We start from the raw sequence: 57671 nt of genomic DNA, 5'->3' as shown, positions 1-57671 counted from the left end.
TCCTTTAGGCTCCATAATCATTAAATCTCCTTTGCGTAAAGAAACTAAGTTTACAGCTTTAGAAGCAACATCTTCTGGTACATCGATAGACAATGTTTCCATTGGCTCATGTTTCTTACCATCAATCATTTTAATAATTACTTGTGGTCTTCCCACTTGTAATTCATATCCTTCACGACGCATTGTTTCTATCAATACAGATAAGTGTAATACACCACGACCAAATACGTTAAACTTGTCTTCAGAATCTGTAGTTTCAACTTTTAAAGCTAAATTCTTTTCTAATTCTTTAAACAGACGATCACGAATGTGACGAGATGTTACAAATTTACCTTCTTTACCAAAGAAAGGAGAATTGTTAATAGTAAACAACATACTCATTGTAGGTTGGTCAATTTCTGTTCTTGGTAATGCTTCTGGGTTTTCTAAATCAGCAATCGTATCACCAATTTCAAATCCGTCAATACCTGTAATAGCACAAATATCTCCACAAGGAACTTTATCTACTTGAACTTTCCCCATTCCTTCGAATACGTGTAGTTCTTTAATTCTTACTTTTTTAGTTGTACCGTCAGCTTTACATAACATGTAATCTTTACCAGCTTCTAAATCTCCTCTAAAAACACGTCCAATAGCAATTCTTCCAGTAAAAGAAGAAAAATCTAAAGAAGTAATTTGCATTTGTGGAGTTCCTTCGTTGTATTTAGTTTCTGGAATAGATTCTAATACAGCATCTAGTAAAGGTACGATATTATCAGTTTCGTTTTTCCAGTCAGTACTCATCCAGTTATTCTTTGCAGAACCGTAGATGGTAGTAAAATCTAACTGCTCTTCAGTAGCTTCTAAAGCAAACATTAAGTCAAAAACTTTTTCGTGAACGATATCAGGAGTACAGTTTTCTTTATCTACTTTGTTAACAACTACGATAGGTGTTAATCCTAATTCTAAAGCTTTACCTAATACAAAACGAGTTTGTGGCATTGGCCCTTCAAATGCATCAACTAATAATAAAACACCATCAGCCATTTTTAATACACGTTCTACTTCACCTCCGAAATCGGCGTGACCTGGTGTATCAATTACATTGATTTTTGTGTTTTTATAGTTTACTGATACGTTTTTAGAAAGAATTGTAATTCCTCTTTCACGCTCTAAATCGTTATTATCTAACAATAAATCAGTACGTTCTTTACGATCGTCTAAAACTTTTGCTTGATCTATAATCTTATCTACCAAGGTAGTCTTACCGTGATCAACGTGTGCTATAATAGCGATATTTCTAATTGGTTGCATTCTTGCTCGTTTTTTAAAGCTGCAAAAGTAGTGTATTAAAAATGAATACTATATAAATGTTGTAGAATTATTTTTTTTCGATTATATCTTCACCATCTACTCTAAAAGCACTTGGTAAAATATCCGGAATTAATTTTATTAATAAAGGCAACAGTAATGCGCCTCCAGGAAGCATAAACACAGTAAAAGCAGGTATTGCTTTACAAATATCTATTGTTTGCTCTTTTACCTTTGCTTTTTCTTCGTCTGTTAAGTTTGTGGTAATCGATTTTTTAATCAAAAAAACCAATTCTTTGCTTTCTTGAAGCTCTTGTGCTAATCGCTTTTTATTTATTTGAATAGCTTCCTTTATTTCGTCTACAGTATTCATTATAACTTACGACGTTTTCTTTCTGTTTTTAACAAGTTAAGTTCTCTTGATGTTTGTCCTGCTACCGATGTATTTTCTTCTGCTCTACGAATTAAGTAAGGCATAACATCTCTTACAGGCCCAAAAGGAACATATTTAGCTACATTGTATCCTTCTGCTGCTAAATTAAAGCTAATATGATCGCTCATACCGTATAATTGACCAAACCACATACGATTATCGTTTACAGCGATGTTGTATTCTTTAGATAAATCCATCAATAAACAAGAGCTTTCTTCATTATGAGTTCCTGCAAAAATAGCCATATTTTTATGCGCCATCATAAAGCGAACTGCCTCGTTATAATTAATATCTGTGGCTTGTTTATCGGCACATATCGGTGAATCGTACCCCTTCTCTTCTGCCCTAACTCTTTCTTTTTCCATGTAGGCACCACGAACTACTTTCATACCAATGTGGTACCCTTTTTGATGCGCTTTTTGATACAGAATACGTAAATAATCCATACGATCATGACGGTACATTTGTAATGTATTAAAAACAATTGCCTTGTCTTTATTATACGTTTCCATTAATTCCTCAATTAAATCGTCTGCAGCATCTTGCATCCAACTTTCTTCGGCATCTATTAATAACGGAACATCTTTTTCTACGGCTAATTTACAAACAGTATGAAAACGTTCTAAAACTCTAATCCATTCAGATTTCTCATCTACGGTTAATACTTTTTTTTCTGATAACTTTTGATATAAAGCAAAGCGCCCAAAACCAGTTGGCTTAAAAACAGCATAAGGTATTGATTTTTTTTCTTCAGAAAACTGTATAATCTTTACAATTTTATTAAGTGCATCATCAAAACTTTCTTCTTCTTCTTTTCCTTCAACAGAATAATCTAATACACTATGAACATTGCCTTTTTCAAACATTTTATCAATTACCGGTAAACAATCATCTTCTGTTACACCTCCACAAAAATGATCGAAAACAGTAGAGCGAATTAACCCCTCAACAGGCAAATGCGCTTTTAACGCAAAATTAGTTACTGCTGTACCAATGCGAACCATTGGTTGATTTTGTATCATTTTAAATAAAAAATAGGCTCTTTCTAACTCTGAGTCAGATTTTAATTTAAAAGCAGTTTCTGTATTATTAAAAAGTTTCATTACTGAAGTCTTAAAGTATTTTATTTGTAAAGACAAATATAAATTACCTGTATGATATATTTTAAATTTTTCTATTTATTTTCGCTGTAAATTAAAGATTAAAATGACTTCTATTAAAGCAGCAACATACCCTATTCATTTTAATGAAAAAGCGTATACTGAATTGGCGAATTTAATTCGCATTAATAATTACTCTTCTATTTTTATATTAGTTGATGATAACACGCTTACTCATTGCTATCCTCGCTTTATGCCTTTACTAGAAACCGATAAAACTATTGAAGTAATTCAAATTGATGCTGGCGAAGTTCATAAAAATATTGAAACCTGTGTTGGTGCTTGGAATGTGATGACCGAACTTGGTGCAGACCGAAAAAGCTTACTAATTACTTTGGGTGGTGGCGTTATTACCGATTTAGGTGGTTTTGTTGCTTCTACTTTTAAAAGAGGAATTGATTTCATTAACATTCCAACCACATTATTAAGTATGGTTGATGCTTCTGTTGGTGGTAAAACTGGAGTTGATTTAGGGGTGTTAAAAAACCAAATTGGCTTATTTGCAAATCCTAAAATGGTTTTATTAGATCCTGAATATTTACATACACTTTCTGCTCGTGAAATTAGATCGGGAACTGCCGAAATTATTAAATATGGAATGACACACGATATTCGTTTGTTTAATGAAATTAAAGATAATACCGAATTAAACATTGTAGATTTAATACACCGTTCTATTGAAATTAAAAACGAAGTTGTTTTAGAAGACCCAACAGAGCAAAACATACGTAAGGTTTTAAATTGGGGACACACCATTGGCCACGGAATAGAATCTTACTTTTTAGACACTCCTAATAAAGAAAATTTAACGCATGGTGAAGCCATAGCTATTGGTATGGTTTGTGAAACATATATTTCTTCTAAAATATTAAATTTCCCTTCGGATAAACTTAAAGAGGTTAAAAAAGCAATTCATGCTATTTATGGTAAAATTGAAATTAAAGAAGAAGACTTCTCTTCTATTACAGGATTAATGAAACATGACAAGAAAAATGTTGGAGGAGAAATTAACTTTGTGCTCTTAAAAAACTATGGTGACTTTCAAATAAACTGTAAAGTTCCCAATAAATTAATAATTGAAAGTTTAGAATACTATAACTCATAATAAAACAAAAAAGCGCAACTTAAGTTGCGCTTTTTTGTTTTATTTAGTTACTGTTATTGGTATACTGTCTTGAGACCCATATAATTTAATTTCTGTAATATCTGCTGGCATATTTAAGCCATTTTTAGTAATTACTCTTTTAACATTTTTAATTACATCACTTTTAACCTCTAATGCTGCTCGTTTATACTCTTTGGTTTTTGTCCAAAAAATAACTTTTAAATTAACAGTACTCACCCCTAAACTATCTAATGTAACAAAACACTGGTGTTCATCTGTGTTAATTACACCTTCAGTATTCACAACCGAATATATAATTACTTTTTTTGCTAAATCAACATCATCTTCATAATCAATACCTACGGTAAAATCTAATCGATAATAACCATCTTCTGTATAATTATAAACTGCTTTTTTAATAATATCACTATTCGGAATGTAAACATCTCTACCATCAAAAGTTTTAAGTTTTGTAAACCTAAATTCCATCATTTTTACTTTTCCGAATATATCACCAATCATTACCGTATCATTTACATCAAACGGTCGGTTAAAAGATAAAATTACTCCCGATATAAAATTTTCACCAATATCTTTAAAGGCGAATCCAATTATTACAGCACCTGCACCTGCTGCTGTTAATAAACCAGTTGCTATACCTCCTAAACCTGCTGCTCTAAGAGCTAACATTATCGTTAAAATAACCAACCCTGCTTTAACTGTTTTTGTTAAAAAATTAGTCATTAAAGGATCTTTAGTCCTTACAGAAATTGTTTTTCTGAAAACCTTAGCTATGGCGTTTGCAATTAAAAAACCTATTGTAATTATAAGTATTCCTATAAAAATATTGGGAACTTGTTGTATAAATTCATTCCAATATACTTGAATAGCGTTTTTTAATTTTATCATAATTTACTTTAATTATTAGTTTTGTTTTTTTGATTTATATTGTTGTTGATAAACAGTAGTTACGACAATACAATATCTTCTTTTAACTGCTCTACAGTGCTCTTAGTCCATGCGTTTAACATCCAACTAGTTTTTTCTAAAGAAGCAATATAACCTCCCATTAAATCAATCGTACCTTCATCTTCTGCCTCTTCTGCCCTTTTTATAATTAGAGACATTTGCTCTAATAAAACCTTATGATCGTCTAATAAGATATAAACCATATCTGTATCGGTTTGAAACGGACTTTCTTCTGAGATTGCTGCAATTTTTAAATACCTACTATATCTACTAATAGGATGGTATTGTAATGTTAAGATGCGTTCGGCAATTTCATCTATCTTAATTCTAGCATCGCCATACATTTCTTCAAATTTATTATGAAGTTCAAAGAAATTTTTCCCCACTATATTCCAATGAAAGTTTCTTAATTTTTGATAGTAAATATGATAATCTGCTAATAATTGATTTAATTCTTTTGCTACTGGTAAAACATTTTCATTCTGCATATTTAAATAACTCATATTGTTTTATTTTTAGATTAATATTTTTTTCTCCTACAAAAGTAAGTAGTTAAGCTACCGCCTGTTTGCTCATTTAATATCGATGCTTGCTCATATCATTTTCTCAAATTTTTAAGCATAAAAAAAGGATGAGTAAAACTCATCCTTTTCGAGATTTTCGTATTGAAATACAATACGAGGAGACCTCATTATTTTAATAAAATTAACTTTTAAATAAAAAAAGAGGTTCTATTTCTTATATTACATTTTAAATGTCTCGAAAATTGCATATTCTAATTTATTTGACTTTTTGTTTTTATATTCTATTATAAAATCGCCGTGCTTATTAAAATACCCTACTCCGTTAAAATCATTTCCATCAACAATATAAAAATTATTGTTTATTGATTTTAATGCTTTCGCTGATGTAATATTTTTATCTTTTAATTTATAAGTAATTAATAAATCATCCTGATTGATTAAAAAATCATATTTTACATCTTTATATTTAAAGTATATAACTTTTGTTTTTGTATCGTAAAACGGATCTTTATCATTATCAACCATTATTGTTTTAGATATCGTAATAGGGCTATCTACCGTTTTTTGATTTAATTTATTTTTCTGATTAGGATCAAACTTTGTTTTTTGCGATTTTTCTGTAACAACCTTTACCTTAGTGTCGTATTTAACACCGTCTTTACCTACTTTTTGTGATTTTTCAACTTTTGTTGTCTTTACAACTTCTGTCTGTGAGTTTACTGTGGTAATTACTCCTACTAACAATAAACCTATAATTAAATTTTTCATTTTTAATATATTTTAAATTACAAGTGTTTTTTTGCTTAGCGCACACTTCTTAACACCTTTTTTCCTTTCTTTACTTTTTAAATAGCAATTTGCTACTATTCTCTTTTCACACTACAAAGGTATTGGTAGTAATCAATTTTACTTTGCTCGTTTAAAGTCATTCTTTGCTCATATCCTGAATATTATTTACTTAAAATAAAAACAAAAAAATAAACATGCAGACCATGTTTATTCTTAAATAGTATATTTTATTTATTATAATTTTTTTCTTCCTGTAATAAGTGAAATAACAAAAAGAATTATAAAAATAAAGAAAGCAATTTTAGCAAAACTTGTTGCTGCACCCGCAATTCCACTAAATCCTAAAAATCCTGCAATTAATGCTATAATAATAAATGTGATTGTCCAACGTAACATATTTTTTTGTTTTATAGTTAATAATAATGAGTACAACTATTGTACACTACAAAATTACCTATAAGCTTAAATAACGCTTTACTCATTTAATTTGATTGTTGACTCATTTAAAAACATCTTCAAAAATTGAAATGAGCTAAGAACTGTTTCTATTGAAGTAAGAATACTCTACTCTTATATTTAAATTTGTTCATGTAAAATATTAATCAAGAAACCTGTGGGCATATTAAATATCTGTTTTTTAGAAAAGTAAATCACCTTTTACTAAATAATAGCCTTGTGTTTCTTTTAGAAGAATCTAAACACAACAATAATAATGAATTACAAACTATCTAACATAGCTACAAAAGAACGGATAAAGGACTTTACTAAATTACCTTTTAAATATCCTTACTTATATAAGCCTAAGCGAAAAATAAACGGACTTAAAGAACAAACTGTTAGTCTTATTACGACAGAGAACCCAACTATAATTACCCAAGGTATTTGGGGATTATTACCTCAAAATTACACCGAAAACTGGAGTAAATTTCAAAACATTAAAAATACACTGCACACAGATAAGTTAGAGATCAAAAAAAATATATTATTTAAAGAAGCATTATTAACTAGAAGGTGCTTGTTAATCGTTACAGGTTTTTATACCCATAAAGTCATAGATAATACCATTAAAAATTATTTGGTAGAGAAAAACAATCAAGAACCTTTTTATTTAGCTGGCATATACAATGTAACAAACGATGGTTTTATAACCTGCTCTGTTATAAACACAAAAAGCACTGAAGAATTAAACTCATTTAATAATATTTACGAAGTTATGCCTTTACAAATACCTAAAATATTTAAAAGTATGTGGCTTAGTTCTGAAACAGATATTGATGAAATTGATTATTTAATTGACAATCCTTATGATACTAAACTAAATGTTCAAATAATAGCATCTTAACTATCTATTTTTTAAAAACTTGTTAACTTATTTTTATTTGACTTTCTTGTTTGTTTTTTAAAAACTCGCTAGGGCTAATTCCGTATTTTCTTTTAAAAATTTTAGAAAAATAACTTCTACTAGAAAAACCTATTGAATATACTATTTGCGAAATATTATTATCGGTATTGTTAATTAAGTCACGTGCTTCTTCTAAACGAACATGCCTTACATACTCTGTTACAGTTCTTGAAAAAAGTAATTTAAACCCTTCTTGAAGCTTAGCTTGTGGCAAACCTATTTCATTAGCTAAATCTTCTACATTATAATCTTCAGCTACATTTTTAAGTATTTTTTGCCCAACTTTTCTTACTAAACTAATTTCTTTTTTTGTTAAAGAAGTACTCGGTTTCTTATCCCTTTTTTCATCTTTATTATGCTGTTGCATATGTTCTGATAAAATTTGATATACGATCCCTTCTTTTATCAAAATGCGTATCATTCCTTTTTGTTTAATCCCATTATACTGCTTAATAAGATTAGCCATTTTTAAATTATAGGTACCAAAATAAGCGAAAACCTTTTCGTGTTGTTTATCATAAAAAACTTCATATAGTTTCTTATTCAACACCGAAGCATCATTTAATCGCTTCTTGATAAACATTACTCTATTAATTTGAATTAAATGCATTTGTATTTTTACATTCTTTTCAAAATATTTATAATTGTAACCTCCGTCTTTACTTGTTATAATAACCGATTGATATTGTTCTAGTTTTCTTTTTTTATTTTCTAGTTCAAACCTATGATAGCTATGACCTTCTGTGGTATATGTAAAATGAATCGGATTAAATTCAGAGGCATCTATAGCTATTGTAATATCATCTAAAAAAACAATGTCATATTGTAGTACACTCCCTCCCCATTCAAAATTTAAAAAAGTAATTTTTCCTTTTGCAAACTCATTATCAACATCTAAAACATATTCTCCCCATCTTTCAGTAATATTTCCTCCAATTACTGCTTGTAACTGCTTAACTGCACCAGCAGTATTAGTAGCAGTAATTTTTATAGTCTTCATTTGTTTTTTGGCATAAAGTTACAGCTATTTCTTCTTTAAATGTTAAAATATTTTAAAAGAGTGTTTTTTTGGTATGAGCAAACATCAAAAACATATGAGCTAAGCTCACTTGTAATGATGATGTAATTTTGCCTTGTAACAATAAAAAACATAAACAAATGAAAATTTTAAAAATAGTATTACTAAGTTCTTTCTTCTTTTTAGCTTTAAACGCTAGTGCTCAACAAATTTCAAAAAATGCCATTGGTGTAAGAGTTGGTGATAATGACGGGTTTGGAGGAGAACTTTCTTATCAACACTATTTAAAAGAAAATAACAGATTAGAATTTGATTTAGGTTTTAGAAACTCAAAAAATGTTGACGCCTTTAAACTTGTAGGTTTATACCAATGGGTAAACAAACTAGATGGTAACTTTAATTGGTTTATAGGTGCCGGTGCTGGTATTGGTTCATACGACACTCCTGGTGATGATGGTTTTTTCGCATTAATAGCAGGTGATTTAGGTATTGAATATAATTTTGATATTCCTTTAATTATGTCTTTAGATATTAGGCCTGAACTTGGTTTAAACAATGAATATAGTGATGATTTAGATTTAGATATTGCTTTAGGTATTAGATACCAGTTCTAATCAGAAGAAACTTTAATCAACTAACCTTAAAATAAAAACATTATGGATAAGATCATCAAAACATTATTAGTTATATCTGGATTGATACTAACGGCATACGGTGTGTATAAAGTTATAGCGCCTGAAGCAACAGTAGATATTGGTATTGCAGAATTTAACTCTCAAGACAATAAGAAGGCTTATATTTCTTTAGCTGTTGGTATAGCTATACTAGTCATTTCTGGTTTTGTAAAAAAGAAATAAGTAAAAACTGCAACACATGGTGTTGCTTTTTTTTGTTATTTTATGGAGCAACTTTTGTAAATATCCTCATAAATAGGTAATATTTTTTCTAAGGAAAATAACTTAATATGTTCTTTAGCATTTTCTTTAAACTTATTTAAAACTACATCATCTTTTAGTATTTTAATAGCATTTTTAGCCATATCATCCACATCACCTAAATTACTTAAATACCCGGTTTCACCATGAATATTTACTTCTGGTAAACCTCCGCAATTGGTTGAAATAACTGCTGTTCCAGCTGCCATAGCTTCTAACGCTGCTAAACCAAAACTTTCTGTTTCTGATGGTAATAAAAAAACATCCGAATAACACAGTATTTTAGCAACTTCATTAGAGTTACCCATAAATAATACTTTATCTTCAATGTGTAGTTTTTTTGCTAATTTCTCAGCTTTTAAACGCTCAGGGCCATCTCCTACCATTAATAATTTTGAGGGTACTTCTTTTTGAATTTCATTAAAAATTTTAATCACATCATTGGTACGTTTCACTGGGCGAAAATTACTAACATGCGTTATTATTTTTTCTTCTGGTGTAGCTAAAGCAATCCTTTTACATTCATCTTGATGCGCTTTATCATATTTATCGCCATCAATAAAGTTATAAACTACTTTAATATCTTTCTCGATATTAAACAAACGTAAAGTATCTTCTTTTAAACTCTTAGAAACAGTGGTTACTTCATCTGATTTATTTATACTAAACTCCACAGCTGTTTTATACGTTGGGTGACTACCCACTAAAGTAATATCTGTACCATGTAATGTGGTTACTACTTTTATGGATATACCTTTGTCTTCTAGCATTTTTTTAGCCATATACGCTGCATAAGCATGCGGAATAGCATAGTGTACATGTAAAACTTCTAGTTGATGTTTTTCAACTACTTCTACCATTTTACTAGACAATGCTAATTCATAAGGCTGATATTGAAATAGTGGATATTCTTCTAAAACTACTTCGTGAAAATGTAAACGGTGCGAGAAAAAATCTAATCGAACAGGTTGATTATAAGTTATAAAATGTACTTCGTGTCCTTTATCTGCAAGTGCCATTCCTAACTCAGTTGCTACTACTCCACTTCCTCCAAATGTAGGATAACATACAATTCCTATTCTCATATTTACGCTTGATTATTACAGTAAGATTACTGACGTAAATTTACGGTATTACTTACGCTTTTTTGTGAATAAAAACATAAAAAAACGTCATTACGAACGAAGTGAAGTAATCTTATAACTTAAGATTGCTTTCATACTTCCTCGCAATGACGTTTATAATATAAACTCTGAGTTTATTTTTTTAATAGTCTCCTAGTGTTTCTGGGTTTTGAGCCAATGAAGAAGCTAATTGCTCATCATTTGGTGCCTTACCATGCCAAGCATGTGTGTTCATCATAAAATCGATACCGTTACCCATTTCGGTGTATAATAACACACAAACTGGTTTTCCTTTACCTGTACGAGATTTTGCATCTGCCATTCCACTTAAAATAGCTTCCACGTTATTTCCCTCTCTTACTTCTAATACATCCCAACCAAAAGCTTCAAACTTTGCTTTTAAGCTTCCCATTGCTAGTACTTGATCTGTTGTACCGTCAATTTGTTTTTCATTTACATCAATAGTTGAAATTATATTATCAACTTTTTTTCCTGATGCATACATTGCTGCTTCCCAGTTCTGACCTTCTTGTAATTCACCATCACCATGCAATGTGTATACAATTTTATCATCTCCGTTTAACTTCTTTGCTTGCGCAGCACCAATAGCCACACTCATACCTTGTCCTAATGATCCTGATGCTATACGAATACCTGGTAGGTTTTCGTGTGTTGTTGGATGCCCTTGTAAACGAGAATCTAATTTTCTAAATGTTGCTAACTCTGCAACAGGAAAAAAACCACTATGTGCTAAAACACTATAATAAACTGGCGATATATGTCCGTTTGATAAAAAAAATAAATCTTCGTTATTTCCGTCCATTTTAAAATCAGTAGAATAATCCATGATTTCTTGGTATAAACAGGTTATAAACTCTGCACATCCTAAAGATCCTCCCGGATGCCCTGAATTTACTGCATGTACCATTCTTACGATATCTCTACGAACTTGTTGTGTAAAATCTTGAAGCTGTTGTGTTGTTGGCATTGTTGTTTTGTTTTGTATGAGCAAAAGTAACTGTTTAGAAAACAATTGCCAATTACTTTTTTTAAGTTTTTTGCTTTTTCTTTTTTGCGGCAGGAAATAACACATTATTCAAAATTAAACGATATCCTGGTGAAGTTGGATGTAAATCTAACTCCGTTTTAGGATCTCCTACTCTATGCTGATAATCTTCCGGATCATGACCTCCATAAAAAGTAAACATACCTTTTCCTTTGGTTCCGTGAATATATTTACCTTCTCCGTTGGTTTTATTTTCTCCTAAAATCATTACGGTAGATTTAACAGTACTACGATCAAAAGAAGTTGTTTGTCCCATAAATGCTTTTACCAATTGTGTGTGATTTTGCGTTAACATGGTTGGCACTTGATCCCATTTTGCTGAAAACTCTCCTAATGTAAAATAATCAACCTCTTTTTTAATTCTGCGTTTACGAGTCATATCAATAGACGAAAACTCGTAAGTTGTTGGATTACGAATCAATTCAAAATCTTTAAAAGCAAAGGTTTTATTAAAATCTATTTTAGATTGATAATTTGGTTCTGAAGCATCGCCATCAAACATTCCTTCTGCAATATCTACTCCATCTGCAGCCAAGGCAATATCAAAACTATCGGTTGCAGAGCACATGGCAAACATAAATCCGCCACCAACTACGTAATCTCTAATCTTTTTTGCTACTGCTCTTTTTTCTTCTGATACTTTAGTGTAGCCTAATTTTTTAGCCAGTGCTTCGGCATCTTTTTTCTGTTGAATATACCAAGGTGCCGTTCTAAAAGCACCGTAAAAACGACCGTACTGACCAGTAAAATCTTCGTGATGTAAATGCAACCATTCATACAGTAGTAACTTATCATTTAATACTTCTTCATCATAAATTACATCAAACGGAATCTCCGCATAAGACAGTACCATTGTTACAGCATCATCCCAAGGCATTTTTCCTTTTGGTGAATACACGGCTATTTTGGGCGCTTTTTCTAAAGTTACTGCTTCTTGATTTTTTGAAGGCGATGAAATTTCTTCTAAAATTAATGCTGATTTAGCATCTGAGATTATTCGATAAGAAACTCCGCGTATTTTACATTCTTTTTCTACAGATTTATTGTTTTCTATTAAAAAAGCACCTCCTTCGTAATTTAACAACCATTTTGCTTTTAACCCATTTTGCAATGCGTAATAAACAATTCCGTATGCTTTTAAATGATTTTTCTGATTCTCATTACTCATCGGAACATAAATAAAGGATGCCCAAATAGAGTTTGAAAAAAGAATAAAAGTAAGTAGATATAATATTTTCTTCATAATCAAAAACTAAAATACACAATTACTCAGTAGTAATTGTGTATTTATTATAATTTATAAATTGTTTAAGTTTTAAAACGGAACATCATCATCACTTGGCCCGAAAGCATCTTCTGGTGATGCAAAATTACTAGAAGCTACATCAGTATTAAATCCAGATTCTGCACCTGAGTTCATACTCGATTGAAACTCACTACTAATACCTTCTTCTAAATCTGAGAATAAAGCTAAATGCCCTGTAAATTTTAAACGGATATTATCCATTCCCCCGTTACGGTGTTTTGCAACAATAAATTCTCCTTGCCCTTCACATGGTGAATGATCATCATCATCCCACTCTGTCATACCATAATATTCTGGTCTAAAAATAAACGATACAATATCTGCATCCTGCTCAATTGCTCCAGATTCACGTAAATCTGATAATAACGGACGCTTAGAGCCTCCACGAGTTTCTACCGCACGAGATAACTGAGATAATGCAATAACCGGTATACTTAATTCTTTTGCTAATGCTTTTAAGTTACGCGAAATAGTTGATATTTCTTGTTCACGGTTTCCTCCTGCTCCACCAGCGGTCATTAATTGTAAATAATCAATTACAATTATTTTCACATCGTGTTGCGATACTAAACGTCGTGCTTTTGCACGTAAATCAAATATTGAAAGTGCTGGAGTATCATCAATAAAAATAGGAGCATCAGAAAGTCTTTTAACCTTTACATTTAACTGTTCCCATTCATGTGGCTCTAGGTTTCCTTTACGAAGTTTTTCTGATGTTAAACCTGTTTCAGAAGAAATCATACGTGTAATTAACTGTACCGATGACATCTCTAAAGAAAATACTGCTACGGCGTGGTTAAAATCAATCGCCATATTTTTAGCCATCGAAATTACGAAGGCCGTTTTTCCCATACCAGGACGTGCTGCAATGATAATTAAATCGGATGGTTGCCACCCCGATGTTAGAGCATCTAATTTAGTAAACCCGGTAGCCAAACCACTCATTCCTTCCTTACCAGAAATTTCTTGTATTTTGCTAATAGATTGTTGTACTAAAGAATCGGCTCTTTCTGCTCCTTTTTTAAGATTTCCTTGTGTTACTTCAAATAGTTTACCCTCAGCATCGTCTAATAAATCAAAAACATCAACGGTTTCGTTGTAAGCGCTTTCTATTATTTCTGATGAAATTGTAATTAATTTTCGCTGAATATATTTTTCTAATATAATTCTTGCGTGAAACTCAATATGCGCCGAAGAGGCTACTTTTTGAGTTAAACCTATTAAGAAAAAATCACCTCCTGCTAAGTCTAACTTTCCGTTTTTCTTTAACTGATTAGATACCGAAAGTAAATCAATCGGTTCTGAATTTTGAAAAAGTGTATAAATAGCATCATATACCTCTTGGTGCCTTTTATCATAAAAAGAATCAGGCTTTAGGATATCAATTATCTCATCGATACCTTTTTTATCAATCATCATAGCACCTAAAACAGCTTCTTCTAATTCTAAAGCTTGTGGTGGTAATTTTCCTTTTTCAAGGCTAATAATTTTAGCCTTGTCTGTTTTATTTCCTCTAAGAGATTGAGTTCTTTCCATAACTGCAAATGTAATTTTTTAAGCTGATACTTCTAGGAGCTATCTTTAACTTTCTTTATACACAAATTTTGTAAACAAAACTGTTATTAACTTGTTGATAACGTACTAACTTTCTTATTTTTGATGTTATGCAGTACAATAAAAAACAACTTATAATAGCTTTAACTTTACCTTTTCAAATATTATTTGTGCATTGTTTTAGCCAAAAAACACAATGGGTAGAGCAATATTATAGCACAGGAATATATCCTTACATTTCTAATTTTTTTCGTTTTATTTTAGGATGGATTCCTTTTTCATTTGGTGATTTTTTAGGTTTTATATTGATATTCTTGTTCATTAAAGCTATTTATCAATTAATTAAAAACCGGTTTAAAAATAGTATCCCGTTGCTTCTGAAGCTTATAACGACTTTATCGATTGTTTATTTTTGTTTTTATGCCTTTTGGGGATTCAATTATTTTCGCGAGCCTTTGGCTAAAAATTTAGGCTTGCAACAATCAACTTACACAACCGAGCAATTGGTTGAAACTACGCAACAAATTGTTTTAGAATTAAACAAAATACATTTACAAATTACCAAAAATGATTCTATAAAAGTTACTGTTCCTTATTCTCAAAAAGAAATTTATCAATTAGCTACCGATGGCTATAAAAACTTAGCTTTTATTTATCCGCAGTTAGCCTATAAAAATCCTTCTATAAAAAGTTCTTTGGTGAGTTTGTTTCAATCTTATAATGGAACCGCAGGTTATATAAATCCGATTACAGGTGAAGCACAAATAAATGATAGGATTCCTAAAACCGGATATCCATCAACCACTTGTCATGAAATGGCGCATCAAATTGGTTGGGCTGCAGAAAATGACGCAAATTTTGTTGGGTTCTTAGCTGCTATTAAAAACGACGATTTATACTTTAAATATTCTGGATACAGAATGGCGTATAATTACTGTATTGGTCAAATTTACAGGCGAGATAAAGAGTTGGCTTCAGAAATTAAGAAAACGGTAAATATCGGGATTTATAAAGATTATAGAGATAGTTATTTACATTGGAAACAATTTGAAAATCCTATTGAGCCTTATTTAAAAAAAGGTTACAATTCTTATTTAAAGGCAAACAATCAATCAAAAGGAATAAAATCTTACAGTTATGTAGTAGATTTGTTAATCGCTTATTTTAAACATCAGAAATAGAAAAAAATGAAAAATATCGTAACTTTTTTAGTCTTGACTTTAATGACTTCTTGTAATTCATTTCCCGATTTAAAAGAAGAGTTTCCTTGTAAAGAAACTAGTTTTTATGATAATCTTAAAAAAAGTGAAGATGTTAGAAACATGTTTAGTATACAACTGCCAGAACATTGGAAGGTAAACTTATATTATGACAATACTAAAACATCCATCTATGCTGCCGATACAACTATTAGTGTAACAAAAACAACACTTATGGATGTTACTTTGGTGCATAAAACTGTTTTTTTAGACAATACTTTTAAGCAGAAAATTACGGATGACAATAAAAAAATGGGCTTATCAGAAATTAAAACCAACGATGTAAATATTCTTAACAAACCTTCTTATTATAGTTATGCTGAAGGCAAAAAGGGCAATTATTCGTATCATATATTAAACACATTTACTAAAATAAACGAAGACAACTTCTTACATGTTAAAACTGAGGTTTATGGAGACTCTTTAGTAGATGAACGAATTTGCAAAGCCCTAAATTTAATTTACAAAACACAACTGAATTAGTTACTTTTGAAATGCTAAAAATTACAACAATGAACAAACAACATATCATCAATCGATTTATAAAATATGTAACTATTGATACTGAAAGTGACCCAAATAACCCCGCTTTTCCGAGTACCGAAAAACAATGGGATTTGGCAAGAGTTCTTGAAAAAGAATTGGTAGAAATAGGAATGGAAGACGTTGATTTAGACGAAAACTGTTACCTAATGGCTACGCTTCCTAGCAATTTAGATTACGAAGTGCCAACTATTGGTTTTGTGGCACATATAGATACAAGTCCTGATTTTACTGGTGCGAATGTAAAACCACAAATCCACGAAAATTACGACGGAAAAGACATTATTTTAAACAAAGAGCAAAACATTGTATTGTCTCCTGATTATTTTGATGACTTATTACAATACAAAGGTCAGACTATAATTACTACTGACGGAACAACACTATTAGGAGCCGATGATAAAGCTGGTGTTACCGAAATTGTTTCTGCGATGGAATATTTAATTCAGCACCCAGAAATTAAACACGGTAAAATTAGAGTATGTTTTCCTCCGGATGAAGAAGTTGGTAAAGGTGCTCATATGTTTGATGTTGAAAAATTTGGAGCTAAATGGGCGTACACCATGGATGGAAGTCAGATTGGTGAGCTAGAATATGAAAATTTTAATGCAGCTGGTGCTAAAATTACAATAAATGGTAAAATAGTTCACCCAGGATATGCAAAAGGAAAAATGATTAACTCGATGACAATTGCTAGCGATTTAATCAACGCAATGCCTGCGAATGAAGTACCTGAAAAAACGACTGGTTATGAAGGTTTTTTCCATTTACACCACATGGAAGGAAAGGTTGAGCAAACAGTTTTACAATATATTATTAGAGATCATGATATGGAGTTGTTTAAAAATCGTAAGCAAGCCATGTTAGATTTAGTTTCGGTAATGAATACGAAACTAGGTAAAGACTTAATTGAAATTGAAATTAAAGATCAATACTACAATATGAAAGAAAAAGTAACTCCGGTTATGCATATTGTTGATATTGCTGAAGAGGTTATGAATGAAATGGGAATTAAACCATTAATTAAACCAATTAGAGGTGGTACAGATGGTTCTCAATTATCTTACAAAGGGTTACCTTGCCCGAATATTTTTGCAGGCGGACACAACTTTCACGGACGTTACGAATATGTACCTGTTGAAAGTATTTTAAAAGCTACCGAAGTAATTGTTGGTATTGCAGAAAAAGTATCGGTAAAGTTTAAATAAACTTAAGTATATAAAAAACAAAAAACTCTAGCTAATGCTAGAGTTTTTTTTACGATATTATCTACCCCTACAGAAAATATCGTAAAGATTGAAATAAAGCCCCTTAATTCTTTATTTCATTACAAAAATGACACTTTTTTTGTGTATAAATGAAAGGAAAAACACCTTTTATTAAATATAAAACACTTAAATACAACACACGTTACTACTTATAACTTATACAAAGCGAAAGCTCTAATGCTATGCACTAGAGCTTTCTTACAATGATATTATCACCCCTTATAGAAAATATCATTCAATTTGAAATAAATCCCCTTATTTTTATTTCACTACAAATATGTGATTTTTATTAGTATCTTTTTTAGGAAAACCACCTTTTACCCCCTGATAAAACCCTTTTTTTTTACAAAAAAACTAGATTTGTATATTTTTTATAAATAATTTGCTAAAAAAAATTGCTTCTCTACATTTGGTGCTTCTAATAACTAATAAAATGAATAGAGAAGAGTTAATAAATTTAGCAACAAAGCACGGATCACCTCTTTATGTATATGATACCGAAAGAATAATACATCAATATAAAACTATTACAAGTGCTTTTTCTAAAGTTAAAAATTTAAAGATAAACTACGCTGTTAAAGCATTATCTAACGTTAATATCTTAAAGGTTTTTAATACATTAAAAAGCGGACTAGATACCGTTTCTATTCAAGAAGTTAAACTAGGTTTACATGCTGGTTTTAAACCCAAGGACATAATTTATACACCAAACGGAGTTTCTTTACAAGAAATTGAAGAAGTAGCTAAATTAGGCGTTCAAATTAATATTGATAATTTATCTATACTTGAGCTATTTGGACAAAAACACCCAAAAGTGCCTGTTTGTATTCGCATAAACCCACATATTATGGCTGGTGGAAATAGTAATATTTCTGTTGGACATATCGATTCTAAATTCGGAATATCAATTCACCAAGTTCCTCACATAAAAAGAGTTGTTGAAAATACCGGAATGCGTATTAATGGTATTCATATGCATACTGGTTCTGATATTTTAGATATTGATACTTTTTTAAGGGCTACCGAGATTTTATTTGATGTAGCCAAAAAATTTAAAAATATTGATTTTATTGATTTTGGTAGCGGATTTAAAGTCCCTTACAAAAAAGATGACATTTCAACTGATATTATTGAGTTAGGAGAAAAATTATCTATTAGATTTAATGAGTTTTGCAAAGAGTATGGTAAAAACATTGCTTTAATGTTTGAACCTGGAAAATATTTGGTGAGTGAATCTGGTTATTTTTTAGCAAAAGTTAATGTTATAAAACAAACAACTTCTACTGTGTTTGCTGGTATTGACAGTGGAATGAATCATTTAATTCGTCCGATGCTTTACAATGCATATCATCATATAGAAAATCTCTCTAACCCGAAAGGAAGAGAACGTTTTTATAGTATTGTAGGTTATATATGCGAAACTGACACCTTTGGCTCTAACAGACGAATTAATGAAATATCTGAAGAAGATATTTTGTGTTTTCACAATGCCGGTGCTTATTGTTATTCAATGGCTTCTAATTACAATTCAAGATTTAAGCCTGCAGAAGTTATGATTTATAAAGGTAAAGATTATGTTATTAGAAAAAGAGAAACTATGGATGATATTCTAAGAAATCAAGAAGAAGTTAAACTATAAAAAAACTCTGATCTTAACAGATCAGAGTTCATCTAAAATATAATCAACCCCTCAAAAGACTATATTTTAAAGTACTGTAATAAAGTCCCCTAACTTTAATTACAGTACAAATATCAACAATTCTTATAGTAAAACCTGTAGGTAAATCCCCTTTTTTAGCATTAAATCTATTCAACTCTTTTTTGTCATAGGTTTTTAACCATAAAAAAAAGCCTACTCGAAATGAGTAGGCTTCTTATTATAATTGTTTTAAAGTATTACTATTCAGCAACAACTTCAAAAACGATATCAGCAACAACAGCTCTGTGTAAACGAACAGCAGCGTTATATTTACCTAATCTTTTTACACTACCTCCAGTAACTTTGATATATTTCTTATCAATTACAGTACCAGCTTTAGCTAAAGCTTCAGCAACATTAATGTTGTTTACTGAACCAAATAACTTATCACCAGAACCTACTTTAGAAGTAATTTTTAATTCGTATCCTTTAATAGTTTCAGCTATTTCACTAGCGTCTTCTACTAATTTAGCTTCTTTAAAAGCACGTTGCTTTAAGTTTTCAGCTAATACTTTTTTAGCTGAAGAAGTAGCTAATATTGCATATCCTTTAGGAATTAGGCTGTTACGACCATAACCATTCTTTACAGTTACAACATCGTCTTTAAAACCTAAATTTTCTACGTCTTGTTTTAGTATCAATTCCATGTCTCTACTTCTTTATTATTTTAATAAATCACCAACGTATGGCATTAAAGCTAAATGACGAGCTCTTTTAATAGCCTGTGCAACTTTACGTTGATATTTTAATGATGTTCCTGTTAAACGTCTTGGTAAAATTTTACCTTGTGCGTTTACTAAATACATTAAGAAGTCTGCATCTTTATAATCGATGTACTTAATATCGTTCTTTTTAAAACGACAGTACTTTGCTTCTTTTTTTGTTTCGATATCAAGCGGAGTTAAGTAACGTACTTCACCTTGCTTGTTTCCTTTTGATTGTTGTTCTATTGTAGTTGACGCCATTTCTTACTTTTTTGCAGATTTAACACGTTCTCTTCTTTTTTCAGCCCACGCTTCAGCATGCTTGTCTAACCTTACAGTTAAATAACGCATAACACTATCGTCTCTTCTGAATTCTAATTCAAAAGGAGTAATAGCATCTCCAGCTACTTTGTAGTCTAATAAGTGGTAAAATCCACTTTTTTTCTTTTCAATTGGGTAAGCTAATTTTTTTAAGCCCCAATCTTCTTTAGAAATCATTTCTGCACCTTTAGATAGTAAGTAGTCCTCAAACTTCTTTACTGTCTCCTTTATCTGAGTTTCAGATAAAACGGGATTCAAAATGAAAACAGTTTCGTAATGATTCATAATTAAATTGTTTAAAATTTATTTTAAGTTTGCAAATATACTGTTTTTCATCGGGTAAACAATCTATTGCTGCTAAAAATAATATGTGTTTTTTTATGTATTATTGTAATTAAACTAATTTCATGCAAATTCCTTATATCCCTAACTTAATTCACTACGCTATACCTTTCTTTATACTAACGGTTATTATTGAAGTAATAATTACAGTTAAGGTTAAGCTAGAAGGTTACGAATTTAAAGATGCCGCTACTTCTATAACAATGGGTTTAGGTAATGTAGCTATTGGTTTAATTACCAAAGGTGTTGTATTTGCTATTTTTACTTTATTATACAATTACAGAGTGTTTACAATACCTTTTATATGGTGGTCGTGGATTATCTTATTATTTGCTGAAGATTTTGTGTATTATTGGAATCATAGAATTGCTCATGAAAGCAGATTGTTCTGGGCAAGCCATGTAGTGCACCACTCTTCTACCAAATATAATTTAAGTACCGCTTTACGCCAAACTTGGTCTGGGAGCTTTTATACCTTTATTTTTTGGGCTCCGTTGGCGCTTATTGGTTTTCATCCGTTGATGATTTTAACACAAATGAGTATTAGCTTACTATATCAATATTGGATTCATACCGAGCTTATTAAAAAATTACCTAAATGGTTTGAAGCTGTTTTTAATACACCTAGCCATCACAGAGTACATCACGCTACGAATCCACAGTATTTAGATAGAAATCATGCTGGAATTTTTATTATTTGGGATAGACTCTTCGGTACTTTTGAGCCTGAAGTTGAAAAACCTGTATACGGATTGGTTACCAACATAAATACCCATAACCCTATTAAAATAGCATATTTAGAATGGTATAACCTATTAAAAGATGTTTTTACAAGTAAAACATCTTTAGGTAAAAGAATTTTATATTTTTTAAAACCTCCTGGATGGAAACACGATGGAACAGGAAAACTTTCTGGTGATTTACGCCAGGAATGGGAAGAAAACAAAAAAGGAGAAGTTTAAAACTTCTCCTTTTTTGTTAATTAATATCAAATCGCAATCCTAATGAAAGGTTTCTTGTTTCCGTATTTTTAAACAACGGATTCAAATCATATTTTGCGTATAATCCGCAACTTTTATAAGCAAAATAAGCACTTAATCCGTAATTAATAGTATTTGTATTAAAGCTGGCTTTTTGAAGTTCTTCTACATTTACTCCTTCTGCATTTTTGTATTCTAAATATTGACGGGTCCCTAATTTAAAACCAAAGAAACCTCCTAGTCCAATACGAACAGCTTTATGTGTTCTATCAACAACTTTATTATCCCCATATTTTTTATTTTTTGATAAATCGAATTCTAAATGCATCGGAAAAGTCATTTGTACATGACGCAATCTACTTTCGCTTAACTTATTTGGATGTTCAATTAAAACCGTTTCCTTTCCGTTTACAATATGATACTTATTATTTTCAGCTCTTAAATTATTCCAAAGAAAAGAAAGTCCGTATTTAAAATATGCTTTTGAGGGTTGTTTAGAAATTCGTGTTTTCCAGGTAAAACCAACTTCATAAAAATGCGATTGCCAAAACTTATAATCCGAATTATTTAATGAGTTAAACTCGTTATTTGTTAAAACATTATTTACACCCATTGCAAAAACAAATTGAGTTGTTGTTCGTTTACTTTTTCTATATTTTTTCTTTTCGTCTTTTTCTGACAAACTTAACTTAAAAGTTGCCCCTCCTATTTTAAAGGTGTTTTTTTCATCAACATCATCATTACTTACAACTTTTCCTTCAGTTTTATCTTGTACTAATTGTTGCAATATTTGTTCTTGAAAACTTACATGTTTTTCAATTTGCGAAGCATGATATACTGCTGCTTCCTTTTTTAAAGAAGTAGCTTCAGTATTTGTTAGTTCATTTTCTGTTAGCTTAAAATTGATTTCTTTTATTTTAAGCTTTAATGAGTCCTTTTGCTCTTTTGTTATTTTATCTATTTTTCTAGATATTTTTTGCACTTCGTTTTCAAATGTTTTTACTTGAGATTGGGCAATAGTTGTTACTAACAACACTAAAAGTAGTATTCTTTTCATGGTTTTAAGTTTTTAAATTAAACGGTAAAATTGGGTAATTTTAATTATCGATAATTGGTAAGCGCTTATTTATTTCTATCTGCAATTGCAACAATTACATCTGACATTTTTGATTTAAATTTCTGCATAAAGTTTTGCTTAAAATCAGCTTCTTCAATGTCGTACTCTACTTCTGCTAAAATTGTTTCAGGGTTTATTTTTAAGTTAGATCTTCTCAATTCTTTCTGAATCGTATCCAACATATCTTTTCTTTTTATTCTATAGGCAGCGTAATATTCTTTTACTTCTTGTTGTGAATGCGTTACAGCAAACAATAAAGCATCACTATTAACCTTTATTCTTGGTCTTACAACTTTATTTTTTTGAATATTTACAACCGATATAACTTCTCTTTTCTCATCTATTAAAGCATCTTTTTCTTTATCTAAAGGAATCTTTTCTAGAATTGCAATTACACTTTCTGTAGCCCTTCTAGACTTCTTAACTACCAGTTTTTCAATTCTTTTTGATGGAATTTCGTTATCTATAACTGTTTTATCTTTATTAACAATAGCTTCTTCAATTGGCGATATTTCATGTAAATTAATATCCTTTATTTTTAGCGTATCTAAAGAAGCGTTAACTATTGTTTTTTCGATATTCACAATATTATCATTGCTTTCGTAAAAAAAAACAATACTAATTAACACCGCAATACTAGCGGCATAACTTAAATAGATAAATCGTTTCCTTTTTTTCTTTTGTTGCTCTTTATCTAACTGAACACTCAAACGTTCCCAAGCTGATATTGATGGATTTATTTCTCTATCCTTTAACTTATCAGCAAAATGTGTATCTATATTATTTTTCTGCATTTTTAATCTGATTTGTTGTTATATAACTTTCTTGCAACCATTTTCTCGCTTTAAATAATTGCGATTTAGAGGTTCCTTCAGTAATATTTAATTTTTTTGATATTTCTGAATGCTTGTATCCTTCGATAGCATATAAATTAAAAACTAGTTTATATCCTTCAGGTAATTTGTCTATTAATTTTTGAATATCATCTACCGAAGTATTCTCTAAACTTTCGGTAGCTGCATCATTAAAAACAAATTCTTCATCTGTTAATTGAATAGGATTTTTTTTACTCAAATACGTAAGACATGTGTTAACTATAATTTTACGAATCCAGCCTTCAAAACTTCCTTCATTTTTAAAAGTGTGTAATTTTGTAAATACTTTTAAAAACCCTGAAAGCATTAAATCTTCCGCATGATGTATATCTTTTACATATTGCCTGCAAACACCTAACATTTTAGGCGAATACTGTTCAAACAACAACTGCTGAGCTTCTCTGTTTTGCTCGCTTGCTCTTTTTATTAGTACAGCTTCTTTTTTATGTAACTGGATAATTTTCAACTCAAATTGTTTATTTACTTGTCTACAAATATAAAGACTAGAAGATTGTAAAAAAGGTTGCCTGAAAACAAAAAAAATCTCCGACTTTATAAAAAAGTCGGAGATTCAAATATCATATTGAATGATACCTCAGGGGGACTTATATATTATAAAGTCTTATTACCTCTGAATTACACTACAAATATATCTTTTAAAATCTGTACTAGTTAGAGGAAAAACACTCAACATATTATAGTCTTACCACTTTTTTATTGTTATAATCTACCTTACAAAAAGTAAAATAGTAAATAAAATAACAGCTTTAATATCATATAATAATTAATAATAAACATTTCTGATGAAAACTTGCTCAGTAAAATACTTTACACTATTTTTATTTTGAAACATATCTAATAAAAGAGCTTTAAGCGTATGAGTTATAATGCAACGATAGAAGAAGAAAACAAAGAAATAGCCCACAGATATAAAGATTTATTAAAAGGAACGTACCAAACATTATCCGAAGAGGATAAAAAACTAATACGTAAAGCGTTTGAAATTGCTGTAGAAGCACATTCTGAGCAACGTAGAAAAACTGGCGAGCCATATATTTTTCATCCAATAGCAGTTGCTAAAATTGTTGCTTATGAAATTGGTTTAGGAGCTACTTCTATTGCTGCTGCCCTACTTCATGATGTTGTTGAAGACACACATTATACAATTGATGATATGGAGCGCTTATTTGGCGAAAACATAGCGCGTATAGTTAGTGGGCTTACAAAAATATCTAGCTTAAAAAAAGAACAAGATTACTCGATACAAGCAGAGAATTTTAGAAAAATGCTTTTAACCTTGCATGATGATGTACGGGTTATTTTAATAAAAATTGCCGATCGTTTGCACAATATGCAAACAATGGATGCAATGCCGCCTCATAAACAAGTAAAAATAGCTTCTGAAACTTTATACATATATGCACCTTTAGCACACCGATTAGGATTGTATAATATTAAAACAGAACTTGAAGATTTAGGTTTAAAATATACAGAACCTGAGGTTTATAAAGATATTTTAATCAAAATTAAAGACAGTAAAGAAGAACAACAAAAATATATTGACACCTTTACAGGCATACTTAACGAAGCTTTAGATAAAGAAGGTTTTAAATATGAGATTAAAGGTCGTTTTAAATCAATTTTTTCTATTAGACGAAAAATGCGAAAACAAAACGTAAGCTTTGATGAAGTATATGATAAATTTGCTATTCGTATTATTTACGAACCAACTTCTGATGATGAAAAATTTGATGCTTGGAAGATATACTCTATCGTAACCGATTTCTTTAAACCCAACCCTGCGCGTTTACGTGATTGGATTTCTCAACCTAAATCAACAGGTTATGAAGCATTACACATCACAGTTATTGGGCCGCAAGCAAGATGGGTTGAAGTACAAGTTCGTTCTGAAAGAATGGATGAAATAGCCGAAAAAGGTTATGCAGCTCACTTTAAATACAAACAAGGAGAAGTACAAGAAAACGGGCTTGAAGGCTGGTTAAATAAATTAAAAGAAACTTTAGAAAATCACAGTGCAGATGCTGTTGATTTTGTTGAGGATTTTAAACTTAATTTGTACGCTAAAGAAATATATGTTTTTACACCAAAAGGTGATTTAAAATCATTACCAAAAGGCGCTTCTGCGTTAGATTTTGCTTTCTCTGTACATACTGATGTTGGTTTAAAATGTCGTGGTGCAAAAGTAAACGGAAAATTAGTTCCTTTAAGCTATGCTCTAAAAAGTGGAGATCAGGTTGAAGTACTTACAGCTAGCAACAACAAACCTAATGTACGTTGGTTAGATTTTGTTTTAACCGCAAGAGCGCGCACCAAAATTAAATCGGCCTTAAATGCAGAAGAAAAAATAATTGCAGAAGAAGGTAAGGCCATTTTATTAAGAAAATTACGCCATTTAAAAATAGGTTCAGGAGAAAAAGTTATCAACGAACTTGCTAGTTATTTTGGTTTAAAAACGAGTTTCGATTTATTTTTTAGAATCGGTAACGGTGCTATTGACAATACCCAATTAAAAGAGTTTGTTTCTCAGAGAAGTGGCCTTATTATGGGCTTTATTAAAAATACTTTTCGTAGAAATCCTTCAAAAGGAATTTCCGAAAAAGAAGAAGTTACCCATAAATACGATGCTTTAGTTTTTGGTAAAGACGAACAAACGTTAGATTATACATTAGCAAAATGCTGCTCTCCTATTCAAGGCGATACCGTTTTTGGTTTTGTTACGATAAATGAAGGTATAAAAGTGCATAAAAACAACTGCCCTAATGCCATTTCTTTACAATCTAATTATGCGTATAGAATTATGCCTGCAAAATGGATAGATTCTACCAAGCAAGAGTTTACGGCTGTTATACTTTTATCAGGGATAGACAATAAAGGTATTGTGAACAACATTACGCGTCTTATTTCTAATAGTATGGATGTTTTTATTCATAGTATTAATATCTCTGGAGATCATGGTGTGTTTGAAGGTAAACTCTCTTTAAGTGTTAAAAACAGAGCGCAGTTAAATAAGCTAATAGATAGTATGAAAAAACTAGAAGGAGTACAAAAAGTAGAGCGTGTTAATACAATGTAAATATCATTTTAATATCCTTGTTTTTTTATCAATAAATAACTGTAAATTTGTCCGTCCGTAAATTTTTAAATAACAATGAGTAATTCAGCCGAAAATCAAGAAATTGTAAAAAAAGTTTTCACTACTTTTTTAGAAGAAAACAAGCATCGTAAAACGCCAGAGCGTTATGCTATTTTACAGGAAATATATGTTGCTGAAGAACATTTTGATATAGAATCTTTATATATTAAAATGAAAAATAAAAACTATCGTGTAAGTAGAGCAACGCTTTACAATACGATGGATTTACTTTTAGACTGTGGACTGGTTCGTAAACATCAATTTGATGGGCAATCAATGGCGCGTTACGAAAAAAGTTATTTCGATAAGAATCATGATCATCTAATTATGACAGACTCTGGCGAAGTAAAAGAATTTTGCGATCCAAGAATTCAAATTATCAAAAAAACTATTGAAGATGTTTTTGATATAGATATTCACAACCACTCTCTTTACTTCTACGGAACAAAACGAAACACAAAATAACAACAACAAATACACTTAATAACACACTAAATGGCAGTAGATTTATTACTCGGATTACAATGGGGAGACGAGGGAAAAGGTAAAATCGTAGATGTATTAACAGGTAATTACGATATTATTGCACGATTTCAAGGAGGTCCAAATGCTGGTCACACCTTAATTTTTGATGGTAACAAACATGTTTTACACACAATTCCTTCTGGAATTTTTCACAAAACCGCTTTAAACGTAGTTGGTAATGGTGTGGTGATTGATCCCGTTATCTTTAAAAAAGAATTAGAAAACTTAGATGTTCACAACATCGATTACACCTCTAAGTTATTAATTTCTAGAAAAGCGCATTTAATTTTACCTACACATAGGTTATTAGACGCGGCTTCTGAAACTTCAAAAGGAAAAGCAAAAATCGGATCTACTTTAAAAGGAATTGGCCCAACTTATATGGACAAAACTGGTAGAAATGGAATGCGTGTTGGAGATTTAGAATTAGACAACTGGAAAGATAAATACAGAGCGTTAACTAAAAAGCATTTAAGTATGCTTGATTATTTTAATGTTCAGGTTGAGTATGATTTAGATGAATTAGAAGCTGAATTCGATTTAGGTATCGAAAAATTAAGAACTTTACAGTTTATAGATTCTGAAGAATATTTAAACTCTGCAATAAAAGAAAGTAAAACAATTTTAGCAGAAGGAGCACAAGGATCTTTATTAGATATCGATTTCGGAACGTATCCTTTTGTAACTTCTTCAAATACAACTGCCGCTGGTGCTTGTACTGGTTTAGGAATTGCTCCTAACAGAATTGGCGATGTATTTGGTATATTTAAAGCGTACACAACACGTGTTGGTTCTGGACCTTTCCCTACTGAATTATTTGATAAAGATGGTGAAGAAATGGCTAGAATTGGTCACGAATTTGGTGCAACTACAGGTCGTGCTAGAAGATGTGGTTGGTTAGATTTAGTTGCTTTAAAATATGCTGTTGATGTAAACGGTGTTACAAAATTAATGATGATGAAAGGAGATGTTCTTTCTGGATTCGATACCTTAAAAATATGTACTTCATATAATTATAAAGGTGAAAAAATAACACATTTACCTTATAATATCGAACCTGAAAATATTTCAGTAAATTATACTGAATTTAAAGGATGGAAAGATGATTTAACTAAAATGACTGCTGCAGATCAATTACCTAAAAACTTATTGGACTATGTTGCTTTTATTGAAAAAGAAACTGGAGTTCCGGTAACTGTTGTATCTGTAGGACCCGATAGAAAACAAACAATTAATAGATAATTTTAAAAAGGAGCTCTTTACGAGCTCCTTTTTTTGTGCTTTATGATAGATGAATATTTACAGAATATAACCAAACAATTTAAATCGTATAAAGAAGTAGCTGATAAAACTATAGATCAACTGCAACAAAAAGAATTGCACTTTAAATATAATGAAGAAAGTAATAGTATTGCTTCTATTATAATACATGTTTCTGAAAATATGTTATCGCGTTGGACCGATTTTTTTACTTCGGATGGAGAAAAAGATTCTAGAGATAGAGATGCTGAGTTTGAAACTCAAAATTTATCAAAAGATGAATTATTAACTAAATGGGAAAACGGATGGAACTGTCTTTTTACGGCTTTGAATTCGTTAAATGAAACTAATTTCGAGCAACCTATTTATATCAGAAATAAAAAACATAAACTTATAGAAAGTATTACTAGGCAAATTGCTCATTATCCTTATCATATTGGTCAGATAACTTATGTAGGTAAAATGATTTTAAATGATAAATGGCAAACAGCTTCTATTGCCAAAGGAAAATCAAAAGAATACATGAAACAAGCATTTCAAGAAAATTCAAAATAAAAAAGGGAGCTCTTTAAGAACTCCCTTTTTATTTATATCTTTAAAATCTCTTCTCCGAATTTATGACACAAGGCTAATGTTTCATTTACATCATCAATTGTTGTTTTCGGGTTAATCAAACACATACGTAATACTACTTGTTTGTTTAAAATAGTAGTAACTAAAAGTGCCTCTTTAGAATCCATTACTCTTTTAGAAATCTCTTGATTCAAATTATCAATTTCTTTTTCTGATAAATTTAACCCAATAGGATTGTATCTAAAATTAATAATAGCCAAAGTTGCAGGAGATATAATTTCCCATGTTCTGCTTTTTCTTAATTGTTTTTCTACATCTTCTGCTAACTTAATATTATAAGTTACCGCTTTCTTAAAAGTATCTAAACCATAAGTTTTAATAGACATATAAAATTTTAAAGCTCTAAACCTACGTGTTAATTGAATTCCGTAATCATAAAAGTTTATTTCAGATTCATTTCCTTCAATATCACGTAAATATTCAGGTGTTTCGCTAAAAGTACTGCTTAACCAAGTTGAATCTTTAACCAATAAACAACCTATTTCATAAGGTTGATAAAACCATTTATGAGGATCTACTGTTAACGAATCTGCTCTTTCGATTCCTCGTAAAGCTTTTTCTCCTTTTTTTGCTAAAATTGCTGCTCCTCCGTAAGCTCCATCAATATGAAACCATAAGTTTTCTTCCTCACAAATATCCGCAAGTTCATCTAACGGATCTACAGTTCCTGTATTTGTGGTTCCTGCAGAAGCTATAAAACAAAAAGGCTGTAAACCTTCTAGCCTATCTTTTGCTATTGCATTTTTTAATTTATTGATGCTTATTCTAAACTCAATATCTGTTGGTAAAATTCGAATTTGTTCTTTTTTAAATCCTAAAACACGAATCGCTTTAATATTAGACGAATGCGCTTGATCTGATAAATAAATAACTGCTTTCGAAAAATCATCTCCACATTTAATACGTCGAGCTGTAGCTAAAGCTGTTAAATTTGCCATAGAACCACCACTTGTAAAAATACCTCCACCTTTTTCAACAGGAAAATTAAACATTTTTAACAACCAGTTCATTGTTACAATTTCTAACTCTGCAGCGGCAGGTGACGCTACCCAACCACCAGAAAATATATTAAAACCTGTTGCTAAACTATCAGCCATTGTGCTAATAAAATTACTAGGTCCTGGCACAAATGAATATGCTTTTGGGTGTGAAATAACGGTACTATTAGGAATTACGTTTTCCATAACAAAGTCTAAAACCTCGTTTGCATTCATACCTTTATCAGGTGCTTCTTGCAAAAATAAATTGTCCATTTCTATACGTGAAGCAGAAGTAACTGGTTTTTTATCTTCTAGTGTATCCCAATGTTCAGCAATCAAGTCTACTATTTTATAGCCATAAGACTTCATTTCTTCTAGAGATAAATCAAAATGGGCGCTCATAAAATTCTTTTTAAATGTTTATGCAAAATTAATCATTATAAAAACGACACTCACTTATTCTTCTTATAATTTTATTGATTTATTAAGAAATATGGCAGGTTCTTTTCATTATTTTTGTTGTCTAAAATATTATTACTTTGAAAAATTTATTTCTTATATTTTTTTTATTGCTTGCTATTTCTAATTATTCTCAAGCAAAAAAAATAAAAATACTTTCTACTCAACAAGCAACTGCCGATGAAGAGAAGTATCCTGGAGCAACGATACTTATAGGTAAAGTAAAAATGGAACATGAAGGTGCTACTTTAGATTGCCAAAGAGCATTGCTTTATAAAAAAGAAAATATTTTTAAAGCCTTAGGTGAAGTTGTAATCGAACAAGGTGATAGTATTATTCAATATAGTGATTTTGCCATTTATAATGGAGATACTAAAAAAGCAAAATCTTGGGGAAATGTTGAAATTAATGATAAAGAAATGAAACTTACCACAGATACACTTCATTTCGATAGAGTAAATCAACTTTTGTATTATCCTAACGGAGGAACAATTCGCGATAAAAAAAACACGCTAAAAAGTATTAAAGGAACTTATTTTTTAAAGGATAAAAAATTTACAGCAAAATCTAAAGTTACCGTAGTTAACCCTGAAAACAACTTAGAATCTGATCATTTAGATTATTACACAAATTCTAATTTAGCATACTTATACGGCCCAAGTACGGTTACTAACTTAAAAGATAGTACTAAAATTTATTCTGAAAGAGGTTTTTATGATACCAATACTGATATTTCTTATTTCGTAAAAAATGCCAAGCTCTTTCTAAAAGAACGCACAATATTAGCTGATAGTTTATACTATGATAAACGCAAAGGTTTTGCTTCTGCAACTAATCGTATAAAAGTAATTGATACACTTCAGAAAATGGTTACCAAAGGTAATTATGCCGAATTATATGAAAAGAAAGATTCGCTTTTTATCATCAACAAAGCTGTGGCAATTTCTGTACTTGATAAAGATTCTATGTATGTTGCTGGAGATAAAATTTTATTAACCGGTAAACCTGAAAAAAGAATCGTTAGAATTTTTAGAAATGTAAAAATATTTAAATCTGATTTACAAGGAAAATGTGATTCTATTCACACAAGTCAAACTACAGGACTTACAAGAATGTTTAGCAATCCTGTTTTATGGTCTGGTAAAAGTCAAATTACCGGTGATAGCATTCAATTTATTACTGATAAGAAAACAAATAAACTTGATTCTTTAAGAGTCTTACAAAACGCCTTTATGATTCAGAAAGATTCCTTATCTGATGATGATTATAATCAAATAAAAGGACGAAATATTTATGGTAAGTTTCAAGAAAATGATCTGAGAACAATGCTTGTTAAAGGAAACGCCGAATCGTTGTATTATAATAGAAATGATGAATCTCAGCTATTAGAAACAATAACAAAAGAAATAGCTAGTGATATTGAGTTTACTTTAGAAAATAACGAAATTATACAAACAAAATACTTTAAAAAATCCGAAGGAAAGACATTTCCTCCTTCTGAATTCCCTTCTGAAGAAAAAAAATTTAAAGGTTTTATTTGGCGAGAAGATGAACAGCCAAAAACAGTTGAAGACATTTTTATTAAAGATAAAACGACTAATATCACTTCTCCTGAAAAAAATAATTCTGCAGTAAAAAAAGCTAAAAATCAGTTCTTAAAAGAAACTGTAAAAAGACAAGATTTGAAAAAATCAGTAAAACTGAAGCCTTCTTTAAAATCAAAAAAAATAAAATAACAAGAATTAGTGAAAAACGATTTTTTAAAATATCAAGGGCAAACAACTCCTCATCCTTTAGCTATTGAAATTTCTCATGCTAACGGAAGTTATATATACGATGCTAACGGAAAAAAAATGTTAGATTTTGTAGCCGGAGTTTCCGCAAATAGTTTGGGTCATAATCACCCAAAAATTAACGACGCTATAAAAAATCAATTAAATTCCTATACACATGTTATGGTGTACGGAGAATTTATTCAGAAACCTCAGTTAGAACTTTGCAAGGCTTTAGCGAATACGTTACCTGAAAATTTATCTGCTGTTTATTTGGTTAATTCAGGAACAGAAGCAACTGAAGGAGCTTTAAAACTAGCAAAACGTTTTACAGAAAGAAGTGAAATAATAGCTGCCAAAAACGGATATCATGGTAATACCCAAGGAGCTATGAGCGTTTGTGGAGCAGAACAACAAAACCGTGCTTTTCGCCCGTTAGTTCCTGGTGTTAAATTTATTGAGTTTAATAATGAAATAGATTTAAATAAAATCACTACAAAAACCGCTGGTGTTATCTTAGAAACTATTCAAGGTGGCGCAGGTTTTATAGTGCCTAAAAACGATTATTTATCAAAAGTAAAAGAACGTTGTAAAGAGGTTGGGGCTTTATTAATTTTAGATGAAATTCAAACCGGTGTCGGGCGTACTGGTAAATTTTGGGGATTTGAAAACTACAATGTTGTTCCTGACATTATTATAGCCGGTAAAGGTTTAGGCGGCGGAATGCCAATTGGCGCTTTTATTGCTTCTTTTGATGTGATGAGTTGCCTTAAAGAAAATCCGAAATTAGGGCATATTACTACTTTTGGTGGACATCCTATTATTGCTAGTGCTAGTTTAGCAACCGTAAAGGAAATTACCGAAACAAACCTCATTGAAGAAACATTAAGAAAAGAAAAATTAATTAGGAATAAGTTTAAAAATCATTCTGCTATTAAAGAAATTAGAGGACGTGGATTAATGTTGGCCTTATTAGTTGAATCTCCTGAAATTGCGTCAAAGATTATCTTAAACTCTTTAGAGAATGGCTTAATTTTATTTTGGTTACTTTTTGAAGGAAGCGCCATTAGAATCACACCTCCATTAACTATTTCTGATGAAGAAATTAACGAAGGTTGTGATTTAATTTTAAATGAATTAAATAATCTTTAAACTACTTTTCGCTTCTAAAAATTATATATATTTAAAACAATGCTTTTGCAATTGCCTTGATATTATCACTTTTACCCATAGAGTAATAATGTAATAGCGGCACTCCGGCTTCTAATAATTCTTTAGATTGTTCAATGCACCATTCTACACCAACTTGCCTAACCTCTTTGTTGCTTTTACAGTTATCTAACGAATTAATTAATATTTCTGGTAAATCTATTTTAAAAACTTGTGGTAACAATTGTAAATGGCGTCTTACCGAGATTGGTTTAATTCCTGGAATAATAGGTACTGTAATTCCTATTTCTCTAGCTGCATTTACAAATTCAAAATATTTTTGATTGTTAAAAAACATTTGAGTTACTACATAATCAGCACCTGCATCAACTTTTTCTCTTAACCTCTTTAAGTCGGTTTGTAACGATGGTGATTCTAAATGTTTTTCAGGGTAACCCGCAACACCTATACAGAAATCTGCTTTGTGGTTTGCCTCAATTACTTCGTGTAGATATTTCCCTTTATTTAAATTTTCAATTTGATTTACCAACTCTATTGCATATTGGTGGCCATTTTTACTCGCTTCAAAGTATCGTTGATGACTCATCGCATCACCACGCAAAGCCATCACATTCTCTATTCCTAAATAATGACAATCAACCAATAAATACTCAGTTTCCTCTTTTGTAAAGCCTCCACACAAAACATGTGGTACAGTATCAACATCATATTTGTGTTTTATTGCCGCACAAATACCTACTGTTCCTGGTCGCATTCTGGTTATTTTTCTATCCAATAATCCGTTTCCTTTGTCAATATATAAATGTTGCTCTCTAGATGTTGTTACATCAATAAAAGGTGGATTAAATTCCATTAACGGATCTATATTATTATATAAATCTTGAATATTATTTCCTTTTTTTGGCGGAATTATTTCAAAAGAAAATAATGTTTTTCCCTTTGCTTTTTTAATATGTTCTGTTACCTTCATAAAGTTATTATAAAGGCGTATTTAACTATATAAATGATGCCGCAAATAATGATACTGCAAACATTATTAGCAACTGAACTACAAACCTAATTTCTAAACGATACTTTTTCATTTGTTTTTATTTTAGTTTTATTATACTTCAATATTACTGCTGTTTCTTTGCCTGTATCTTATCTAATTTATAACTTATTGTTAATTAAACACGCTCGTTTTTATATTTTTAGTTTTAGTTATTTGTTAGTTATCAGCTATCACTGGATGCAGCCACTTTCTAGCTTTTCCTAGCGAGATACCTTTTCTATTTGAAAAATCAAGTATTTGATCATTAGTTATTTTACCTAACCCAAAGTATTTGGCTTGTTCGTTTGCAAAATAATATCCTGAAACTGCTGCTGCGGGCCACATGGCTAGACTTTCTGTTAGTGTTACTCCTATTTTTTCTTCAACCTTTAATAAATCCCAAATCGTTTCTTTTTCTAAATGATCAGGACAGGCAGGATAACCTGGTGCAGGACGAATACCTTTATAAGTTTCCTTTATTAATTCATCATTTGATAATGCTTCATCAGCTGCGTATCCCCAATGTTGAGTTCTAACCCTATGGTGTAAATATTCTGCAAATGCCTCTGCAAAACGATCTGCAATTGCTTGTACCATAATTGCATTGTAATCATCTTCTTTTTCTTTATATGTTTTTGCTAGTTCGTCTGCTCCAAAAATAGCCGTACAAAATGTTCCCATATAATCTTGCTTTTCAGCTTCTTTTGGTGCTATAAAATCTGACAAAGCAATACTTGGTTTTCCTTCTCTCTTTTTAAGTTGTTGACGTAAGGTTCTAAAAACTGCAATTTCTTCCCCTTTTTTCTGAATAGAAATATCATCATCATTAATTGTATTTGCTTCAAATAGCCCAAATACTGCTTTTGGTTTTAATAATTGTTTCGTAATTATTTTATCCAAAATCACTTTCGCATCTTCATACAATTGCGTTGCCTGTTCCCCAACTACCTCATCAGTTAAAATATCTGGGTATTTACCGTGTAAATCCCAACTTCTAAAAAACGGACTCCAATCAATAAACGGCAGCAACACTTTTAAACTTACTTGTTCTAATGTTTGAATTCCTAATTCTTTAGGCTTTATAATCGATGTAGTTTCCCAATTTATTTTAAACTTTCTTGTACGGGCTTCTTCTATAGAAACATATGCTTTAGCTTTTCCTCTCTTTAAAAACTTTTCACGAAACTCATCATAATCTTTTTTCAATTTCGTTACGTAAGCATTACTTGTTTCTTTATTTAATAAATCACTTACAACAGTAACTGCTCTTGAAGCATCATTTACATGTACAACTGCGTTTTTATATTGCGGATCTATTTTTACTGCTGTATGTGCTTTTGATGTTGTTGCTCCACCAATTAATAAAGGAACTGAAAAATCTTGACGCTCCATTTCTTTTGCTAAATACACCATTTCATCTAACGAAGGTGTAATTAAGCCAGATAAACCAATTATATCTACATTCTCTTTTTTGGCAGCTTCAATAATTTTTTCTGGCGGAACCATAACTCCTAAATCTACAATCTCATAATTATTACAGCCTAAAACTACCGAAACAATATTTTTACCAATATCATGCACATCACCTTTTACTGTAGCCATTAAAACTTTACCTAAAGCTTGTTGTTTTTCTCCTTTCTCTGCTTCTATAAATGGGTTTAAATAAGCTACAGCTTTTTTCATTACTCTTGCAGATTTTACTACTTGTGGTAAAAACATTTTCCCTGCACCAAATAAATCACCAACCACATTCATTCCAATCATTAAATGACCTTCTATTACTTGAATTGGTTTTTCAGATTCTTGCCTTGCTTGTTCTACATCTTCAATAATAAATTCATCTATTCCTTTTACTAAAGAATGTGTAATTCTTTCTTGTAAAGGAAAACTTCTCCATTCTAAAACTTTTGTTTCATCTTGTTTTTTAACGCCTTTTACCGTTTCAGCAAAATCTAATAAACGTTCAGTAGCATCATCTCTTCGATCTAAAACTACATCTTCAATATGTTCTAATAAATCTTTTGGAATATCATCATAAATCTCTAACAATGCAGGGTTTACAATTCCCATATTCATTCCTGCTTGAATTGCATAATACAAGAAAACAGAATGCATTGCTTCTCTAACAGTATTATTTCCTCTAAATGAAAATGACACATTACTCACACCTCCACTTACACTTACATTTGGTAAATTTTCTCTAACCCAACGTGTTGCTTCAATAAAATCAATAGCATTCTTACGATGCTCTTCCATTCCTGTTGCTACAGGAAAAATATTTAAATCGAAAATAATATCTTCAGATGCAAAACCAACTTTATCAACCAAAACTCGATAAGATCGTTCAGCAATTTCAATTCTTCTTTCATAATTATCAGCTTGACCAACTTCGTCAAATGCCATTACAATTACTGCTGCTCCGTAACGTTTTATTTGAGTTGCTTCCCAGATGAATTTTTCTTCTCCTTCTTTTAAAGAAATAGAATTCACAACACATTTTCCTTGTACAACTTGTAAACCTGCTTCAATGATTTCCCACTTCGAACTATCGATCATTAATGGAACTCTGCAAATATCTGGTTCGGCAGCAATCAGGTTTAAAAATCGAACCATTGCTTCTTTTCCGTCAATTAAACCATCATCAAAATTAATATCAATAATTTGCGCTCCTCCTTCTACCTGATGTCTTGCAACGGCTAATGCTTCATCAAACCGCTCTTCTTTTATCAATCGTAAAAACTTACGTGATCCTGCAACATTTGTACGTTCTCCAACATTTATAAAATTGCTGTTTTCATTTAAAACTAAAGGTTCTAAACCTGATAGTTTTAAATATTTATCTTGTTTTATTTGCATTTTCTTGGTTGATATTTAGCTGCTAATTCTGCAATTGCAGAAATATGCTCAGGTGTTGTTCCGCAACATCCACCTATAATATTGATTAAATCTTTCTTCAAATAATCTTCAATTTGATCTGCCATTTCTTCTGCAGTTTCATCGTATTCTCCAAAAGCATTGGGTAATCCTGCATTGGGATGCGCAGAAATTGCAAATGCTGTTTTTGATGCAATTGCCTCTAAGTGTGGTTGTAATAAATTAGCTCCTAATGCACAATTAAACCCGACGGATAATAGCGGGATATGAGATACCGAAATTAAAAATGCCTCGGCTGTTTGTCCTGATAAAGTTCTGCCACTGGCATCAGTAATCGTACCACTTAGCATTATTGGAATGTCAATTTTACGCTCGTCTTTTACTTCTTCTATTGCAAATAAAGCTGCTTTAGCATTTAGAGTATCAAAAACAGTTTCTACTAATAAAAGATCAGCACCACCATCTATCAAAGCTTCAACTTGTAGTTTATAAGCTATACGTAATTCATCAAAAGTAACCGCTCTATAACCAGGGTCATTAACATCTGGAGACATACTTGCAGTTCTATTTGTTGGACCAATTGAACCTGCTACGAATCTTGGCTTGCGGGGTTCTCTTGCCGTAAACTCATCTGCTACTTCTTTTGCTATTTTTGCAGACTCATAATTTAGTTCATATACCAAATCTTCCATTTGATAATCGGCCATTGCAATAGTAGTTCCTGAGAAGGTATTCGTTTCTACAATATCAGCACCTGCTTCAAAATATTTTGCGTGTACTTCTTTAATTGCCTTAGGTTGTGTTATAGACAATAAATCATTGTTTCCTTGTAATGGTGTTAGATATTCTTTAAAACGCTCTCCACGAAAATCTGCTTCTGTGAATTTATAGGCTTGAAGCATCGTTCCCATAGCTCCATCGAGCACGAGAATACGTTTTTGTATTTCTTTATAAATGTTTGGCATTCCTGATATTGTATTGTAGAAGTTATCAGGAAAAGAGGAAAGTTCTTTCCGTTATCTCTCTTAAGTACTGTTGAATTAGTATTTAAGTAGAATTTAGCACCTTCTTTGTTTGCACAAAGGGTTGCTAAGGTTTCATAGGGTCTAATCCCTCCACCTTTCTTGATAACATTCATATTAAATTAATGAACTAAAGCACAAATAAACAAACTTTTTTTGTTTTTATACCATTTTTTAATAATTATATAAATTAGAAGATAAATATCGGTCACCAATATCACAGATAATTGCGACAATAATACCTTCTTCTATTTTCTCTGCAACTTGAAGCGCAACATGTACAGCACCTCCACTACTCATTCCTCCAAAAACACCTTCTTGACTCGCTAATTTACGTGCCTGATTTCTTGCCTGATTTTCACTTACCTCAATAATTTCATCAACTTTTGATCTATCAAAAATCTTTGGCAAATACTCTTCCGACCATTTTCTAATTCCTGGTATTCTTGAACCATCAGATGGTTGTGCTCCAATAATTTGAATATTTGGGTTTTGTTCTTTTAAATAGGTAGAAACTCCCATTATGGTTCCTGTAGTTCCCATAGCTGATACAAAGTGAGTTACCTCCCCTTCAGTATCTTTCCAAATTTCTGGTCCTGTGGTTTTATAATGCGCTTTCCAATTATCATTATTTTCAAATTGATTCAACATAAAGTACCCTTCTTTATATCGTAGCTTTTGTGCTAAATCTCTAGCTCCTTCGATTCCTTCTTCTTTAGATGTTAATAAAACTTCAGCTCCGTAAGCCTTCATTGTTTTTATTCGTTCTTCTGTAGCATTTTCTGGCATTACTAATGTCATATGCAACCCTAGTACTTTTGATATAAATGCCAAAGCGATTCCTGTATTTCCACTAGTTGCTTCTACTAAATGATCTCCTTTTTTTATATTTCTTCGGTTTAAGGCCTCAAAAATCATATTATAAGCAGCCCTATCTTTAACACTTCCTCCTGGATTGTTGCCTTCTAGTTTTAAAAACAAGCGCACTCCTTTTTTACTAAGTATATTACTTACCTCTATTAAAGGTGTGTTCCCTACAAAGTCGGTTATTTTTTTTGCTTTCATAATTTATTTTTCTTCTAGTGAAACAATTTTATTTTCTGATTGATAGATTACTAAGCTTTTCGGTGGCACTGATTCAGTAACGCATACATTAGCTCCTATTATACTATTTTCACCTATTACAACTTCACCTCCTAAAATAGTAGCATTTGCATAAATAGTTACATTATTTTCTATTGTAGGGTGTCTTTTTGTTTCTGCTAAACTCTTTTTAACTTGAATACCTCCTAACGTTACTCCTTGATATATCTTAACATTATTTTTTATCAAAGTAGTTTCTCCTATAACAATTCCAGTAGCGTGATCTATAAAAAAAGAATCCCCTATAGTTGCTCCTGGATGAATATCTGTACCTGTTACCCCATGCGTGTACTCACTCATCATTCTTGGTAAAATAGGTATGTTTAATTTCACTAATTGATGACTTAAACGGTAAACTGCTATCGCATGAAAGCCTGGATATGCTAAATAAACCTCAGCTAAACATTTTGCTGCAGGGTCTGTTTTTTCAAAAGCAATTGCATCTAAATTTAATTTTTGTCTTATTTCTTTGAATGTTGTTTTATATATACTCCAAATAGTAGTTCTATCTTTTACTTGTAACTTTTCTGTTATCTTAAAAAACAATTCCGCTATCTCATTTATATTTTCTTGATAATAAATCTCATCAAAAAGTGCGTAAAATAATTTCTTTGTAAACTCTTCTACTGTATCTTTTAAAGTAAGCGTATAATTATTCAATGACATATTACATTTCAGGTGCTAATTCAACTTCTAATCCTTCTAATTCTGGCTTCACTTGAATTTGACAACCTAAACGACTGTTGTTTTTTACATAAAAAGCTTCTGCAAGCATCATATCTTCATCAACTCCCATTTCTGTTAGTTCATGTTCAGATTTCACATAACATTGACACGAAGCACACATTGCCATACCACCACAAACACCAACAGTACCTTCTTCTGCTAATTCGTATGAACGAATTACTTCCATTAAATTCATTGCCATATCTGTAGGCGCTAAAATTTCGTGAAGCACTCCTTCTCTATCTGTTATTTTTATGTTGATATCTGACATTATATTATTATTAAATCGTTTTATTGAATCGCTTTTACAACTGCTTTTGGTGCTTCTTTTTTAGTTCCGTCAAAACCTTCAACTCCACCTACAGTAGTATATTTCATTACATATTTTTTATCTGGATGAATACGTTTATAAGCACTCTGACACATTAAGGTTGCCTCATGAAATCCACATAAAATTAATTTTAATTTTCCTGGATATGTATTTACATCACCAATAGCATAAATACCAGGAATATTTGTTTGGTAGTCTAAAGCATTATTAACCTTGATGGCATTTTTTTCTATCTCCAATCCCCAATTTGAGATAGGTCCTAATTTTGGTGATAAACCAAATAATGGTATAAAATGATCTGTATCAACAATAAAAGGTTCTTCTCCTTTTTTCTCTACAGTAACACCAGTAACATGTTCATTTCCTAAAATTTCTTTTACTTCTGCCGGAGTTATTAAATTAATCTTTCCTAAGTTTTTTAGCTCTTGTACTGTATCCACACTATCTAAAGCTCCTCTAAACTCATTTCTACGGTGAATTAACGTTACTTCAGATGCTACGTCTGATAAAAAGATTGCCCAGTCTAAAGCAGAATCTCCTCCTCCTGATATTACTACTTTTTTATCTCTATATAATTCTGGATCTCTAATAATATACTCAACTCCTTTATCTTCAAAATCAGCAATATTAGGGATCGGTGGTTTACGTGGTTCAAAACTACCTAAACCTCCTGCAATAGCAACTACTGGTGCTTGATGTTTTGTTCCTTTATTGGTGGTTACAATAAAAGTTCCGTCTTCTTGTTTTTCAATGGTATTTGCTCTTTCTCCTAAAGTAAAATCAGGTTTAAACTGTTTTGTTTGTTCTATTAATTTATCAGTTAAATCTCCTGCTAAAATTTCTGGATATGCTGGAATATCATAAATAGGTTTTTTAGGGTATATTTCTGAACACTGCCCACCTGCTTGTGGTAACGCATCTATTAAATGACATTTTAATTTTAACAATCCTGCTTCAAAAACGGTAAATAATCCTGTTGGGCCTGCGCCTATAATTAATATATCTGTATGTATCATTGGTAATCGTATTATCCCTGTGAAATAGGAACGAACTTTAACTCTTTTATTTCTTATTTTATAAAAGTTGTAATCTTTTAACTTATTAAACTTTTTGTTAATTGATTTAACTGTACTACTTTATTTTCAAAACTCCCTTTAATTGTTTTTCTATATTTATTTAAATTCTGAACTAATTCGTTAATGTCTTCTGGAATTATTTCTTCAAAGAATTGTCGTAATCTTTTTGCCGTAGTTGGTGATTTCCCATTGGTAGAAATTGCAATTTTCACATTTCCTTTTGTTACAATACCTCCCATAAAAAAATCACAATATGGTGGGTTATCAGCTACATTTACTAAAATATTCCTTTGTTTGCAATCTGTATAAACTTGCACATTTACATCAACATTGTCTGTTGTTGCAATAACCATGTGTTTATTTTTTAAAAAAGAGCTATCATATTTAATGTTAATCATTTTTATATCAAACTTATTTGCTAACGCTTCTGTTTCTTCTCTAAAAAACGTAGAAACCATTGTTACTTTAGAATTCGGACTTGACTTTAATAAAAACGTTAATTTCTCTAAAGCAACAAAACCACCTCCTACAATAAGTGTTTCTAATTGTTGGGTTTTTAAAAAAATTGGATATAATTCGTTTTGTTCCATTATACAGCTATTAACTCTCTTGAATATTCTTCTTTTGCCTTTTTTAAAGCTTCTCTATGTTTTACAACTTCACCTAAAACAATAATTGCAGGGTTACTTAGCTCATTTTCTTTTACAATATCTAAAATAGTATCTACAGTTCCAATACCGACCTTCTCTCTAGAAGTTGTTCCGTCTTGAATTATAGCTACTGGTAATTCATTTTTACCTTCTTTTTGAAATAATGCTACAATTTCAGCTAATTTTCCCATTCCCATTAACACAACTACCGTAGCTTTAGATTTTGCTGCTAAAGCTACATCGTTAGATAGTTTATGTTCTTTTGTTGTACCTGTAATTACCCAAAAACTTTCTGTACTTCCACGCTTTGTTACAGGTATATTTTGATATGCTGGTACTGCTAAAGAAGATGAAATACCTGGAACCATTGCTATTTCTATATTAAAAGCTGCTGCAAACTCCATTTCTTCTGCTCCTCTTCCAAAAATAAAAGGATCACCGCCTTTTAAACGAACTACATGTCCATGAGTTTTTGCCCTTTCAACAATTAACTCGTTTATTTGTTCTTGTTGGTATTTATAACAACCTCTACGTTTTCCTACAAAAATTAATTCTGCATTCGGGTTTATAAAATCTAATAACTCTTCATTAACCAAGGCGTCATATAAAACAACATCAGCATTTTTTAAAACTTTAATAGCTTTTAGCGTAATTAAATCTACATCTCCTGGACCAGCGCCAACAACGGTTAATTTCGGAATCTTATTATACATTACTTACTGCTGTTTTTCTATAAGCATCAATCTTTTTATAAAATGCTTTCGCATCGTTTAAATAGCTCTCTGCAAATATTTTTGTTGGTGCTTCTTTCTTTATTTGATATACAAAATCTTCAAAACTAGTATCTAAACTAACTTTATCGGTAGCTATAAAATGCTCTTGAAAGCTAGTAATAATACCTGCTTGTGTATTTGTTTTTACATTTTCTGCAATTAATAATGCTTTTGCTGTATTAACCAAAGATGTATATGAATGATAAATACTATCAGAAAATAAACCTTCCTTTAATGCTTCTTCTGAATTTGTAATTTTTTCTTCACTTTCAAATAAAAGTGTTGCTATTAAATCAATTACTACTCCTGCACATTCTCCTACTCCAATTGCTTTTACATAATTTTCTGAATGTCCCCAATCAATAAAATCACTTGGCGCTAAGTTTGATGTATCAGATAATCCTTTTAACAAATCATAAAAATATGTTTTTCCTTGACTATCATAATACGCTAAAAAGGTTTCATTTTCTTGCTGATTTGCCTCTACATCATTTAATAAAATACGTAATGCTTCTGGACCTCTTTTACTTGGTACTTTAACTAATTTATCAGAAAAACGCCCTTTTCCATCACCTAAAATACCGCCACCTATTAAAATTTGTAATGCTGGTGCTTGTAAAGCGCCTACTTTTATAGACATTCCTTGAAAACCAATGTGTGCCATATTATGTTGCCCACAAGCATTCATACAACCACTAATTTTAATAGCGATTTCTTTATTATTCAAGTACTTCGGATATTCTTCTTCTAATACCTTTTCTAGTTCTACCGCAATTCCTGTGCTGCTAGAAATTCCTAAATTACAAGTATCAGTACCTGGACACGCTGTAATATCAGCTGTAGAATTATACCCTGATTTTGCAAAACCTAATTTTTGTAGCTCAACATAAAAAAATGGTAATAATGCTTCTTTTACATGGCGAATTAAAATGTTTTGACGTAAGGTTAAACGAATTTCATTTGCTGCATATTTTTTAACTAAATCTGCTAACAAACGTGCTTTTGGTGTGTAAAAATCACCTAAATGAATTTTAAGCCCTATTGCAAATAAACCTTCTTTTTTTTGTTTGATTACATTGGTTTCTTTCCATTTTTTATACGCTGATTCATCTTCAATTTTTACTAAAGGAATTTCGATATCTTGAAAAACAATTGGTTGTTCAAACTCGGTAGTATCTACCTTAAATGTTTTATTCTCTAAAGCATTAACTTCGTCAGAAACTAATTGCAAAAAAGCTTCAACACCTAATTCTTTAACTAAAAACTTTAACCTTGCTTTTGCTCTTTTTGCACGCTCTCCAAATCGATCAAAAATTCTTAAAACACCTTCAATTGTTGGTATTAAAACATCTTCTTCTAAAAAGTCGTAAATAACATCAGCATGTCTTGGTTTCGATCCTAAACCACCACCTAACAACACTTTAAATCCTTTTTTAGTAACTCCGTTTTCAGTTTTTATTTTTGCAATAAACCCTAAATCATGAATAAAACTAATTGCTGTATCATCATCTGTACCCGAAAAAGACATTTTAAATTTACGTCCCATTTCTTGACAAATTGGGTTTCTTAAAAAGAATTTAAACGTAGCATCTGCATACGGCGAAACATCAAAAGGTTCGTTTACATCGATTCCCGCAGTTTCTGATGCTGTAATATTTCTTACTGCATTTCCACAAGCTTCTCTTAAAGTAATATCGTCTTTTTCTAATTGCGCCCATAATTCTGGCGTTCTATCTAAACTTACGTGATGTATTTGAATATCTTGTCTAGTAGTAATATGTAATCTTCCACGAGAATACTCATCTGAAACGTCTGAAATTCTATGTAATTGTTCGCTAGTAACTTTACCGTAAGGTAATTTTATACGAATCATTTGTACTCCAAATTGACGCTGACCGTAAACTCCTCTTGCCAAACGTAAACTTCTAAAACGTTCTTCGTCTATTTTTCCTTCTTTAAATAGTTGGATTTTTCTCTCTAATTCTAGAATATCTTTTTCTACAATTGGGTTTTCTATTTCTGTTCTAAAACTTTGCATTACTCTATATCTTAAAGCTCGTAAGCGTTACTTTTAATTATGTAAGAATTTTTGTTTTGCCAATAATTCTTCTTCTGTTTCTACATGGTTGTCATCTGGTAGACAACAATCTACTGGGCATACAGCCGCACATTGTGGTTCTTCATGAAACCCTATACATTCTGTACATTTATCAGGTGCTATAAAATAATATTCGTCAGATACAGCTTCTTGTGTTTCATCTGCATCTACTTCAATACCATCTTTTAACTTTATACTTCCTGTTAATGAAGTTCCTTCACTATATTTCCAATCTTCAGCCCCTTCATAAATAGCTGTATTTGGGCATTCTGGTTCGCATGCCCCACAATTGATGCATTCGTCGGTTATTATAATTGCCATACTATTCTGAATTACTTAATAAAGCCAACTCCGGCTGTATTATTTGTTTTTGGGTTGATTAAAATAAAAGTTCCATTTGCTTTATTTTTATCATAAGAATCAAAAAATAATGGTTTACTTAATTTTAAAGTTACATCTCCAATTTCATTTAATGTTAATTGTGATGGGTTTTCTTCTGTTCCTGAAAAATCAGTTTTTATAATGGATGATAATGACATTATTTTTGCTTGCACATCGTTTACTCCATGTTTTACATAATACTTATTAGAAGCTTCTAAAGGATCTTTATCCATCCAGCAAATAGTTGCATCTAATTCTTTAGCAACTGTTGGTTGTTCATTTGTTTTCACCAACATATCACCTCTACTTACATTTACATTATCTTCTAAAGTAATTGTTACCGAACTTCCTCTTTTAGCTTCTAAATACTCTTTATCAAAGAAGTGAATACTCTTTATTTTAGATGCTGTTGCTGATGGTAATACGGTTACCGAATCTCCTACAGCTAAATCTCCTCCATAAATTTTACCTGCATATCCTCTAAAATCATGATATTTATCTGTTTTAGGTCGTATAACAGTTTGTATAGGAAAACGTGTTTGAGACTTTTCTTGTAAATCTTCAGAAACTAAACCTTCTAAATGGTCTAATAATGTTTCTCCTTTATACCAAGGTGTATTTTCTGATTTTTTAACAACGTTGTCTCCTTGTAAAGCTGACATAGGTATAAAAGTTAATTTTTGACTTTTATAAGAACTTTTGCCTGCTAAATATTCAATTTCATTTTTTATTTGATTAAATTTTTCTTCTGAAAAATCAACCAAATCCATTTTATTAATAGCTATAACTACGTTTTCAACTCTTAATAGTGTATTTATAAAAAAGTGACGGTAAGTTTGCTCAATTACTCCATTACGTGCGTCAATTAACACAATTGATGCTTGTGAGTTTGAAGCTCCTGTAACCATATTTCGTGTATACTCAATATGCCCTGGAGTATCAGCAATAATAAAACTCGTTTTTGGGGTCGAAAAATAGATATGTGCTACATCAATCGTAATACCTTGTTCTCTTTCTGCAACTAAACCATCTGTTGCTAATGAAAAATCTAAATAATCAAAACCTCTTTGCTTACTTTTTTCTTCAATTGCTTCTAGCTTGTCATCTGTTAATGAGTTAGTGTCATATAAAATACGTCCGATTAAGGTACTTTTACCATCATCTACACTACCTGCTGTTGCTATTTTTAATACATTCATTTGTTTATGCTTTTGGCTCATAGCTATATTTTACTATTTACCTATATTTAAATTACTAAAGACTAAAATGCTTTAGTTAAATGGAAAATTCACTTTAGTGAATTTTAAAAATACCCTTGTTGCTTACGTTTCTCCATTGCTGCTTCTGATCGTTTATCATCTATACGAGCACCTCGCTCTGATATAGTTGATACTTTAATTTCATCTACAACTGTATTTATATCAACAGCATCAGAAAGTACAGCTGCTGTACAACTCATGTCTCCAACAGTTCTAAAACGCACCATTCTTTCTTCTACCTCTTCATTTTCATCTCTATAAACAACATCGTCTTCTGCTGACCATATTAATCCATCTCTTAAAAAAGTAGCTCTTTTATGTGCAAAGTAAATTGATGGAATTTCAATTTCTTCACTTTTAATATATGACCAAACATCTAACTCTGTCCAGTTTGAAATAGGGAAAACACGTACATTTTGCCCTAAATCAATTCTTCCATTTAGCATGTCAAACAATTCAGGACGTTGATTTTTTTCATCCCATTGACCAAAATCATCACGAACAGAAAAAATACGTTCTTTTGCTCTTGCTTTTTCTTCATCTCTACGAGCGCCACCAATACATGCATCAAAACCAAACTCTTCAATTGCATCTAATAATGTTTCGGTTTGTAGCATGTTTCGGCTAGCGTACTTACCTGTTTCTTCTTTTACTCTTCCTTTATCAATATTGTCTTGAACGTTTCTAACAATTAATTCAACACCTAATTCTTTTGCTAAACGATCTCTAAATTCAATTGTTTCAGGAAAATTATGTCCTGTATCTATATGCATTAAAGGAAACGGAATTTTAGCTGGATAAAATGCTTTTTGAGCAAGTCTTACCAATGTTATACTATCTTTTCCTCCTGAAAATAACAATACTGGTTTTTCAAACTGAGCGACTACTTCTCTAAATATATAAATGGCTTCACTTTCTAAAGCGCCTACTTTTATTATTGTACTCATCTTCTAATTCTTTTAAATGTGTAATCCACATTCTCTGTTACTCTCTACTTTTGTTGGGTCGAAATATTTAAACTCATTCGGAAGCTTATTATCGCTTAAATACTCATCTAAATCTTTATCTGACCAGTTATAAAAAGGACTTACTTTTAAAACTCCTTCTTTACTAAATGAAATTACACCAATACTATCTCTAAAAGCTGTTTGTCCTTTACGTAAATTAGTAAACCATATTTCTGGTTGATGTTCAGCCATTGCTCTTTTAAAAGGTTCTAACTTTACTTGTTCTGTAAATTTCTCATGGTTTTCATCTTCTACAGAAGGAAGTCCCATAGTTATATTACGATGAGCCACAGTTTGTTTTGGCACATATAAATGAACATTTAAACTCAGTTTATCAATTAATTCTTCTGCATGTTTATATGTTTGAGGAGTATTATAACCTGTATCACACCAAACAACTTTAATTGAAGGGTTATCTTTAGTTACTAAATGCAAAAGAGCAACTTCATAAGGTCTAAAATTAGTAGTAACTATTGTTTTTTTATTTAATTCAAAAACCCATTCTACAATTTCTTTTGGACTTAATTTTTCTAATCCTTTGTTTAACTCTTCAACATTAAACTCATCTTGTAAACTCATTATTTTCCCCATTTTATTTTGTTCCAAATTCTCTCGTGAAAGAAATACAAAACCATTTTTGTTCCTAATTCTACAGCTCCTATTGAAAAAGCAGTTGTTAACTTCCCTGTAATTATCCAAGAAATTAAAACAGTGTCTATAGTTCCCACAATACGCCAGCTAAATGACTTAACTATACTTCGTATCGGTTTTTCAGATAGTTTATCAATGTTATAATCACTATTTTCTTTTATAAATTGCTCAAGCATTATTTTAATAATATTAAACCTATAGGGTTAGTAGGATAATTATTTGCAAATATATAATATCCCTTATCATATCAAAGAACATATACTTTTTATTTAAAAATTAATTCTGTATATTAAACTAAATCAGCTAGTGTATTACTGCGAAGAACTTTTAATGTATTATCTCTAACCTGAATCATTAATTTATGAACAGAACAGGCATCTTCATCAGGACAATCACTACATTTTTCATAGTAATTTAAACTTACACAAGGTAACATTGCTATAGGTCCTTCTAGAGTTCTAATAACATCAGTCATTTTTATTTCTGATGGTTCTTTTAACATATAGTAACCTCCACCTTTTCCTTTTTTAGCGCCTAAAAATCCAGCTTTTCGTAAGGTAAGTAATATACTTTCTAAAAATTTATGAGAAATATTTTCGCTCTTAGAGATCGTTGCTATTTGGACTTTATCTCCTTTTTCTTGCCTAGCAATAAATGCTAGCGCTTTTAAGCCGTATTTTGTTTTTTTAGAAAGCATACTACAAAAATACACTTTTATTTAATTGTTAATTCTCTAAAGCTTGTTTTAAATCATTAATAATATCTACTACATTTTCTAAACCGATAGAGCTTCTTACTAAGCCATCTGTAATTCCTACTTCTAACCTATCATCAACACTTAATTTACTGTGTGTTGTAGATGCTGGGTGCGTTACAATTGTTCTTGTATCACCTAAGTTTGCAGACAATGAGCATATTTTAATTGCGTTTAAGAAATTTCTTCCCGCAGTAATACCTCCTTTAATTTCAAAAGCAACAACGTTACCACCTAATTTCATTTGCTTTTTTGCTATTTCATATTGAGGATGTGATTTTAAAAAAGGGTATTTTACTAAATTTACCTTCGGATGTTCTTCTAAAAAGCTGGCTACTTTTAAAGCATTTTCACAATGCCTATCTACTCGAATACTTAATGTTTCTAAACTTTTTGATAAAACCCAAGCATTAAACGGTGACATTGCAGGACCAGTATTTCTTGAAAACAAATAAATTTCTTTTATTAAATCTTTACGTCCAACAGCTACACCTCCTAAGACTCTTCCTTGTCCATCAATTAACTTAGTTGCTGAGTGCAAAACTATATCAACTCCAAACTTAATAGGATTTTGTAGGTACGGAGTAGCAAAACAATTATCTATAACCAATAACAAACCATGCTTTTTTGATATCTCACCTAATAATTCTAAGTCAATAATATCAACTGCTGGATTTGTTGGAGTTTCAGCATATAAAATTTTAGTATTTGGTTTAATTAAACTCTCAATTGTATCTACTTCAGTAATATTAAAATAACTAGTTTCAATATTCCATTTTGGTAAATATTTGGTAAATAAACTATGAGTAGATCCAAAAACTGAACGACATGAAACAATATGGTCTCCTGCATTTAACAATGCTCCAAATGTAGAAAACACTGCTGCCATACCTGTTGCGAAAGCATAACCAGCTTCAGCACCTTCCATAGCAACTATTTTATCAACAAATTCTGTAGTATTAGGATTTGAGAATCTACTATATAAATTTTTCTCTTTTTCTTCTGCAAATGATGCTCTCATATCTTCTGCATCATCAAAAACAAAACTAGATGTTAAATATAATGGTGTTGAGTGCTCTGAAAATTGTGAACGTTCTGTTTGTGTTCTAATTGCTATGGTTTCGAAGTTCTTGCTCATATTTGTTAATTTTTTATAGATATTGATTAAACAACATCTAGTATATTTAAATGACGCTTAGTGTCTAATTATTAATTTTTGCTAATCGTAAAATATCACCAAATACACCTCTTGCAGTTACTTCTGCCCCTGCTCCTGCTCCCTGAATTACAATAGGTTGCTCACCATATGATTCTGTAAATATTTCAAAAATAGCATCCGAACCTTTTAAACTTCCTAAAGGTGAACCTACCGGTACCGACACTAATTTAACATCTAATTCTCCTTTTACTTTTGATAAATCGCCATGTAAATCGCCTATATATCGCAACACATGATTTTCTTTTTGAAGTTCTTTTTCATTTTGAAAATGAAAATTTAATTTATCTAAGTTTGCTAAAAATTCTTCAGAAGTAATATTTCTAAATTCATTTGGAATTAAATTTTTAATAGAAATATCTTCAAACTCATTTTCTAAATCTAACTCTCTAGCTAAAATTAATAATTTTCTTGCTACATCATTACCACATAAATCTTCTCTCGGATCTGGCTCTGTAAATCCGCTATCAATTGCTTCTTGTAATACGTTTGAAAACGGAACTTCATCCGAAGAAAACTTATTAAATAAATAACTTAACGAACCTGAAAACACCCCTCTAATACGTGTAATATTTTCGCCAGAATCGTGCAATAATTTAATGGTATCAATTAAAGGTAAACCTGCACCAACATTCGTTTCGTACAAATATGATTTGTTATTAATTTCTAATTTTTTTCGTAGTTTTTTATAGAAATCATGAGATACCGTATTTGCTATTTTATTAGAAGAAACTAAATCGAAACCGTTTTCTATTAATGGTATATAGTTTTCTATAAATTCACTACTTGCAGTATTATCAACAGCTATTAAGTTTTCTAAATGGTGCTTTTTTGCAAAATCTATTACGCTATCAACAATATGAGTTTCCTCATCGTTATTTTTTAAAATTGTTTTCCAATTTTCAACAGCTCCATCACTACTTAACAATACTTTTTTAGAACCTGCTATGGCAAAAATATTTAGCTGTATTTTTTTTCTTTCTAATATAGATTTGGTGTTTTTTATAATTTGATTAATTAAAGTTCCTCCAACTAATCCCTTACCAAATATGGCTATATTTATTTTTTTTGCAACTCCAAAAACTTGCCCATGAATTACATTTAACGCTTTGTGTAATTGTTCTTTTTTAACAACCAAACTTACATTTTTTCCTGAAACTGTATTGTTAAACAATAATGGTACAATTTGATTTTTTATCAACGCATTATACGGATGATGAAACTCACTTAAATCTTGACCTATAATTGATATTACAGCGACATCATCTTTAATTGAAATTTGATTTACATCTTTGGTATAAAAATCGCTTTCAAACTCTTGTTCTAAAGCTTGTACAGCTGCTGTTGCCTTTTCTTTATCAATTACTAAACCAATACCTCTTTCTGATGAACCTTGAGAAATAATACTTACACTAATACCGTTATTACTTAAGGCTCTAAAAATACGTGCATCTACACCTACTTTACCCAACAAACCTCGTCCTTCAAAATTTAGCAATGCTACATTGTCTAAAACCGATAATGATTTTATGCCTTTTGATTTTGATTTAGCAGTGATTAATGTTCCTGAATTATCTTGATTAAACGTGTTTAAAATTCGAAGATTGATGTTTTTTTCTAAAAGCGGTATAATAGTTTTTGCATGTAAAATATTAGCTCCGAAATTTGCTAACTCATTTGCTTCAGTAAATGATAATTCTTCTATTTTCCTTGCATCTGCAACCAAATCAGGATTTGCAGTAAAAATTCCATCAACATGCGTATAATTTTGTAACTCCTCAGCATCTAAATAATTCGCTAATAATGCTGCTGTGTAATTGCTTCCATTTCTACCTAAAGTAGTGGTTTCTCCTTTTAAACTAGATGCTATAAAACCTGTTATAATATTAATAGTATCTCGGTTATGCTTTTTAAAATGCTTTATTACATTTTCTTTAGATATGTTTAAAATTGGTTGTGCATTACCAAAATTTTCATCCGTAATTAACAGTTCTCTAGCATCTGTTACGTTGGCTTTTATCCCTTTTTTATTTAAAAGCACTGAAACTGTTTTGGCTGATAATAACTCACCTTGTGCTAAAACTTCATCTTTTATTTTTTGACTAAAATCCCCTAATAGACTAACACCTTCAAAAAGTTTTTCTAAACGAGAAAATTCAGGAGTAAAATCAACTAACGGTGTTAATTGAGATTGTTCGTATTTCATTGTTTCGAGTTCATCGTGATAAGGTTTATTTTTTGCAGCTTTTTCTAAAATTTCTTCTAATTGATCTGTAGCATTTCCTCTTGCTGATACAACAACCGCTATATTTTCTTGCTCGTTTACTTTTTGCTCTATAATTGAAATTACATTTGTAATTCCTTTATTCGACAGTGATTTCCCGCCAAATTTTATTATTTTCATTTTGTTATTTTTTGAGTTTAAATTGAATATTGGCGCAATTATTTTTTCTAACTGCTCATATTCAATTAAAAAAGCATCATGCCCGTGAATCGAATTTATTTCATTATACGTAACGTTGGCATGTACTAAAGCTAGCTCTTTTTGAGTTTCTCTATTTTCTTCAGCAGTAAAGAATAAGTCTGAATCTACTCCTACAATATGTATGTCTGCTTCAATTGTTTCTAAGATTTCTGAATTATTTCTTCCTTTTGTAACATCAATCGTTTTTAATAATTGATTCATTAATTTATAGGAAGCTAATTGATAACGTTCTTGTAGTTTATTACCATGGTATAACAACCAACTTTCTACATTAAAAACTTCCGAGTTTTCATTTTTAGAACGATAAAAACGTTCTTTAAAAGATTTAGGAGTTCTGTAACATAACATTGCATGCATACGAGCATCGTGTACAGGATTACTCGAATTTAATAAAAATTGTTCTTGAATTTGACAATTACCAATTAACCAATCGGTAGCTTTCCAATCGGTTGCTATCGGAATTAAATGTTTTGTTATTTTTGGGTTTAAAACAGCCATTTCCCATGCTATTCCACCTCCTAAAGAACCTCCTATTAAAGCAAATAATTGTTTAATTTTTAACTTTTCTAATCCTATTAAAAATAACTTAGCAATATCTCTTGCTATAAAACTTTTATAGTTTTCTATTAAAAAACCATCATGGCCATTTCCTGGAATGTTAAAACATAAAACTGAATATTTATTGGTATTTACTGCTTTATTTTGGCCTATTAAATCTTTCCACCAGCCATTTTTAAAACCTGCTACATTGCTATTTCCTGTTAAAGCATGATTGATTAATACCACAGGTGCAGTTCCTAATTCTTTACCAAAAACCTGATAACTTAATGGTATTTTATTTAGTAAAATGTCACTCTCGGTAATAAAATCAATAATATTTATATGTGCTAAATTCTCTGTCAACATTATTTGTTTTTTGATATAAAATCGAATGATTTACATAACCATATTTCCCCTTCAAAGCAAGAATCAAAACATTCGATTTCTCTATGTTTTAAATTTTTGAAAAAGATTCTTTTAAATCATTTATTAAATCCTCTACACTTTCTAACCCTACAGATAAACGAATCAAATCATTCGTTACTCCTGCACTTACTTGCGCTTCTGTACTTAATTGTTGATGGGTTGTACTTGCTGGATGAATAATTAGAGATTTGGTATCTCCAATATTTGCTAATAATGAAAAAATTTTGGTATTGTCTGCTATTTTTTTGGCTGCTTCATAACCACCTTTTACACCAAATGTAACAATACCACTTTGTCCTTTTGGCAAATATTTTTTTGCTAATTTGTTATATGAGCTACTCTTTAAACCAGGATAATTTACCCAAGCTACTTCTCTTTGTTGCTCTAGCCATTTAGCCAAATCTAATGCGTTCTCACTATGTTTTTTTATTCGGATATCTAAGGTTTCTAATCCTTGAATAATATTAAACGCATTTGTAGGACTTAAAGCGCCTCCAAAATCTCTTAGTCCTTCTAAAATTAATTTAAAGGTATAAGAAGCTGCGCCTAAATCATCGTGATATACCAATCCGTGATATCCTAATGACGGCTCTGTAAACTCAGGAAATTTCCCATTTGCCCAATTAAAAGTTCCTGCATCAATAATAGCGCCACCTAAAGAGTTTCCTTGACCTCCAATGTATTTAGTTAGTGAGTGAATTACAATATTTGCACCATATTCAATCGGGTTTAACAATGCTGGTGTAGCTACTGTATTATCAACTATAAAAGGAACTTCAGCTTTTTTTGCATGTGCCGAAATTGCTTTTAAATCTAACACATCTAACTTCGGGTTACCTAATGATTCTACGAAAAAAGCTCTTGTATTATCTTGCACAGCTGAAGCAAAATTATGTGGGTTTGAAGCATCAACAAAAGTTGTTGTAATACCCAATCTTGGTAAAGTAACACTTAATAAATTGTAAGTACCACCATATAAACTACTTGATGCTACAATATGATCACCTGCTTTTAACAATGTTAATAATCCTGTTGAAATTGCTGCTGTACCGGATGCAAATACTACCGCTCCAGTCCCACCTTCTAAAGAAGCTAAACGATCTTGTAAGATTTGATTTGTAGGATTGTTTAATCTTGTGTAAATAAATCCTAATTCTTTTAATGAAAAAAGATCTGCTGCCTGATCTGAATCATTAAAAACATATGATGTTGTTTGGTAAATAGGAACTGCTCTTGTTCCTGCCGTTTGTTTTACATCATGACCTGCGTGCAACGCGTTAGTTGCGAATTTTTGTGTACTCATTTTTCTTGTTTTTTTGAGATAATAAAAATTAAAACAAAAGTCAAATGCGTCAAAATTTTGACGAGCCTACTAGAAAAATGTTATGAAGAATGATAGCAATTATAGATGAATAATTACTTTTTGAGTTATCTATCCAACTTTAAATAAATGAATTTAAAATTAAGTAGAATTTAGCACCTTCTTTGTCTTAAACAAAGGGTTGCTAAGGTTTCATAGGGTCTAATCCCTCCACCTTTCTTGATAACATTGTCAATAAGTTATTGAACTTCGTGTCTGCAAATATTCAATTATAAAAAGTTAATATCCTAACTTTTCTTGCTTTTTTTATTCAAAAATATTTTAATCTTCCAAAATAAAAAAGAAAAACAAAACCTAAAAAACTATAAGTCAATACTTTATATATATATATATATATATTATAATAATAAATAAAATATATAAAGGTAACTTCCTATTATTTATTTCTCGTCGAAAGCCTTGAATTTATCGCTCTAGACACTCAAACTTTAATCAAAAGCTATATTATTATGTTTTTTGATAAAAATAAAATACAAAAATAAGAAGTATATAGATAGTAATTGCCTTTATTAATAACAGCTTTGCTCATGATTTTGTTAAGGAAAAGCTGCATTCAAGGTTCTAACGCAAAAAACGTTGCAGTTTATTTATCGAGTCTAAGCTACAAATTTTAGTTCAGAATCTATAATTTCTTTAGGCGTTTTATATCCAATAATTTTTGGAGGTCTATTGTTTAATTTTTCTTGAATAATCATGAGTTGCTTTTTGTTAATTAGATTAAAGTCTGTTCCTTTTGGCAGGTACCTTCTAATGAGTCCATTTGTATTTTCGATGGTACCTATTTCCCAGGAAGAATAGGGGTGAGCAAAGTAGATTTTCACACCTATTTTTTGAGTTATATTTTCGTGCCTTGCCATTACTACACCATTATCGTAAGTCATCATTTTTTTTAATATAGGGTTTAATTTATTAAGAATTTTAGAAAAAATTTTAGCTACTTCTCTAGAGTTTCTAGCTTTTAATTTTACAATTAAAGTATAACTAGATTTACGTTCAACGATTGTTCCAATAGCTCATTTTTGATTTTTTACCAATCATTAAATCTCCTTCCCAATATCCAATTTCTTGTCTTAATTCAATATGCTTAGGTCTATTATCAATACTGACTTGGTTGATGATTTTACTACCTATTCCTCTTTTCTTTTTAGTAGGTCTCCTTCGTGTTTTTTTACGTACAAGTAGATTGATTAGTTTTTTATTTAAACGATCTTGAGATTGCGTATAAATGTATCTATAAATAGATTCATGTGATATTGACATAATTGGGCCATTAGGAAAATCTAGTTTTAATTTTTCCTGCAATCTGTTCAGGCGTCCATTGTGATAAAAGTCCTTTAAAAACTTAAACTCTAAGTTTTTTATGAATAGATATTTTATCAGTATTTCTTTTGTTTAAATAGTCGTCTTTAGCATTCCAATTAGCTAATTCTGTAGAGTATTTATCTTTCTCAGTTTGTACCCATTTATTAACTTCTCTAGTGATAGTAGAACGAGATCTATTTAGAGTTTTAGCGATGTAAGATTTAGACTTATTTTCTTTTAAAAGCGTTTCAATTTGAATCCTTTCTTTAAGAGTGAGTCGGTTATTTTTTTTACGTACCATAATAACAAATCTATTAATTTAGATTTGTTGCGTTAAGTTCTTGAGTACGCAAAAGAACGCAGTAATTTACCTTAACTTAAAAGAATAAAAGTGGGAGGAATTTTCGAATACTATTTTACCTTAATGAATTATGTACGGTATTAGATTTTTGCCAATTTTTTTTGATTTATAATTTAAACCGCTTTTCTTTGGTTTCTAAGCTTGTACAAATTCAGAAGTTTATTATTCCGCATACTAATTAAAATTCTAATTGTTTTTTTTCCAACAGATATCAATTTAGATGTAATTATTGCTTTAAATTCAGCTTTCTACTTATGCTTATTTATCTCAGTTTTTGTAAAGAAATTTAAATAACAGTTGAGAGAGAACTTAGTTTTTTATTTCTCCAATAAAAAAGGTAACTAAGTAGGTGTGTTTATAATTCATCATAACTAAACTAGTTAAATTTCGCGTAAAAAAAAACCTCAATCTATAAAGATTGAGGTTTAAAAGAAAGGCAACGACCTACT

General features: G+C 30.7%; 53 protein-coding genes, 1 pseudogene and 2 riboswitches (1 of these 56 running past the window's edge). Of the genes and pseudogenes, 15 read left to right on the top strand and 39 right to left on the bottom strand.

From position 1 onward, the window contains the following. The 3 genes from typA to P2G10_RS09055 all read right to left on the bottom strand — a co-directional run. Window positions 1-1293: the 5' portion of a translational GTPase TypA gene (typA, locus tag P2G10_RS09065; RefSeq protein WP_218772323.1), read on the bottom strand. The gene continues 480 nt to the left of window position 1, outside the view; 1293 of the gene's 1773 nt are visible here — the first part of the coding sequence; it begins with the start codon at window positions 1291-1293; its stop codon lies off the left edge, out of view. A gap of 67 nt (window positions 1294-1360) precedes the next feature. After that, entirely contained in the window at window positions 1361-1663 is a 303-nt protein-coding gene (locus P2G10_RS09060) for an LETM1 domain-containing protein (RefSeq protein ID WP_218772322.1), read from the bottom strand. After that, the gene (locus P2G10_RS09055; RefSeq protein ID WP_275316202.1) at window positions 1663-2826 is read right to left on the bottom strand and encodes a proline dehydrogenase family protein; all 1164 of its coding nucleotides are present in this window, start codon (window positions 2824-2826) and stop codon (window positions 1663-1665) included. Before P2G10_RS09055 ends, P2G10_RS09060 begins: the two co-directional genes overlap by 1 nt. 103 nt (window positions 2827-2929) lie before the next feature. Here P2G10_RS09055 and aroB point away from each other — a divergent pair, with 103 nt between their 5' ends. Next, window positions 2930-3988 carry a 3-dehydroquinate synthase gene (gene aroB / locus P2G10_RS09050; protein ID WP_275316201.1) on the top strand — a complete coding sequence of 353 codons (1059 nt, stop codon included), beginning with the start codon at window positions 2930-2932 and terminating at the stop codon, window positions 3986-3988. A 39-nt stretch (window positions 3989-4027) separates the two neighbouring features. On the opposite strand, the gene P2G10_RS09045 is transcribed toward aroB, so the two are convergent. From P2G10_RS09045 to P2G10_RS09030, 4 genes are all read right to left on the bottom strand, one after another. Beyond that, a complete protein-coding gene (locus tag P2G10_RS09045) occupies window positions 4028-4897 on the bottom strand; it encodes a mechanosensitive ion channel family protein (protein ID WP_275316199.1) in 870 nt (289 codons plus the stop codon). 59 nt (window positions 4898-4956) lie between these two features. Next, window positions 4957-5460, bottom strand: a complete 504-nt coding sequence (locus tag P2G10_RS09040) for a Dps family protein (protein ID WP_218772318.1) — start codon at window positions 5458-5460, stop codon at window positions 4957-4959. Window positions 5461-5700: 240 nt separating this feature from the next. Continuing rightward, complete coding sequence (locus P2G10_RS09035; protein WP_275316198.1) at window positions 5701-6249, bottom strand: hypothetical protein; 549 nt, start codon at window positions 6247-6249, stop codon at window positions 5701-5703. Between the two features lie 255 nt (window positions 6250-6504). Then, a complete protein-coding gene (locus P2G10_RS09030) occupies window positions 6505-6666 on the bottom strand; it encodes a DUF1328 domain-containing protein (protein ID WP_275316197.1) in 162 nt (53 codons plus the stop codon). A gap of 316 nt (window positions 6667-6982) precedes the next feature. Here P2G10_RS09030 and P2G10_RS09025 point away from each other — a divergent pair, with 316 nt between their 5' ends. Beyond that, entirely contained in the window at window positions 6983-7612 is a 630-nt protein-coding gene (locus P2G10_RS09025) for an SOS response-associated peptidase family protein (RefSeq protein ID WP_218772315.1), read from the top strand. Between the two features lie 22 nt (window positions 7613-7634). On the opposite strand, the gene P2G10_RS09020 is transcribed toward P2G10_RS09025, so the two are convergent. Next, window positions 7635-8672, bottom strand: coding sequence for a helix-turn-helix domain-containing protein (locus P2G10_RS09020; RefSeq protein WP_218772314.1), 1038 nt, complete (start codon window positions 8670-8672; stop codon window positions 7635-7637). 158 nt (window positions 8673-8830) lie between these two features. On the opposite strand from P2G10_RS09020, the gene P2G10_RS09015 reads away from it, so the two are divergent. After that, window positions 8831-9304: a hypothetical protein gene (locus tag P2G10_RS09015; RefSeq protein ID WP_218772313.1), complete on the top strand. Its 474-nt coding sequence runs from the start codon at window positions 8831-8833 to the stop codon at window positions 9302-9304. A gap of 42 nt (window positions 9305-9346) precedes the next feature. Next, the gene (locus tag P2G10_RS09010; RefSeq protein WP_218772312.1) at window positions 9347-9547 is read left to right on the top strand and encodes a hypothetical protein; all 201 of its coding nucleotides are present in this window, start codon (window positions 9347-9349) and stop codon (window positions 9545-9547) included. Between the two features lie 35 nt (window positions 9548-9582). On the opposite strand, the gene bshA is transcribed toward P2G10_RS09010, so the two are convergent. The 4 genes from bshA to dnaB form a co-directional block, all read right to left on the bottom strand. After that, a complete protein-coding gene (gene bshA, locus P2G10_RS09005) occupies window positions 9583-10710 on the bottom strand; it encodes an N-acetyl-alpha-D-glucosaminyl L-malate synthase BshA (protein WP_218772311.1) in 1128 nt (375 codons plus the stop codon). Between the two features lie 181 nt (window positions 10711-10891). Then, window positions 10892-11737, bottom strand: a complete 846-nt coding sequence (locus tag P2G10_RS09000; RefSeq protein ID WP_218772310.1) for a transketolase — start codon at window positions 11735-11737, stop codon at window positions 10892-10894. A 61-nt stretch (window positions 11738-11798) separates the two neighbouring features. Then, window positions 11799-13058, bottom strand: coding sequence for an asparagine synthetase B (locus P2G10_RS08995; RefSeq protein ID WP_275316194.1), 1260 nt, complete (start codon window positions 13056-13058; stop codon window positions 11799-11801). 72 nt (window positions 13059-13130) lie between these two features. Then, window positions 13131-14657, bottom strand: a complete 1527-nt coding sequence (dnaB, locus tag P2G10_RS08990; protein ID WP_275316192.1) for a replicative DNA helicase — start codon at window positions 14655-14657, stop codon at window positions 13131-13133. 128 nt (window positions 14658-14785) lie between these two features. Between dnaB and P2G10_RS08985 the strand changes: the two genes are divergently transcribed. The 4 genes from P2G10_RS08985 (at window position 14786) to lysA (ending at window position 19384) form a co-directional block, all read left to right on the top strand. Continuing rightward, window positions 14786-15856, top strand: a complete 1071-nt coding sequence (locus P2G10_RS08985; protein ID WP_275316190.1) for a DUF3810 domain-containing protein — start codon at window positions 14786-14788, stop codon at window positions 15854-15856. 6 nt (window positions 15857-15862) lie between these two features. Next, window positions 15863-16417: a hypothetical protein gene (locus P2G10_RS08980; RefSeq protein ID WP_275316188.1), complete on the top strand. Its 555-nt coding sequence runs from the start codon at window positions 15863-15865 to the stop codon at window positions 16415-16417. 29 nt (window positions 16418-16446) lie between these two features. Then, window positions 16447-17685 carry a peptidase T gene (gene pepT, locus P2G10_RS08975; RefSeq protein ID WP_218772305.1) on the top strand — a complete coding sequence of 413 codons (1239 nt, stop codon included), beginning with the start codon at window positions 16447-16449 and terminating at the stop codon, window positions 17683-17685. A gap of 493 nt (window positions 17686-18178) precedes the next feature. Continuing rightward, a complete protein-coding gene (lysA, locus tag P2G10_RS08970) occupies window positions 18179-19384 on the top strand; it encodes a diaminopimelate decarboxylase (RefSeq protein ID WP_218772304.1) in 1206 nt (401 codons plus the stop codon). 260 nt (window positions 19385-19644) lie between these two features. Here lysA and rplI read toward each other — a convergent pair whose 3' ends face one another. The 3 genes from rplI to rpsF are packed head-to-tail and all read right to left on the bottom strand — an operon-like array spanning window position 19645 to window position 20754. Then, window positions 19645-20091, bottom strand: coding sequence for a 50S ribosomal protein L9 (gene rplI, locus P2G10_RS08965; protein ID WP_218772303.1), 447 nt, complete (start codon window positions 20089-20091; stop codon window positions 19645-19647). Between the two features lie 15 nt (window positions 20092-20106). Further along, complete coding sequence (gene rpsR, locus P2G10_RS08960; RefSeq protein ID WP_218772302.1) at window positions 20107-20409, bottom strand: 30S ribosomal protein S18; 303 nt, start codon at window positions 20407-20409, stop codon at window positions 20107-20109. Window positions 20410-20412: 3 nt separating this feature from the next. Further along, the gene (gene rpsF, locus P2G10_RS08955) at window positions 20413-20754 is read right to left on the bottom strand and encodes a 30S ribosomal protein S6 (RefSeq protein ID WP_218772301.1); all 342 of its coding nucleotides are present in this window, start codon (window positions 20752-20754) and stop codon (window positions 20413-20415) included. A 122-nt stretch (window positions 20755-20876) separates the two neighbouring features. Between rpsF and P2G10_RS08950 the strand changes: the two genes are divergently transcribed. After that, the gene (locus tag P2G10_RS08950; RefSeq protein WP_275316186.1) at window positions 20877-21773 is read left to right on the top strand and encodes a sterol desaturase family protein; all 897 of its coding nucleotides are present in this window, start codon (window positions 20877-20879) and stop codon (window positions 21771-21773) included. A 16-nt stretch (window positions 21774-21789) separates the two neighbouring features. Here the strand turns inward: P2G10_RS08950 and P2G10_RS08945 are convergent, their stop codons facing one another. From P2G10_RS08945 to P2G10_RS08935, 3 genes are all read right to left on the bottom strand, one after another. Continuing rightward, window positions 21790-22848, bottom strand: coding sequence for a hypothetical protein (locus tag P2G10_RS08945; protein ID WP_275316185.1), 1059 nt, complete (start codon window positions 22846-22848; stop codon window positions 21790-21792). Between the two features lie 65 nt (window positions 22849-22913). Further along, on the bottom strand, window positions 22914-23702 hold the full coding sequence (locus P2G10_RS08940) for a hypothetical protein (protein WP_275316183.1): 789 nt from the start codon (window positions 23700-23702) through the stop codon (window positions 22914-22916). Then, window positions 23689-24249 (bottom strand): RNA polymerase sigma factor, encoded by a 561-nt coding sequence (locus P2G10_RS08935; RefSeq protein ID WP_218772297.1) that lies wholly within the window; start codon window positions 24247-24249, stop codon window positions 23689-23691. The genes P2G10_RS08940 and P2G10_RS08935 overlap by 14 nt, the downstream gene beginning before the upstream one ends. Before the next feature lie 411 nt (window positions 24250-24660). Here P2G10_RS08935 and P2G10_RS08930 point away from each other — a divergent pair, with 411 nt between their 5' ends. The 4 genes from P2G10_RS08930 (at window position 24661) to P2G10_RS08915 (ending at window position 29277) form a co-directional block, all read left to right on the top strand. Further along, entirely contained in the window at window positions 24661-26877 is a 2217-nt protein-coding gene (locus P2G10_RS08930; protein ID WP_275316182.1) for a RelA/SpoT family protein, read from the top strand. Window positions 26878-26952: 75 nt separating this feature from the next. Further along, a complete protein-coding gene (locus tag P2G10_RS08925) occupies window positions 26953-27402 on the top strand; it encodes a Fur family transcriptional regulator (RefSeq protein ID WP_218772295.1) in 450 nt (149 codons plus the stop codon). A 30-nt stretch (window positions 27403-27432) separates the two neighbouring features. After that, window positions 27433-28704, top strand: a complete 1272-nt coding sequence (locus tag P2G10_RS08920; protein WP_275316180.1) for an adenylosuccinate synthase — start codon at window positions 27433-27435, stop codon at window positions 28702-28704. A 42-nt stretch (window positions 28705-28746) separates the two neighbouring features. Continuing rightward, a complete protein-coding gene (locus P2G10_RS08915; RefSeq protein WP_275316179.1) occupies window positions 28747-29277 on the top strand; it encodes a DUF1572 family protein in 531 nt (176 codons plus the stop codon). Window positions 29278-29309: 32 nt separating this feature from the next. Here the strand turns inward: P2G10_RS08915 and P2G10_RS08910 are convergent, their stop codons facing one another. Further along, complete coding sequence (locus P2G10_RS08910; protein WP_275316177.1) at window positions 29310-30737, bottom strand: pyridoxal phosphate-dependent decarboxylase family protein; 1428 nt, start codon at window positions 30735-30737, stop codon at window positions 29310-29312. A 137-nt stretch (window positions 30738-30874) separates the two neighbouring features. On the opposite strand from P2G10_RS08910, the gene P2G10_RS08905 reads away from it, so the two are divergent. Both P2G10_RS08905 and P2G10_RS08900 read left to right on the top strand, forming a co-directional pair. Next, entirely contained in the window at window positions 30875-32530 is a 1656-nt protein-coding gene (locus P2G10_RS08905; protein ID WP_275316176.1) for an OstA-like protein, read from the top strand. Between the two features lie 9 nt (window positions 32531-32539). After that, window positions 32540-33718 carry an aspartate aminotransferase family protein gene (locus tag P2G10_RS08900; RefSeq protein WP_275316175.1) on the top strand — a complete coding sequence of 393 codons (1179 nt, stop codon included), beginning with the start codon at window positions 32540-32542 and terminating at the stop codon, window positions 33716-33718. A 31-nt stretch (window positions 33719-33749) separates the two neighbouring features. On the opposite strand, the gene metF is transcribed toward P2G10_RS08900, so the two are convergent. The 20 genes and pseudogenes from metF to P2G10_RS12780 form a co-directional block, all read right to left on the bottom strand. Beyond that, window positions 33750-34706, bottom strand: a complete 957-nt coding sequence (metF, locus tag P2G10_RS08895) for a methylenetetrahydrofolate reductase [NAD(P)H] (protein ID WP_275316174.1) — start codon at window positions 34704-34706, stop codon at window positions 33750-33752. A 237-nt stretch (window positions 34707-34943) separates the two neighbouring features. Further along, the gene (gene metH / locus P2G10_RS08890) at window positions 34944-37622 is read right to left on the bottom strand and encodes a methionine synthase (RefSeq protein ID WP_275316173.1); all 2679 of its coding nucleotides are present in this window, start codon (window positions 37620-37622) and stop codon (window positions 34944-34946) included. Further along, window positions 37613-38605, bottom strand: coding sequence for a homocysteine S-methyltransferase family protein (locus tag P2G10_RS08885; RefSeq protein WP_275316171.1), 993 nt, complete (start codon window positions 38603-38605; stop codon window positions 37613-37615). The genes metH and P2G10_RS08885 overlap by 10 nt, the downstream gene beginning before the upstream one ends. Window positions 38606-38653: 48 nt before the next feature. Continuing rightward, window positions 38654-38774, bottom strand: a riboswitch (SAM riboswitch). Window positions 38775-38836: 62 nt separating this feature from the next. After that, window positions 38837-39727, bottom strand: coding sequence for a cysteine synthase CysM (cysM, locus tag P2G10_RS08880; protein ID WP_275316170.1), 891 nt, complete (start codon window positions 39725-39727; stop codon window positions 38837-38839). A gap of 3 nt (window positions 39728-39730) precedes the next feature. Beyond that, window positions 39731-40471: a serine O-acetyltransferase EpsC gene (gene epsC / locus P2G10_RS08875; RefSeq protein WP_218772285.1), complete on the bottom strand. Its 741-nt coding sequence runs from the start codon at window positions 40469-40471 to the stop codon at window positions 39731-39733. Between the two features lies 1 nt (window position 40472). Next, window positions 40473-40802 (bottom strand): 2Fe-2S iron-sulfur cluster-binding family protein, encoded by a 330-nt coding sequence (locus P2G10_RS08870; protein ID WP_218772284.1) that lies wholly within the window; start codon window positions 40800-40802, stop codon window positions 40473-40475. 20 nt (window positions 40803-40822) lie between these two features. Further along, complete coding sequence (locus P2G10_RS08865) at window positions 40823-41878, bottom strand: NAD(P)/FAD-dependent oxidoreductase (RefSeq protein WP_218772283.1); 1056 nt, start codon at window positions 41876-41878, stop codon at window positions 40823-40825. A 77-nt stretch (window positions 41879-41955) separates the two neighbouring features. Continuing rightward, a complete protein-coding gene (locus P2G10_RS08860) occupies window positions 41956-42528 on the bottom strand; it encodes a precorrin-2 dehydrogenase/sirohydrochlorin ferrochelatase family protein (protein WP_275316168.1) in 573 nt (190 codons plus the stop codon). Continuing rightward, window positions 42528-43301 (bottom strand): uroporphyrinogen-III C-methyltransferase, encoded by a 774-nt coding sequence (gene cobA, locus P2G10_RS08855; RefSeq protein WP_275316166.1) that lies wholly within the window; start codon window positions 43299-43301, stop codon window positions 42528-42530. Before cobA ends, P2G10_RS08860 begins: the two co-directional genes overlap by 1 nt. Then, complete coding sequence (locus P2G10_RS08850) at window positions 43294-45399, bottom strand: nitrite reductase (protein ID WP_275316165.1); 2106 nt, start codon at window positions 45397-45399, stop codon at window positions 43294-43296. Before P2G10_RS08850 ends, cobA begins: the two co-directional genes overlap by 8 nt. Window positions 45400-45432: 33 nt before the next feature. After that, window positions 45433-45780, bottom strand: coding sequence for a 4Fe-4S dicluster domain-containing protein (locus tag P2G10_RS08845; protein ID WP_218772279.1), 348 nt, complete (start codon window positions 45778-45780; stop codon window positions 45433-45435). Between the two features lie 11 nt (window positions 45781-45791). Beyond that, window positions 45792-47039 (bottom strand): sulfate adenylyltransferase subunit 1, encoded by a 1248-nt coding sequence (locus P2G10_RS08840; protein WP_218773441.1) that lies wholly within the window; start codon window positions 47037-47039, stop codon window positions 45792-45794. Window positions 47040-47143: 104 nt separating this feature from the next. Beyond that, window positions 47144-48046: a sulfate adenylyltransferase subunit CysD gene (cysD, locus tag P2G10_RS08835; protein WP_218772278.1), complete on the bottom strand. Its 903-nt coding sequence runs from the start codon at window positions 48044-48046 to the stop codon at window positions 47144-47146. Window positions 48047-48058: 12 nt separating this feature from the next. Then, window positions 48059-48685, bottom strand: a complete 627-nt coding sequence (locus P2G10_RS08830) for a phosphoadenosine phosphosulfate reductase domain-containing protein (protein ID WP_218772277.1) — start codon at window positions 48683-48685, stop codon at window positions 48059-48061. Next, on the bottom strand, window positions 48685-48933 hold the full coding sequence (locus P2G10_RS08825) for a DUF2061 domain-containing protein (protein ID WP_218772276.1): 249 nt from the start codon (window positions 48931-48933) through the stop codon (window positions 48685-48687). Before P2G10_RS08825 ends, P2G10_RS08830 begins: the two co-directional genes overlap by 1 nt. Window positions 48934-49046: 113 nt before the next feature. Next, window positions 49047-49454: an RrF2 family transcriptional regulator gene (locus P2G10_RS08820; protein WP_218772275.1), complete on the bottom strand. Its 408-nt coding sequence runs from the start codon at window positions 49452-49454 to the stop codon at window positions 49047-49049. Window positions 49455-49482: 28 nt separating this feature from the next. Further along, window positions 49483-50649 (bottom strand): trans-sulfuration enzyme family protein, encoded by a 1167-nt coding sequence (locus P2G10_RS08815; RefSeq protein ID WP_275316162.1) that lies wholly within the window; start codon window positions 50647-50649, stop codon window positions 49483-49485. Window positions 50650-50713: 64 nt separating this feature from the next. Next, entirely contained in the window at window positions 50714-54118 is a 3405-nt protein-coding gene (thrA, locus tag P2G10_RS08810) for a bifunctional aspartate kinase/homoserine dehydrogenase I (protein ID WP_275316161.1), read from the bottom strand. A gap of 88 nt (window positions 54119-54206) precedes the next feature. Continuing rightward, the gene (locus tag P2G10_RS08805; RefSeq protein WP_275316160.1) at window positions 54207-55481 is read right to left on the bottom strand and encodes an O-acetylhomoserine aminocarboxypropyltransferase/cysteine synthase family protein; all 1275 of its coding nucleotides are present in this window, start codon (window positions 55479-55481) and stop codon (window positions 54207-54209) included. Window positions 55482-55603: 122 nt separating this feature from the next. Further along, window positions 55604-55728: riboswitch (SAM riboswitch) on the bottom strand. Window positions 55729-56155: 427 nt separating this feature from the next. After that, window positions 56156-57162 (bottom strand): annotated as a pseudogene (locus P2G10_RS12780) (IS30 family transposase). Window positions 57163-57671: the final 509 nt, after the last annotated feature.

Source organism: Tenacibaculum bernardetii, from assembly GCF_029125915.1.
Lineage (GTDB): Bacteria > Bacteroidota > Bacteroidia > Flavobacteriales > Flavobacteriaceae > Polaribacter > Polaribacter bernardetii.
Note: the sequence above shows the minus strand (reverse complement) of the source record. Positions and strands in the feature narration are given on the sequence as shown.

What these genes read in the sequence shown, in the direction of transcription:
- P2G10_RS09060 (WP_218772322.1), bottom strand. Translation starts at nt 1,663, where the DNA reads ATGAATACTGTAGACGAAATAAAGGAAGCTATTCAAATAAATAAAAAG.
- P2G10_RS09055 (WP_275316202.1), bottom strand. Translation starts at nt 2,826, where the DNA reads ATGAAACTTTTTAATAATACAGAAACTGCTTTTAAATTAAAATCTGAC.
- aroB (WP_275316201.1), top strand. Translation starts at nt 2,930, where the DNA reads ATGACTTCTATTAAAGCAGCAACATACCCTATTCATTTTAATGAAAAA.
- P2G10_RS09045 (WP_275316199.1), bottom strand. Translation starts at nt 4,897, where the DNA reads ATGATAAAATTAAAAAACGCTATTCAAGTATATTGGAATGAATTTATA.
- P2G10_RS09040 (WP_218772318.1), bottom strand. Translation starts at nt 5,460, where the DNA reads ATGAGTTATTTAAATATGCAGAATGAAAATGTTTTACCAGTAGCAAAA.
- P2G10_RS09035 (WP_275316198.1), bottom strand. Translation starts at nt 6,249, where the DNA reads ATGAAAAATTTAATTATAGGTTTATTGTTAGTAGGAGTAATTACCACA.
- P2G10_RS09030 (WP_275316197.1), bottom strand. Translation starts at nt 6,666, where the DNA reads ATGTTACGTTGGACAATCACATTTATTATTATAGCATTAATTGCAGGA.
- P2G10_RS09025 (WP_218772315.1), top strand. Translation starts at nt 6,983, where the DNA reads ATGAATTACAAACTATCTAACATAGCTACAAAAGAACGGATAAAGGAC.
- P2G10_RS09020 (WP_218772314.1), bottom strand. Translation starts at nt 8,672, where the DNA reads ATGAAGACTATAAAAATTACTGCTACTAATACTGCTGGTGCAGTTAAG.
- P2G10_RS09015 (WP_218772313.1), top strand. Translation starts at nt 8,831, where the DNA reads ATGAAAATTTTAAAAATAGTATTACTAAGTTCTTTCTTCTTTTTAGCT.
- P2G10_RS09010 (WP_218772312.1), top strand. Translation starts at nt 9,347, where the DNA reads ATGGATAAGATCATCAAAACATTATTAGTTATATCTGGATTGATACTA.
- bshA (WP_218772311.1), bottom strand. Translation starts at nt 10,710, where the DNA reads ATGAGAATAGGAATTGTATGTTATCCTACATTTGGAGGAAGTGGAGTA.
- P2G10_RS09000 (WP_218772310.1), bottom strand. Translation starts at nt 11,737, where the DNA reads ATGCCAACAACACAACAGCTTCAAGATTTTACACAACAAGTTCGTAGA.
- P2G10_RS08995 (WP_275316194.1), bottom strand. Translation starts at nt 13,058, where the DNA reads ATGAAGAAAATATTATATCTACTTACTTTTATTCTTTTTTCAAACTCT.
- dnaB (WP_275316192.1), bottom strand. Translation starts at nt 14,657, where the DNA reads ATGGAAAGAACTCAATCTCTTAGAGGAAATAAAACAGACAAGGCTAAA.
- P2G10_RS08985 (WP_275316190.1), top strand. Translation starts at nt 14,786, where the DNA reads ATGCAGTACAATAAAAAACAACTTATAATAGCTTTAACTTTACCTTTT.
- P2G10_RS08980 (WP_275316188.1), top strand. Translation starts at nt 15,863, where the DNA reads ATGAAAAATATCGTAACTTTTTTAGTCTTGACTTTAATGACTTCTTGT.
- pepT (WP_218772305.1), top strand. Translation starts at nt 16,447, where the DNA reads ATGAACAAACAACATATCATCAATCGATTTATAAAATATGTAACTATT.
- lysA (WP_218772304.1), top strand. Translation starts at nt 18,179, where the DNA reads ATGAATAGAGAAGAGTTAATAAATTTAGCAACAAAGCACGGATCACCT.
- rplI (WP_218772303.1), bottom strand. Translation starts at nt 20,091, where the DNA reads ATGGAATTGATACTAAAACAAGACGTAGAAAATTTAGGTTTTAAAGAC.
- rpsR (WP_218772302.1), bottom strand. Translation starts at nt 20,409, where the DNA reads ATGGCGTCAACTACAATAGAACAACAATCAAAAGGAAACAAGCAAGGT.
- rpsF (WP_218772301.1), bottom strand. Translation starts at nt 20,754, where the DNA reads ATGAATCATTACGAAACTGTTTTCATTTTGAATCCCGTTTTATCTGAA.
- P2G10_RS08950 (WP_275316186.1), top strand. Translation starts at nt 20,877, where the DNA reads ATGCAAATTCCTTATATCCCTAACTTAATTCACTACGCTATACCTTTC.
- P2G10_RS08945 (WP_275316185.1), bottom strand. Translation starts at nt 22,848, where the DNA reads ATGAAAAGAATACTACTTTTAGTGTTGTTAGTAACAACTATTGCCCAA.
- P2G10_RS08940 (WP_275316183.1), bottom strand. Translation starts at nt 23,702, where the DNA reads ATGCAGAAAAATAATATAGATACACATTTTGCTGATAAGTTAAAGGAT.
- P2G10_RS08930 (WP_275316182.1), top strand. Translation starts at nt 24,661, where the DNA reads ATGAGTTATAATGCAACGATAGAAGAAGAAAACAAAGAAATAGCCCAC.
- P2G10_RS08925 (WP_218772295.1), top strand. Translation starts at nt 26,953, where the DNA reads ATGAGTAATTCAGCCGAAAATCAAGAAATTGTAAAAAAAGTTTTCACT.
- P2G10_RS08920 (WP_275316180.1), top strand. Translation starts at nt 27,433, where the DNA reads ATGGCAGTAGATTTATTACTCGGATTACAATGGGGAGACGAGGGAAAA.
- P2G10_RS08915 (WP_275316179.1), top strand. Translation starts at nt 28,747, where the DNA reads ATGATAGATGAATATTTACAGAATATAACCAAACAATTTAAATCGTAT.
- P2G10_RS08910 (WP_275316177.1), bottom strand. Translation starts at nt 30,737, where the DNA reads ATGAGCGCCCATTTTGATTTATCTCTAGAAGAAATGAAGTCTTATGGC.
- metF (WP_275316174.1), bottom strand. Translation starts at nt 34,706, where the DNA reads ATGAAGGTAACAGAACATATTAAAAAAGCAAAGGGAAAAACATTATTT.
- metH (WP_275316173.1), bottom strand. Translation starts at nt 37,622, where the DNA reads ATGCAAATAAAACAAGATAAATATTTAAAACTATCAGGTTTAGAACCT.
- P2G10_RS08885 (WP_275316171.1), bottom strand. Translation starts at nt 38,605, where the DNA reads ATGCCAAACATTTATAAAGAAATACAAAAACGTATTCTCGTGCTCGAT.
- cysM (WP_275316170.1), bottom strand. Translation starts at nt 39,727, where the DNA reads ATGAAAGCAAAAAAAATAACCGACTTTGTAGGGAACACACCTTTAATA.
- epsC (WP_218772285.1), bottom strand. Translation starts at nt 40,471, where the DNA reads ATGTCATTGAATAATTATACGCTTACTTTAAAAGATACAGTAGAAGAG.
- P2G10_RS08870 (WP_218772284.1), bottom strand. Translation starts at nt 40,802, where the DNA reads ATGTCAGATATCAACATAAAAATAACAGATAGAGAAGGAGTGCTTCAC.
- P2G10_RS08865 (WP_218772283.1), bottom strand. Translation starts at nt 41,878, where the DNA reads ATGATACATACAGATATATTAATTATAGGCGCAGGCCCAACAGGATTA.
- P2G10_RS08860 (WP_275316168.1), bottom strand. Translation starts at nt 42,528, where the DNA reads ATGGAACAAAACGAATTATATCCAATTTTTTTAAAAACCCAACAATTA.
- cobA (WP_275316166.1), bottom strand. Translation starts at nt 43,301, where the DNA reads ATGTATAATAAGATTCCGAAATTAACCGTTGTTGGCGCTGGTCCAGGA.
- P2G10_RS08850 (WP_275316165.1), bottom strand. Translation starts at nt 45,399, where the DNA reads ATGCAAAGTTTTAGAACAGAAATAGAAAACCCAATTGTAGAAAAAGAT.
- P2G10_RS08845 (WP_218772279.1), bottom strand. Translation starts at nt 45,780, where the DNA reads ATGGCAATTATAATAACCGACGAATGCATCAATTGTGGGGCATGCGAA.
- P2G10_RS08840 (WP_218773441.1), bottom strand. Translation starts at nt 47,039, where the DNA reads ATGAATGTATTAAAAATAGCAACAGCAGGTAGTGTAGATGATGGTAAA.
- cysD (WP_218772278.1), bottom strand. Translation starts at nt 48,046, where the DNA reads ATGAGTACAATAATAAAAGTAGGCGCTTTAGAAAGTGAAGCCATTTAT.
- P2G10_RS08830 (WP_218772277.1), bottom strand. Translation starts at nt 48,685, where the DNA reads ATGAGTTTACAAGATGAGTTTAATGTTGAAGAGTTAAACAAAGGATTA.
- P2G10_RS08825 (WP_218772276.1), bottom strand. Translation starts at nt 48,933, where the DNA reads ATGCTTGAGCAATTTATAAAAGAAAATAGTGATTATAACATTGATAAA.
- P2G10_RS08820 (WP_218772275.1), bottom strand. Translation starts at nt 49,454, where the DNA reads ATGCTTTCTAAAAAAACAAAATACGGCTTAAAAGCGCTAGCATTTATT.
- P2G10_RS08815 (WP_275316162.1), bottom strand. Translation starts at nt 50,649, where the DNA reads ATGAGCAAGAACTTCGAAACCATAGCAATTAGAACACAAACAGAACGT.
- thrA (WP_275316161.1), bottom strand. Translation starts at nt 54,118, where the DNA reads ATGTTGACAGAGAATTTAGCACATATAAATATTATTGATTTTATTACC.
- P2G10_RS08805 (WP_275316160.1), bottom strand. Translation starts at nt 55,481, where the DNA reads ATGAGTACACAAAAATTCGCAACTAACGCGTTGCACGCAGGTCATGAT.